Consider the following 57,671-nt stretch of genomic DNA (forward strand, 5'->3'; position numbering starts at 1 on the left):
CGCTCTTTAACAGCGAAGGCGAAGTCGTGGGCGTGAACACCGCGATCCTGTCGCCGGGCGGCGGTTCGGTCGGCATCGGCTTCTCGGTGCCCTCGGATCTGGTGCAGACCATCGTCGCCGATCTGGCCGATGACGGGTCGGTCGAGCGGGGCTGGCTGGGCGTGCAAATCCGGCCCATGACCCCCGAGGTCGCCAATGTGCTGGGCTATGACGAGCCGCGCGGCGCGGTGATCGAAGCGATCACCGAAGACAGCCCCGCCGCCAAAGCGGGCCTTAAGAAGGGCGACATCATCCTGTCCTTCGGCGACACGGAAGTGGACGATCTGCGCGACCTCACCCGCGCCGTGGCCACCACCACGCCCGAGAGCGCGGCAGAGGTCGTCGTGCTGCGCAAAGGGTCTGAACAGACCCTCGACGTGACCGTGGGCGCGCTGGAACCCAAGCCGGCGTGATCCACGCCTTCCCGGCGCCCCTCATGCCGCCGGGAAGCCCCAGCCCTTCGCCCTCGCCGGGGGCTAGGCAGCCTGCCCCGGTGGTCCTGCACTGCCGGGGCTTTTTACGTCCCCTCGCCGCCATCACCTTCGCCTGATGGTGCATTATGCATATGGAACCGCACCAGTTCCGCCACGGAATTCGCCTCAAGCTTGCGCATCACCCGCGCGCGGTGCACCTCGACCGTCTTGATGGAGATGTCCATCTCGCTGCCGATCTCACGGTTCGACAGCCCAGCCGCCACCCGCTCGAACACCCGATGCTCCTGCGGGGTGAGCCGGGCCAGAAGCTGCGCATTTTCGACCTCTGCCGCCTTGCTCCTGCGCCGGGCCGCATCGGACTGCAGGGCCGCGTTGATCAGGTCGAGCATGTTTTGGTTGTTAAAGGGTTTTTCAATAAAATCCACCGCCCCCGCCTTCATCGCCGTCACAGCGGTAGAGACATCGCCGAAGGCCGTCATCAGGATCAGCGGCAGTTTGATCCCCCGCGCGTTCAGCGCCTTTTGCAACTCCAAACCGCTCATCCCCGGCATCCGCACATCGCTCACAAGGCAGCAGCAACCGCTGTCCTCATAGCTATCGAGGAACGCTGCCGCCGATGCAAAGGGAATGGCGCGCAGCCCGACGGAGCCCAGCAACCACACCAGAGACTCCCGCACCGCGGCGTCATCATCGACGACGTAAACGATCCCTTCTTCCGACATTCTACTTTTGCACCTCCAGCGGCAGACGCACGGTCAGGCAGGCGCCTTCGGCATCGGATTTCGTCACAGCGATCGTTCCGCCATGGGACAGAACGATCGTTTCGCAAATCGCCAGCCCCACGCCAAGCCCCTTGTCCTTGGTCGAGCGGAAGGCGCTGAAAGCGGTCTGCGCGGGCATGTCCGGGGCAAAGCCGCGCCCCGCATCGGCCACGTCGATCACGATCTCCCCGGCTTCGCAGCGCGCGGTGACCGAAACTTCGGCATCCGCACGCTCCGCCTCCCGACAGGCGTCGATGCCGTTCTTGATGAGGTTAATCAACAGCTGCTCGATCTCGATCCGGGCGCAATGCAGGGCGACTTCGCCACATTGATCGTTGATGGCCACGGTGACCCCGGTGGCCGAGCTTTCGGGCTGGATCAGCAGTTGCACCAAGCGGAGGATCTCGTCAAAGCGGACCGCATTGCGGTCGGCATCGTCGCTATGCAGATAGTTCGACATGGAGCGCAGGATGGCGCTGGCCCGTTCAGATTGGCTTTGCATATTGTTGAGCACGGCGATCATATCCTCTCTCTCAAGCTGGTCGTTCTTGGCACGCAGCACGCAGCCTGCGGCAAAATTGTGAATAGCGGCTAAAGGCTGGTTCAATTCATGGGCGATGGCGGCGGTCATCTGGCCCAGAGTTTCGCGCCGGTTGAGCAGTTGCAGCGCCGTTTCATGCCGGTGCAGCCGCTCTTCGCGCTCGACCTTTTCGGTGATGTCGGCGGCGATGGTCAAAAGCCCGCCCGCGGCCACGGGGTAATCCGTCACCTCTAACCAACGGCCCGTCGATGTCCGCGCACGAAAGAACTTGGCCGGGGTGTTGCGCCGGTCGCGCCGCTGCGCGCTCCAGCGGAACTTGCCTTCGGTGGTCGTCGCCAATTTGCCGGTCTGGGTGAAATGGGCGAGCAGTTCATCGAAGTGTTTTCCGATGATTTCGCCCTCCATCCCGGCATAGGTCGCGCGATATTCCTCGTTGCAATAGACCAGACGGTCGCTGCTGTCGAAGAGCGCCACCATGGTCGAGATATTCTCGAAAGCCAGCGCCAAAGCCTCCAGCGCGCTTTTGCGCTCGGTCTCGGCGGTGGCGATTTCGGTCATGTCGAAACAGGTGCCGCGATAGCCTGCCAGTTCCGCTTGGGCATCGAAGAAAGGTTTGCCCGACATGTCGATCTGCCGTGTCCGCCTCTTGCCCAAGGACAGGACCAACCGCAGATCACGAAAGGCTTCTCGCGCGGCGAAGCGTTGTTGTAGCAGCTCGTAATCCCCTTGCTCTTTCGCCACATCGGCTTCGGCAAGGGTCTTACCCAGATCGAAGATCGGGGTCTCCGCATCGGTCTGACGGCCCCCGCCTGACAGAAAGGTGAAACGCCCTTCGGCGTCCATCTCCCAGACCCAATCGGTCGCGCTTTCGGTGAAGTCGCGAAAGCGGGTTTCGCTTTCCACCAGTTCGGTCAGCACGTTTTGCTGATCCGTCACATCTTGGATCGCGGCCAGCAGATGCACATGACGGCCCCGGTCCAAACGGCGAATGCAGGCCCGCGCTTCGATCTGGCGTCCGCTGGCGGCAAGAAACTTGACGTTCTCCACCACATCGCGCGGACGGCTGCCTGCCATATGCAGGTTGTTGCGGATCGTGGCGCGGCTGCGCGGCTCCACGAAACTTTGCCCCTGCTGCCACATCTCGCGCAGGTTCTGCGCGTCGCGGCCCAAAAGCGCCTCCACCTCGGGCGAGGCATCGACCAGCGCGCCCTGCTGATCCCACTCCAGATAGCCGATCCCCGCCACCTCTGCCGCAAGCGCATGTTTCGCCGCGCTGACCTCTGCCTCATGCACCGCGTCCTGCACGGCGGAGCGGTCCATGATCATGACCAGCACCCCCACCACCTGCCCCCGGTCGGACAGCGGCTGATAGACCGCCGCCCCTTGGGTGCGGTCCAGCACGGGGCGCGAGAAATCGAAATGCCATGTGACCTGCCGCCCGGCCAAGGCCTTTTCAAGGTTGTCCGAAATCTCGTCCAGCAGGTCCGGTGGGACGATCTGCGACAGGTGTTTGCCCACGATCTGATCCGCTGGCCTGCCGAAGGACGCGCTATAGGCGTCATTGACGAAAGCATAGGTCATATCGGGCGTGAGAAAGGCCGCCTGCACCGGCAAATGGTCGAGGAAGTCGGGCAATCTGCGCCGTGTCTCATCGGTGTTGGCGGTGTTTTGCAACTTGCGCCGGTTGCGCATCACGCGCCAGACCTGCGCCACCAGCACCGCAAGCGCCGCCACCGCAAAGACCAGTTCGATCGGATCGCTATAGGCGCCGCCGCGCGGGGCCGATGCCGACACCACGGCGACATAAAGCGCCAAGACCGCAACCGCGCCCCCCACGGCGAAGCGGTTGATCGCATCGCCGATCTGCTTGGCGATCATCACGCCGGACAAGACGATCCCGCACAGCGCAATCAATGTAAACGCCGCGACCAAGCTCATGCGCACCTCTACTTTCCCTCGAAAGGTCTGTCCTTTTGGCCCCCCTGTCTATTGGGGGAAACCCTGACAAAGAGCGATTAATCTGCCTCGCAATACGGGTATACGATGCCGCGCCATAAAATCGTGAAAATATCTGCCCCAATTTCAGCAGCTTGTTCCCGACTATAGGGGATAACCCTGACCCGGCTGGGGCTTTGCCCAATTGGCGGCGCAATTTCAGGCCGGTAGCTTGTGCTCACCCCACGGAATTGGCCGTGTGATACATGGTCAAAACGCGGATTTTGCAGTGACAGATAGTGAAACCCCACCCTCGAAGTCCTCTGACGAAAAGGCAGAGAGCAAGACGCCCACGCAGGCCGATCTGATGGAGATCCGCAGCCTCTACGCTCAGGCCGACGCGATGGCCGAAGCCGCTGAGAAAGCGGGCAAATCCGACGGTGAAGCGCAGCCTGCCGCGGCCCCGCCCCCACAGAGCGCCGAACAGGGTGATGAATGGAATGACGCGGGCTAAGCGCCGAGACCGCTCACTTCGTACTGTTGGACACCACATGGTCACTGTCGATCCCGCCCAACGAATGAAACAGGCCCGACGTATTGCTGACCCCGAATTTCTTGAGCAATTTGGCGCGATAGACCTCTACCGTCCGGTGCGAGATATCGAGGTTGAGCGCGATTTGCTTGCTGGTCAGCCCCTCTGCCAGATGGCTCAGGATCTCGCGCTCGCGCCGGGTCAGCGGCAGATAGGGCCGCTCGGCAGAGAGATCCGCAAAGCTCCAGACCGCGCGGTCGAGCGGGCGTTCGGGGGTGAAGGAATGGCCGCGCACCCGGCACCAGAACAGGCTGCCGTCGCGCCGTGCCATGATGCGCTCGTCCCAATAGGTATTGGTCTTTCGCAGCTGGTCGACGCCGCGGTCGCGGATATTTACGAACTCTTCATCCGAGGGATAGAGAATGGCGAAAAGCTGGTCGCGCAGATCGCCGCGCGCATAGCCGAACATCGCCGCGAAGGCGTTGTTGCAGTCGCGGATGCAGCGGTTCTCGGTCACCACAAGCCCGACGGGCGCATGAACAAAGGCAAGCTCTTCAAAGCGCCCCTGCGCAAAGCAATCGTCGGTACGTATTTCCACCATCTTGCTCCGTTTAACTCTATTTCGGATGCTGAAACCGCAAGCTAGTCGACGGGAGGAGGCGGCGCAACACGGCGCTGGCCCGTGCAGGGAGGACGCGATGCTAACACGCAAGCGCATGGCGGACGCGCCATGATCGCGCGGGCCGCGGACGCGCGGGTACGGCTGGCAGGGGGCAAGGGCGCGGGTGGCATCACCCGCGCTATGCCCATGCTGACCCGGAAAGGCACGCGCCAATGACCGCCCCCCATTTCCACTTTGTCCCCGTAATAGGCCATGAGGTGCATGTCGCCGAATGGGGTGATCGCCAGAAACCTGCATTGCTAATGCTGCACGGTCTGGCCCGCACAGGGCGCGATTTCGATGAGGCCGCCGCTGCCCTGTCGCGGGATTTCCATGTGCTCTGTCCCGACATGATCGGGCGCGGAAGGTCGAGTTGGGCGCGAGACCCTGAGGTGGAATATTCGGTCGAACATTACGCGCAAATCGCGACGGGGCTTTTGGATCACTTCCAGATCGACCGCGCCGCGTGGTTCGGCACCTCTCTGGGCGGCATGATCGGGATGCATGTCGCCTCTAGCCCTGAGGCCCGGCGTGTCAGCGCCTTGGTGGTGAATGACATCAGCCCCGAACTGCCCGAGGCGGCGGTGCAGCGGATCCTTTCCTATGTGGGCAGCCTGCCCGCCTTCGACAGTTTCGCAAAAGGAGAAGCCTGGCTGCGGAAGACCTACGCCCCCTTCGGCCCGGCGGCAGATGCCTATTGGCAGCGCATGGCGCGCACGTCGCTACGTCGCCGTGGGGATGGGCGGCTGACCCTGCATTATGATCCGCGCATCACCGTGCAGTTTACCGCCTCGGCGCATGAGTTGTCGACATGGGACCGTTGGTCACGGACCCGCACGCCCACCCATCTGCTGCGCGGCGCGCAGTCGGACCTGCTGCAACCCGAGGCCGCACAGCGGATGACGCAAAGCGGCCCCCGGCCCGACATGACCGAATTCCCCGGCTGCGGCCATGCGCCCAGCATGTCCAACCCCCAAGATATCTCTCTGCTGCGTCGCGTTCTGGTTGAATTGTTGGGACAATCCGCACCCTCATAGGGGCGATTAATGCAAAATTGACGCTACCGCCCCGGCATTTGGATGCATCCGGGTATTTTCCTTGCGTCAACAAAGTACTGTGCGGTCTAATGTCCTCGGGGCGTATCCGGCCCTCAGAAGGCCGGAGCGTGGAGGACAGGGACCACTTTGGGCAAAGCCGGCATGGAAAAGATCAGAAATGCGCTGTCTCAGCGTGCGAAACGGATTGTCGTGCTGGTCGCGCTCTGCGCCGTTGTCCTTGGCTTTGGCCATCGGATCGAGACGCTGTCCTACCAGACCTACATGCAGGATCTGGAGCTCGACACCACCTTGGAGCTGATCGAAGTCCGCGAACGGATCCGCGCGGATATCTTCGAGCAGATCCTGAAACTCCGCGAATTGGCCACCGTCATCAGCGAGAACCCGACGATCACCCAATCCGAATTCAGCGCCCGCGCGGCAGAGTTCATGGCCGAGAACCCAGATGTCATCAACCTCGCCGTGGCCCCGGACCTCGTTGTTACCATCGTCCACCCCTATGAGGCCAATCGCGGCGTGCTGGGGCTGGACTATCGCCAGAACGCGGCACAATTGCCGAAAGTCGAACAGGCTTTGCAAAGCGGCGAGGGGCTGGTGACCGGCCCGGTCGATCTGGTACAGGGCGGGCGCGGGTTGATCCTGCGACATCCGATCTTTGATTCAACCGGCACCAATGCCGCGCCGGACACGCCTTGGGGCATCCTTTCGATGGTGGTGGATTACGATGCCCTCGTCACCCGGTTACAAATCCCCGAACTGACCGAGAAATACGATCTGGCCATCCGCGAGTTGACGCCAGAGGGAGAGGTCGAACAGACCATCATCGGCGACCCAGAAATGACCTTGGTCGACCCGATCAAGCTCGACTTCAGCTTTGCCTTTGGCACGTGGCAACTGGCCGCCACGGTCAAAGGTGGCTGGCCAGAGCACCGCCCGGACTTCTGGCTGAACTGGCTCTTGCGTCTGCAAGGCGCGCTCGGCGTTACGATTTTCGCGTGGTACATCATGCGTCTGGCCGACAACCGCAAACTTGCCGAAGAACGGCTGCGCACCGGTGTCGAAGCCTTGGACCACGGTTTCGTTATGTATGACGCCAAGGGTACCTTGGTGCTTTGCAACGAAAAATACCGCGAGATTCATGGCTATAGCGACGTGGTGAAGCCCGGCTCGACCTATGAACAGATCGTGCGGGACAGCATTCGCCGCGGCATGGTCCCCGATGCCATCGGCAAGGAAGAGGAATGGATCCGCATCTGGCTGGAAAAGCGGGAGAACGGCGCCTTCGAGACCGAGCAGCGCATGCCCGATGGCCGCATCATCCGCACCTCGGACCGGCGGATGAAAGATGGCAGCGTCGTGGGTCTGCGGATCGACGTGACCGATCTGAAAAAGGCGCTTTTGACCGCCGAGGACGCGAACAAGGCCAAGACCGATTTCATGGGCGTGCTGAGCCATGAGTTGCGCACGCCGCTGACCGTCATTCTGGGCCATGTCCGCCTTGCGCGGCATTTTGACCGGACCCCGGCGGCGCGTGACCTATGCACCGCCATCGAGGCTGATCCCCAGACCCGCGAAACGCTCTCTCCCAAGCTGTCGGCGACCATGTCCAAACTGGGCGACATCATGCAAACGGTCGAGCGGTCGGGCAATCACCTGCTGACCCTGATCAACGAGGTGCTCGACTTTGCCAAGATCGACGCGGGCAGCCTGTCCATTGCGATGGAGCCGGTGCAGATCGACGATATCGTCACCCCGACCGCAGATCAGCTGCGCCCGATGGTCGAAGACAAAGGGCTGGAGTTAAAGGTGAAATCGGCCAGCGGCGTGATGCTGGCGGATGGCAAACGCATTCAGCAAGTGTTGATCAACCTGCTGAGCAATGCGACGAAATTCTCCGACGAAGGGACCATTTCGCTGACCTGCCGCATTCGGGGGGAGGTGGTGGAATTCCGCGTGACCGATTCCGGCATCGGCATCCCCGAAGATGAGCTGGAGCGCGTTTTCGAACCCTTCCATCAGGTCGATTCCACCGCCACCCGCCGCTTTGGCGGCACCGGGCTGGGCCTTGCCATTTCGCGCGACATCGCCACCGCCCATGGCGGCAGCCTTGTCGCCACCAGCATCATGGGCAAGGGCAGTAGCTTTTTGCTGACCCTGCCCCTGCGCCCTGCCATTGCCCTCGCCGCCGCCGAAGCGCGGGAGGCCGAGGTGGCCTGAGCGCCGCACCTCGGCTCTTCAACACCATGCCTCACCGCGCAGGCAGGTGCTCCACCACTTGCTCCTGCTCGCCCAGCCCTTGCACACCTAGCCGAACCCGGTCGCCGGGGCTGAGATAGCGTTGCGGTTTCAGCCCCATGCCCACGCCCGGCGGGGTGCCCGTGCAGATCAGATCGCCCGGCTCCAACTGGATGAATTCGGACATGTAGGAGATAATCGTCGCCACATCGAAGATCATCTTTTCGGTAGAACCATCTTGCAGCCGCTCGCCATTGATCTCGGCCCAAAGCGACAGCTTGCCCGGATCGCCCAACTCATCCCCCGTCACGAGCACTGGCCCTGTCGGGCAAAAGTTGGGAAAGCTCTTGCCCTTGACCCATTGCCCGCCCCGCTCGGCCTGCCACGCGCGCTCGGACACGTCGTTGACGACGCAATAGCCCAGCACATGATCCAGCGCCCGATCGCGGCTGACGTTCAAGGTGGTACGCCCGATCACCACGCCCAACTCGACCTCCCAATCAAGCTTGCTCATCTCTTTAGAATAGAGAAGCGGATCGTTCGGCCCGCAATAGGTGCGGCTGGCCTTGTTGAACAGGATCGGCTCGCGCGGCACCTCCATGCCCGACTCGGCCGCATGGTCGGAATAGTTCAACCCGACGCCCCAGATGTTGCGCGGTTGGCTGACCGGCGCGGCGATGCGCTGGCCTTGGGTCTGGGCCAGTGGCAGCCCTTCCAGATCGACGCCCTCAAACACCTCCCGCAGCGTCGGGATCGTCTCGGGCGTGAAGTCCGGCACAAGGGCGCTGACATCCCGCGCCTGCCCTGCCGCATCTAGCACCACCGGCGTTTTCGCACCGTCCCGCGCCCCGTATCGCATCAATCGCATGGTGAAATCTCCCCTCTTCGCAACCCTCGTTGGCCGTACCATAGCTGCTGGGTTGGCGATGGCCACCGCTTTGCAAAGGGGCGCACGCCGTCTCTGCCAATCGGCATCCGTCTGCTTACCGGGGTGAAAAGTCTTGTTCTTGCCCCAATTTAGCCGTTGCGGCATTGGCAGCGGCGCCCGAGGGGGATACCTTGGGTGAACATCTGCCCACGCGCCAAGACAGATGCAAAGACCACGACAGAGGCAAATATGAACGACTTTTACAACGCTCTGGCGGATTTCGACGATCCGCTGCGGCAACTCTATATGCTTGCTGTCGAACCTGACCTCTCTGTCGAAGACAAGATCGCCAAGCTTTTACAACTGGGCACAGAGGCGCTTGACCTCGAACTTGGCATCGTCTCCCGCGTGGATCACCCGGTCTATGAATGCGTCTATGTCCATGGGCCCGATTGGGCACCCGCCCCCGGCAGCACCTTCGACATCAATGGCACCTATTGCCTGCATACGCTGGGCAACGACGATGTGACCTCTTTTCACCACGCGGGCCAGCAAGAGATTTCGGCCCATCCCTGCTATGAGAACTTTGGGCTGGAAAGCTACATTGGGGCACCGCTGAAAATCGGCGATGCGCTCTTTGGGACGTTGAACTTTTCCGGCACCGCCCCGCGCCCCGCCCCGTTCAGCAAGGCGCAGACCCAATTCGTTCAATTCCTCGCCCGCTGGCTGAGCAGCGAGCTCTCGCGGCAATCCGAGCGCCGCGCGTTGCGCGAGCAGCGCGGGCTGCTCAAGGCGATGGTCGATGCCGTGCCCGAGGCCATCATCATGGCCGATCCCAACCGCCGCGTGGCCATGGTGAACCCGGCGGTTGAAACACTGTTCGGCTACACCCCCGACGCGCTTTTGGGGCGGCAGACGGCGGTTCTTTACGAGACCCTCGGCAGCTACGAACGAATGGGCGAAGAGCTTTCGAACGCTGGCACGGCCAGCAAGGAAAGCGGCTTTACCGTCGCCTGCCGCCGCGCCGATGGCTCTACTTTCGAGGGGCAAGTCGCCACCGCCAAGGTCGAGACTGACCGCGGTGAGCATCTGGGCTATCTTGGCGTGGTGCGCGACGTCAGTGAGCAACGCGAGTTTGAACGCGCCAAGGACCAGCTTATCGCCACCGTCAGCCACGAGATGAAAACCCCGCTGACCGCGCTGACCGGGGCGCTGCGCTTGCTTGAGTTGAACCCGGACGATCTGCCGCCGCAAAAGCGCAAATTGTTGCAGCTTGCGATGCGCAACGCGCGGGCGATCGATCAGATGGTGGGGGATATTCTGGATGTCGAAACCCTGCGCAGACCGGATCAATCGGGGTTCTCCGAACGCGCCTTGGCACCGCTCTTGGCCCAAGCCTCAGAGACCTTGGTCTCCTACGCGAAAGAGCGCGGCGTCGGCTTGGAAATGACCCCCTCCGAGGCCCCCGCACCGCTGTTGCGGCTGCACGAAGGGCGGCTCACGCGGCTGTTGTCAAACCTGTTGTCCAACGCGATCAAAGCCTCGGACGAAGGCGGCACGGTTCAGCTTGGCCTTTCGGAAGATGGCACCGGGTTCTGGGTCAAAGACCACGGCAGCGGTCTGCCTTTGGATCTGCAACCGGTTCTTTTCGAACGGTTTTCCCGCGGCTCCAGCTACCGGGTCAAAGAGGGGCACGGGCTGGGAATGAGCATCGTCAAAGCCATTGTCGACCAGCACCTTGGGGAAATCCGCTTTGAAACCGCCGAGGGCGAAGGCACGACCTTTTTCGTAGACTTCCCGCCGCTCGAAGGGCGGCCGGATGCGATGGCCGCCTCCTGACGGCGCATCGCGGCCCCGGCGGGCGTCAGGTCAGAAAAGCCCGAAGCGCGTGCAGGGTGCGGTCGATCCCGGCGGCGGTGGTCAGCACCCCCGGCGACATGCGCAGGGTCTGGCTGCGGTTGTCGACGTAAATCTCCAACGCGGCCAACTGTGCCACCACATCCGCCGCATCAATGTGATCGGGCAGAACGACCATGAGACTGCCGCCCCGCTGGTCCGGGTCCGCCGGGCTGGCAAGGGTCAGGCCCATCCCCTCAAGCCCCGCCTGTAGCTGCGCGGTCAGCTTGCGGTTATGCGCCGCCAAGACTTCGGTGTTCTGCCCCATGCGCCATTTCATCGCCGGCAGGCTGGCCACCGCAGGAACGGTCGAGGGCGTGCCACTGTCGAGCCGCCGAATGTCGGGCGCGAATTCGAAAGCGTCGAGATCCCATGAGAACGGATTGCCTTGCGAGAACCAGCCGCGCATCTCGGGCTGGCACTGCGGGATCAGATCGGCATCCATATAGACGATCCCCGCGCCCGGCGTGCCGCACATCCATTTGAGGCTGGTCGACAGGGCAAAATCGACGCGCGGCGCGGTCACGTCATAGGGCAGCAGCCCCACGGCCTGCGTCATATCCACCCCGATGAGCGACCCCATCTTGCGGCCATGCGCCACCAATTGCGGGATGTCCAACCGGTGCGAGGTCGTCGAGCTTACCCAAGTCAGCAGGGCCAGCGCCACCTCCTCATCCCAATGGGTGATGATGTCTTCGGCCTCGACCCAGTGCCCCCCTTGCCGGATCGGCACAGTGTTCAACGTGAAACCAAAACGCTTCGACAGGCCGGTGAGCAGGAAGTGCAGAGAGGGGAAACCATCCTCGGCCACCAAAACCTTCTTGCCGCGCAGGGTGTCTTCGGGCAGCGCACCGATGACGGCCATCAGCCCGGTGGTGACGCTCTCTGTCGTGGTGACGGTGCCCTTCGGCGCGCCGATCAACTCGGCCCAGAGGTCAATGAACTGCTGGCGTTTGGGCAGGACATCAGCCCATTGGTCGCCGTTGGGCGCGGCCCATGCATCGGTGAAATCGGTGAGCCCGGCCAGCATATCCGCATGTTTGCCGGGGTATTGGCCGATGGAGTGATAAAGGAGATAGGCGTCGCCCGTTCCTGTTTCTGTGGACATTGTAATCTCCGTAGGGTGTTGGCCGCGCAGGCGCGCGGGACGGTAATTTTGTGGGGGACGGGGCCGCTTCGGCTCAGCGGTAGCCGCGCTTGTAATGCTGCTCTAGCCAGCCGGTGAAACGGACCATCGGCCAAAGGATCGCGATGTAGATCAGCGCGGCCAGCAGCAGCGGCGTCGGATTGGCGAAAAGCGCCTGCGCGTCGGTGGCCTGTTTCAGCAAATCATCCATCGCCACGACCGAGGCCAGCGAAGTGTCTTTCATGATCGCCACCGCATAGGAGGCAAGCGGCGGGATCATCATCCGAAACGCCTGCGGCAGGATCACCTTGCGCATGGTGGTAAAGAAAGACAGGCCAAGCGCATCGCAGGCCTCAAACTGGCCGCGCGGCACGGCTTCGATCCCGGCGCGCACGACCTCTGCCGTATAGGCCGCCAGCACCAGCGCCAGCGCAATGGTCGCCCCCACGAATGAGGAAAAGACGATGCCCGCGAAGGGCAGCGCGTAGTAGACGAGGATCAGCACCACCAGCACCGGAATGGCGCGGAAGATATCCGTATACAGAACCGCCAGCAGCCGGAACGGCTTGGCCGCATAGAGCCGCACCAGACAGACCAGCACGCCAAGGATGCCGCCAAAGAAAATCGCCGAAGCGCCCAGCAGGATGGTGTTGAGCAGCCCGCGCATCAAGATCGGGAAAGCGCGGCGCATCACGTCGAGATTGAAGAAGATGTCGATGATTTCCATTGCGCAGTCCGTCAGTTTGATCGCAGGGGGCAAGCCTTAGGCCGCAGGCGGAGCAGCGCCCCGCCCGCGGCCCAAAGGTATCAGTCCGCCGAGGTGGGCACCGGCAGCGGGGTCACCGCAAGGCTGCCCTCGGCAGGGGCCACGCCGAGCCATTTCTCATAGAGCGCCGCCATGGTGCCATCCTCTTTCATCGAAGATATCGCACCGTTGACCGCCTCCAGATGCTCAGAGCCCTTGGGCATCATGATCGCGAATTTATCGCCCGTCGGAATCTCAACCGAGACCTGCAAGCCCTGCATCGTCGGCTGGGCAAAGGCGTAGCGCAGGCTGACGATATCATTCACCGCGGCATCGATCCGGCCACTGCGCAGATCGGTCAGCATATTGGCGGTGGTGTCATAGCTGGAATAGGATTTATAGCCGAGCTCACCCTCCCGTTCTTTCAACCAGTTCTCCGGGAAAGAGGTGGCGATGGAACCGATGCGCTTGCCCTCCAGCCCGTCGAGATCGGCAATCCCGGCGTCGGTCTTGGTGCCGACCCCCAATGCGCCCGAGAAATAGGGCTGCGTGAAAGACTGCGCCTCAAGCCGTTCATCGGTGATGGTGAGCGATGAGATCACCGCATCGACCCGGCCCGAGGCGGTGGCCACGAAAAGCGCGCGGAAGTCGTAACCGCTGATTTCGGTCGTCTTGCCAAGCCGGGCCGCGACCTCATTGATGATGTCGACCTCGAACCCCTCGAAGACGCCCGCTTCGTTCTTGAACTCCCATGGCGGGTTCGCCGGGTAAGAGCCGATTTTCAGCACGTCCTGCGCCATGGCAGAGACGCCCGACAATGTCGTCAGCGCCGCAACGGTGAGGCCAACGATCAGATTATTTTTCAGATTCATGTTTTGCTCCCTGTGAACACCCCCGCGCAGCGCGGCAAGCTTCCCCCTATTGGCTGCCAGTTTTCGTATACGAATTCAATTGAATTTTGCAAGTATGCAAACTTATACCTAGCCATAAGCGTATTTCTTGCGCATGCTCGGCCTACAATCGCATACTTTTCAAAGAGGTCGGAATGCCCCGCTCAGCCAAGCGCCACATGAAAGATCAGATTTACGACATCTTCCTCGGGCGCATTCAGCGGGGCGAGATCAGCCATGGCGACCGCTTTGTCGACACCGCCGTCGCCGAAGAGTTCAACGTCTCGCGAATGCCGGTGCGCGATGCGCTGATGCGCCTGTCGCATGAAGGCTACCTCGACAGCACGACGCGGGGCTTCACCCTGCCCAACCTGTCGATGCGCCAGATTTGCGAGATTTTCGAGTTGCGCCGCCTGCTGGAGCCGCGCGCCGCAGCGCTGGCCACCAACCAGCTGACCGATGAGGACATCGCCACCCTGACCCGCGCGGTAGAGCAATCCGAGCGCACGCTGGAAACCGGCGATATCGAAAGCCTCTATGCCGCCTCCGAAGACATCCGCCGCACTTGGATCATGGCGGTGCCCAACATCGAGTTGCGCGACACGATCCTGCGCTACATGGCCCAAATTCAGGCCGTTCGCATGGCCACCCTGCGCGACGCCGTCGCGCATGAAACCCTCGTGGAGTTGCACCGCGACATGCTGCGCGCCTTTACCGCCCGCGATGCGGCCAAGGTGGAGCTTTTGCTGCTGCGCTACGTTCTGGCTGGAGAGGATAGCTTCCTGCGGCTGAAAGCCCGCGCGCAGGATTAACCCGCCTCGCCCTTGGCCACCGTACAGAGCCAATCGCGCACGATGATCGCCGCGCTCGACACCCCCTGCCGGGGCGAAAGCAGGTAGAAATCCAGCCCGCCTTCCATCACATGCGGCACCGGGCGCAGCAGCCGCCCCGCCTCAAGATCGCGCTGCACCAGAAAGCGGCTTGCCAGCGCCACCCCCTGCCCCGCCAAAGCAGCATCAAGGCTCAGCGTCGTTTGATTGAACCGCAGCGCACGGGCCGGTTTGACGCTGCCGCCAAAAGCCTCTTCAGCAAAGCGCGGCCAGAGGTCATGGGTGTCGTGAAGCAGGGTCATGCGCGCCAGTGTGGCGGCATCGACCGGCCCCTCCCCCGCAAGCAGCGCCGGAGAGCATACGGCCACAACCTCCTGCGCGAAAAGCAAGTTCGCCCTCAGGCTCGCCCCAAAGGGCGGACGCGCCTGTCGCACGGCAAGCTCGATCCCATCGGCATGAAAACTCGCCACCCGCTCTGTCGCCGTGATGCGCAGATCAATGCCGGGATGGGCTTGGGTAAAATCCGAAAGCCGGGGGATCAGCCATTTCGACGCGAAGGTCGGCGTGACGCTGATCGTCACCCGTGCGGGTGCGTGGCGCAGGGCATCCGTCGCCTCCGCCAATTGCTCGAAAGCACGCGACACCGACAGATGATAGGCGCGCCCCTCGTCGGTAAAGGCCAGCCCCCGCGGCTCGCGCAGGAACAGACGCAGCCCCAGATGATCCTCCAGCCCGCGCACCTGCTGGGCGACCGCGCCTTGGGTCACGCCCAACTCATCCGCCGCGGCCCGGAAATTCAGGTGACGCCCGGCGGCGGCAAAGGCACGAAGCCCGTTCAAGGGCGGCAGAGGCATCTCATTCGACACGATAGATTTCCTACAGTCACAGGACAAAGCATCTGGCTGGCTGCACGAGATCACAGCGCCTAAGTGACACTGCATATCCCCGCAGCGCAATCGCTGCCTAGTATATGGAGCATATCCGATGACAGCAGAAAAAGTAGCCCTTATCACCGCAGGCGGCAGCGGCATGGGCGCGGGCGCGGCCCGCAAACTGGCGGCAGACGGCTTTAAGGTCGGCGTCCTGTCTTCCTCCGGCAAGGGGGAGGCGCTCGGCACCGAACTGGGCGGCTTTGGCATCACCGGCTCGAACCAATCGCCAGACGCGCTGGCGCAGCTGCTGGATGGCGCGATGGACCGTTGGGGCCGCGTCGATGTGCTGGTGAACTCCGCCGGGCATGGGCCGAAGGGCGACATTCTGGAAATGAGCGACGCAGATTGGCACGATGGGATGGATGTCTATCTGATGAACGTGATCCGCCCCACCCGTTTGGTAACGCCGATCATGGCGGCGCAGGGCGGCGGCGCGATCATCAATATCTCAACCTTCGCCACCTTCGAGCCGGACCCGCTCTTTCCCACCTCGGGCGTCTTCCGCGCCGGGCTGGCGGGTTTCACCAAACTCTACGCCGATCAATATGCGGGCCAGAACATCCGAATGAACAACGTCCTGCCCGGCTTTATCGACAGCCTGCCCGAGACCGAAGACCGGCGCGCGCGCATTCCGATGGGGCGCTACGGCACGGAGGCCGAGGTGTCGTCGCTGATCGGCTGGCTCGCTTCCGAGGGCGGGGCCTATGTCACCGGGCAGAACTGGCGCATCGACGGCGGGCTTACCCGTGGCGTCTGAAGTGCTTGCGCTCGCCACGCCGCAGCGGCTGGCCTTTTGGGTCAAATGGATCGCGTCGGTGATCCAGATCCTCGGCTATGCCGCCACAGGTTTCGGCTGGACGCCGTGGAACCTCTACCTCTTCGTGGTGGGGGTTCTGGGCTGGCTGATCGTCGGGCTGCTTTGGAATGACCGGGCGATCACGCTGGTTCACCTCGTTGCCATGGGGGCGATGCTGGCAGGGATGGCCGGCCAGTAGTGGCGGTGTGTCGAGGGGTGTCGCCTGCGTGACGCCCTCTCGGCCCCCGTATCCGAGTATATCATCCGGCGGGGGGAACCGTGCCCCCTCCCCCGCCTACCTTGCACGACGCGGAAGCTGCCCCATATCTCTTTGCAAAGGACAACCGCGAGAGACCAAGATGGGCTATGTGAAGACAGCGATGCTGATGGCGGCGATGACCGCGCTTTTCATGGGGGTCGGCTATCTGATTGGCGGATCGGGCGGCGCGCTGATCGCGCTGGTGGTGGCGGCGGGGATGAACGCCTTCACCTGGTGGAACTCCGACCGCATGGTGCTCAAGATGCACAATGCGCAGCCCGTCTCGCCGGGGGACCGCGCGGGGCTCTACGCCATGACGGCAGAGCTTGCGCGGAATGCGGGCCTCCCCGAGCCCAAGGTCTATCTGATCGACACGCCCCAGCCCAACGCCTTCGCCACCGGGCGCAACCCGGCCAATGCTGCCGTGGCGGTGACCAAGGGGCTGATGCAAAGCCTCAGCCGCGAGGAACTGGCGGGCGTCATCGCGCATGAGCTGGCCCATATCCGCAACCATGACACGGCGATCATGACCGTGACGGCCACTTTCGCCGGTGCGATTTCGATGCTGGCAAATTTCGCGCTATTCTTCGGCGGCGCGCGTGAGCGGATGGGGATGATCGGGACGTTGATGATGATGTTCCTCGCCCCCATGGCCGCCGCGCTGGTGCAGATGGCGATCAGCAGGACGCGGGAATATGCCGCCGATAAGGCGGGGGCCGAGATCTGCGGCCATCCGCTCTGGCTCGCCTCCGCGCTCGAGAAGATCGCTATGGGGGCCGCGCGGATCGACAATCACGCGGCAGAGCGCAATCCGGCCACGGCGCATATGTTCATCATCAACCCGCTACACGCGCATAAACATGACAACCTTTTCGCCACCCACCCGGCGACGGAGAACCGCATCGCGGCCCTGCGTGCGATGACACCTGACGGCGCGCCAGTGCGAACACAGAGCGCCCGCCCAACCAGCAGCAGCCGCATCCCAAAAACTGGCAGACGCCGCGACGCGGGGCCGTGGCGCTAGGGCGCGCTTAGCCCCGCCGCCAGTAGGCGGTGCAAATCTGGCGGGTTTTATCCATGCCGAGCTGGGTTTTGAAATGCCCGCGCAATTGCTGCGCGTTCTGGAACTCCCCGGCGAAAAAGGCATAGCCCAAGCCGGTATCCGTCAGCGCCTGCGCATGGCCAAGCACTTCGGCCTCGAAGGTGGCGGGCGGCAGGGCATGGACGCGCAGCTTGGTCTTGGGCAGGTAGTCGCGATAAGACACCCCGCGCGGCAGCGCCGCCACCACATCGCCCACAGCATCCTCGGGCAGACGCGCCAAAAGCTGCGCCACGGCGGGCAGCCCCGTGCCATCGGCGGCGAGGAAATAGGAAGAGGCTTTCGGCAAGGCGCTGATGCCCACCGGCCCCATTGCGCCGATCCGTTGCCCGGCATGGGCGTTCTGCGCCCATTGTGAGATCAGGCCGGAGCCGTGGCGAACCACGTCGATATCGACCTCTTCGCGCTCGGGGCGGATGTTCTTGAGCGTGACATATCGGGCGTGCAACTCATCCGCACCCTTAGGCCAAACCGGCTCCCCATTGGCGCCCATCACCGGCCAGACCGGCGTGCGGCTGGCATCGCGCGGCAGGATCAGGCGCAGGTGGATGCCCTGCGGGGCAAGTTCGGCAATATCCGGGTAATGCAGAGTGACGCGTTGCATCCCTTCGAAGAGGATTTCGCTGTTCAGCACCTCCAGCAAACGGAAGTTCTGCGGCGTCTCTCCGGCCTCCTGCGCCACTCCCTGCCAGCGGATGCGATCGGCCAGCGCGGGGTCAAACTCCGCCACATGATGGACCATGCCTTCTTTCGAGAATTGCATGGCGTTTTCGCCGGGAGCTTGCAGGCTGACCTCCAGCCCACGCGGGCAAAGATCGAACTCTACCCGGTAGCCATCTTGCTCAAACACATGACCCGTCGGCCCCTTGGCGCGAAACGCCATGCCGTGGTCATCGACAAGATGCGACAGGATTTGCGAGAGCATCTCCTGTGGGGCATCCATGGGGATGGTGGTCTTGGCTTTGGCGATGGTCATCCGTGGCTCCTCCCGGTCAAAAGAAAGCGCGGCACACGAGGGGAGTGCCGCGCTCTAGGCTCACCAGCTATGGGCCAGCTTCACGGTGACTTCACGGCCGGGGCTGTAGAAGTCAGCGTAAGAGCCGCCGAAGGAGGTGTGCTTTTCGTCGAACAGGTTGGTGACATTGGCCGACAGGGTGGTCTGCTCGGACAGATCATAGCTGACCGCGGCGTCGACCACGACAAAGCTGCCCGTTTCGCCTGTGGCGTTGCTGTCGCTGTAGTAGTAGCCGCTGTTGAACCGCGCGCCCAAACCGACTGTCAGATCACCACGGCCAAGGTTTTCCCAAGTCCGGCTGGCCCAGATCGAAGCGACGTTTTCAGGCACCAGACCGGGGCGGTTGCCGACGTTGCCCGCGGTGCCGTTCTCTTTGATCTCGGCATCTAGATAGCTGTAGGCGGCGGTGAAGGTATAGGCGCCCATCTCGGCCTTGGCTTCCAGATCAATGCCGCGCACGCCGATCTCACCAATGGTTTCCGGCAGGTTGGTCGCCGGATTGGTGCGGGTGATGTTGCTTTTCGACAGGTCATAGACCGAGGCTGTCAACAGCGCGTTGGTCCCCATGGGCTGCCATTTGGTGCCCAGTTCGAACTGCTCGCCCTCTTCCGGCTCGACGCCAAAGCCTGCAGGCACGACCGACTGTGCGTAGTTCCCAAAGACCGAGATGTTGGGTTTGATCTTATAGGTCAGACCCACGCGGCCTGTCGTCTCGCTGATGTCGTTGGTTTGAACCGTGCCGGCAAGGTTGTTGGTCTCAGTCACGTCGATCCAGTCGTGCCGCAGCCCGAAGGAGGCGATGAAACGCTCGTTCCAGTTCAGCTCTTGCTGAGCGTAGATCGCTTTGCCCTCCGTCTCGGTGTCAAGATCGGCAAACATCGGCACGCTGGTCGGACGGCCCGTATAGGTCGGGTTGTCGCGGTCAACCGAAGGCGCCGCGCCATAGAAGCGTTGGTCAGACTCGTCGGCCCAAGAGAATTCAACGCCCGCCGTGGTGGTGCTGGCCGCCCCGCCAAAGAAACCCTCATAGGTCAGATGCAGGTCGGAGATCATGCTCTCGCTCGTGCCATCGCTGCCAAAGAACGCGCGATCCACGGTGTCGTCATCCGGCGTATAGTCGCTCACATAGGCATAGCCGAAGTCATCGGCGCTGTCGCTGTAGCGCAGGGTGCCGCCAAAGCTCAGCCCGTTGCCAAAGTCATGCGCGCCCAGAACGGATACGGTCGTCCGCTCGGTGCCGCGGTAGTTATAGTCGGGCTCGCCGTAGAACACGTCGCTGCGGTCAAAATCGCCGCCCGCCGGGAAGCCGCTGCTGCCGGGCACGGAATCGCGGTCAAGGTGGTCGACGATCACGGTCAGCTCGGACTCATCGGAGGGCCGCCATGTCAGGCCACCCATCGCGAAGAGTTCATCGTTCTCGGAATAGGGGTACTCAAGCTCGCCATTGCGCAGCAGACCGGTGAAACGGTAGCTGAGCGTGCCTTCCTCATCCAGCTTGTCGCCGAAATCCACACCGGTTTCCAAGCTGCCATAGGAGTCGACCGAGGTGTAGACACTGCCAAAACGTTCGTCACGGGGGCGTTTGCTGACATAGTTGACCGAGCCGCCGGGATCGGAGAGGCCGAAGGTCGACGACGACGCGCCGCGGATCACTTCGACGCGCTCATAGGCGAAAGGCTCTTCCCGGACCGATCCGAAGTTCGCGCCCAATGTCAGCCCATCGCGGTAGGTATAGGCTTCGAACCCGCGCAGGATGAAATAGTCGAACCGGTCATCTGCGCCATAGCTGTCGGTGCTCGCACCGGCGGTGTAGTTCAACACCTGCTCCACGCTATCCGCGCCGCGGGCTTCGATCTCACGGCTGGTGATGACCGAGACGCTGGCCGGGATGTCGATGATCTCACCCGACAGTTTGCCGCCGCTGCTGATCTCACTGGCGACAACCGTTTCGGCATCCGCCGCGCCCGAAGTCTGCGCTTCGGCTTCGAGGATCACGTCATCCAACTGGTAGGCTTCTTGCGCGTAAAGCGTGCCCGGCACCAGCGCCGTACAGCACAAAAGCGCTGTCTTGAGAGAGCCGCGCCCCAGTTGCAGGGGGATGAGTTTGGAAGAGGACATGGCGGTCTCCGTAATAACCTAGTGAATCAGTCGGGATTCCCTTACCCCTATGATACGCAGGAGACCAGAGTCAATCTGACTGAATTAGTCAGTTATTTTCAGGCCGCGGCATTCTTGCGTGGCGGCCCGATCTTGTGACGCCCAATTGGCACCATGCAGGGGGTCTGCGAGACCGGATCGTTGACGATACGGCACGACAGGCCAAAGACGGTTTTCACCAATTCCTCGGTCAGGACCTCGGCGGGCGGCCCCTCGGCGCGGATGCCGCCATCGCCCACGGCGATCAGGTGATCGGCATAGCGCGCGGCGAGGTTCAGATCATGCAGCACCATGACGATCGTCGTCCCCTGCGCCATGTTGAGATCGACCAGCAGGTCCAGCACCTCGACCTGATGCGCCACGTCCAGAAAGGTCGTTGGCTCGTCCAGCAGCAACAGGTCGGTCTCTTGTGCTAAGGCCATGGCGATCCAGACACGCTGGCGTTGACCGCCCGACAGCGTGTCGAGATCACGCTCGGCCAGTTCCTCGGTCCCTGTCGCGGCCAGCGCGCGGGCCACGGCGCGGTCATCCTCTGCCGACCAGCGCGAGAACAGCCCCTGATGCGGATGCCGCCCACGCCCGACAAGATCGGCCACGGCAATCCCCTCAGGCGCAATGGGCGATTGCGGCAGCAGCCCCATGACCTGCGCCAGCTTGCGCGACTTCATTTGGTGCACCGCTTCGCCATCCAGCAGAACCGCGCCGGACTTGGGCTGCAAAATCCGCGCCAGCGTCCGCAAAAGCGTCGACTTGCCCGAGGCATTGCCCCCCACGATGGCCGTGATCTTGCCCGCCGGCACGGCGAGAGTGACATTCTCAAGAATAACGCGCTTTTCATAGCCCGCGCCCAGATCGCGCGTTTCAAGACGGTGGTCGTGGGTCATAGCGTGCCCCCATTTCTATTGGCGCGAACGATGAGATACAAAAGGAAGGGCGCGCCGACCGCGCCAGTGACGACCCCCACGGGCAAGCGGGCGGGCAGCAGGAACTGCCCCACGAAATCGCCCGCGATGACCAGCAAAGCACCCACAAGCCCTGCCCCCAACAGCAACCCGGTCGTGCCCGGCAAAAGCCGCGCAGCGATGGGACCGGAAAGGAAGGCGACAAAGGCAATCGGCCCGGTCGCTGCCGTGGCGATGGCCACAAGGCCAACGGCGGCCAGTGTCACGCGCAGCCGCGTGGCGTCAGCACGCACGCCAAGCGCTTCGGCGGTGTCATCGCCAAGGCGCAGCACCTCCAGGTCGCGGGCGGTAACGGCCAAGAGCCCGCCAAAGACCAACAGCGCGCCCGCCACGGGCAGCGCTTGGACGAGTTGCATGCCGTTGAGGCTGCCGGTCAGCCAGCGCATCGCCTCGGCCCGGTCCCATGCGGGCGCTTCGAGCAAGACATAGGCCGTCACACTGTCGAGCATGGCAGAGACGCCGATGCCGATCAGGATCAACCGCGCCCCGGCGGCACCGCGCCGCGAAGACAGCGCCCAGATCATCGCCGCGACCGCAAGCCCCGCCGCTACCGCGACGAGCGACACCAGCCAACCGTCGAGGGCCAGGATGACGATGGCAAAGACCGCCGCCGCACCTGCGCTGGCGCTGATGCCGATGATATCGGGGCTGGCCAGCGGGTTGCGCAGCATGATCTGAAACGCCACCCCGCCCAAGCCAAAGCTGGCCCCGGCCAAGAGCCCCATGACCGCACGCGGCAGGCGCAAGTCGGTCACCACGAATGAGGCGTTCGCGCCCGGTGCGCCCGTCAGCGCGGCCCAGACGTCACCCGGCGGCAGGCAGCCGCGCCCGCAACTCAGCGTCAGAAGCATCAGGCTCAAAACAAGCGCGGCCAGTGCGCCCAGCACCTGAATGCGGCGCGCGGCGGCTTGGCGAAAACTGCGCGGCGCGCTGAAGGTCACATCGCTCATAGCCCGCGCATCCTGTGATTGCGTACCGTCCAGATAAAGAAGGGCGCGCCGACAAAGGCCGTGACGATGCCCACGTCCAACTCATTCGGGCGGGCGATGACACGGCCCAGCACGTCCGACAGCCCCAGCATGGAAGCCCCCGCCAAGGCCGAGAGCGGCAGCACCAGCCGGTAATCGACACCCGCGATCATCCGACACAGATGCGGCACCACCAGCCCGACAAAGCCGATCGGCCCGCAAAGCGCGGTCGCCGTGCCGCAGAGGATCACCGCCCCCGCCGCCGCCATGACCCGGCCCAAGGCGACGCTCTGGCCAAGGCCGGTGGCCAATTCTTCGCCCAAGGCCAATGCGTTGAGAACCCGGGCCGAGGCGAGGCTCAGCGCCAGCCCCACCAGCGCGAAGGGCAAGGCGGGCAAGAGGGTCTCGAAACTCGCGCCGCCGATGCCGCCGACCTGCCAAGATTGCACGGAACCCGCGATGTCATTGCGCGGCAGCACCACCGCGATGATGAAGGCCGACACCGCGACGGAGGTCGCGGTGCCCGCAAGGGTCAGCTTCAGCGGCGTCGCCCCGCCCTGCCCGGCGGAGCCGATCAGATAGACGAAAACCGCCGTGACCCCGGCCCCAGCGATGCCGAGCCACAGAAAACTATGCGCGCCGCTGATGTCGAACCAAGCGATGCCCACCACGACGAAAAGTGCCGCCCCCGCGTTAACGCCCAGAATGCCCGGATCGGCCAGCGGGTTGCGGCTGATGCCCTGCATCACCGCGCCTGCAAGTCCAAGCGCCGCGCCCGCCAAGATCGCCAGCGCCGTGCGCGGCATCCGCACCGCGACTGCGGCGGCGCCGATGGTCTCGATCCGGCCGGTCATCCCCGCCCAGATCTCGCCCCACGGCACGGCGCGCGCGCCCACGGTCAGCGACAGGCCGGTCATCAGCAGCAGCAGGCCAAGCAAAAGCGCGAGGCCTGCCAGCCGTTGGGGGCGCTGCACCTGCATTACTCGCCGCGCGTGGCGGCGGCGCTCAGCCGCGCGAGGTAGTCGTCGAGCACATAGTCGATCGACAAGGGCGTCGGGTTCGCGGCAGTGCCCATCGGGTCATTCGCCAAAAGCACGACCGAGCCGCGGGCGACTGCCGGGAAACGCGCGATCAGCGGGTTTTTGGCCAGTTCATCCAAGCGCGCCTGATCGCCATAGGTCACCACAACGTCTACATCGTCAAACAGGTCGATCCGTTCTGCACTGACACGGCCCGAGTATTTCCCGGCCTCGCTCGCTTCGCGCACCGCTTGGGGCGTCGCCATGCCGAGGTCGGTCAGGAATTGCACCCGCTGGTCGGCGGCGGCGTAGAAACCGATGGTGCTAAGGTCGCGCGGGTCAAGGTGGGTGACGAACATGCCGGTCTTGCCCGCCAGCTCGGGATGCGCCGCGCGGGCGGTGGTGATCCGCTCTTCGATCTCGGCGACCATCGCGTCGCCCTCCTCGGCCATGCCAAGGCCCGCCGCGTTCTGGCGGATCATCTCGCGCCATGTCGTTGTCCATGCCGCTTCGGGATAGGCGACGACCGGGGCGATGCGGCTAAGCGTTTCATAGTCCGACTGCGACAGGCCGGAATAGGCGGCGAGGATCACATCGGGCTGGGTGCTGGCTACGGCCTCGAAGTCGATACCATCGCCCTCGTCAAAGAGCGTCGGCACCTCGGCGTCCAGCGCGTCCAGCCGTTCAATCACCCAAGGCAGCAGCCCGTCGCCATCGTCATCCCCCCATGAGGCGCGGGCGAAGCCGACCGGCACGATGCCAAGCGCCAAGGGCACTTCGTGATTGGCCCAACCGACCGAGGCCACCCGCTCGGGGCGCTCTTCGATGGTGGTTTCGCCAAAGGCGTGTTCGACGGTGACGGGAAAGTCCTGCGCCATGGCGGCGGTCGCGCCAAAAGCCAAGCAAATGAATGACAACGTTCTGAGCACCGCGGCCCCCTTAATCCGATTCTTTTAGTAAACTATTGCCTGTTATGCCGCTGCGGGCGGGGATGCAACAGGTCAGTTCATCGGATCATGGGTTCGAGCGGTGACGGGACCGCCTGTGAAGCGGCCCCGGCTGTGGCTATTGGATGCTGACCTCGAAGGAGACGAAGCCCTGTGCGCCGGGTTGCAGCGCCCCCGTACAGGACCAGCGCAGCGCCCCGTCATAGCCCGGCGCATTTGCCAATGGCGCGTCCAAGGTGCAGGTCACCCCATCGGCCAGGGTAACCGGGCTGGGCACCGCCGCGGCCAGAGCCGTGTAGGGCGGTGTCTTGTCGTAAACGACGATGTCGCGCGCGGGCACGGTGCCCACGGTTTCGACATAGATGCGGTATTCCAACACATCCCCGGCAGCGGCGCCGTTGCTGACCCCTTCGGGTGTGCCGCGCGTCACGTTGCGGACGGTTTTGGTCAGTTTCAACGTGCCCTGCGCCGCCTCAACCACCAACCGGTCGGTGTTGACGTTTCGCTGGGCGAGGCCGCTGGAGCCATAGCTGGTGTCGGCGACCAGATCGAAGCGATAGGTCGATCCCTGCGTTGCCGCGCCCGAAGCGGTGACCCGTGCAAGGACACAGATCAGCCCGCCCGCATTGGTGGGCAACGGCCCGGTAATCGCTTGGTCCGGCGTGCCGTCGCAATCCGTATCCTCGTAAAGCGCGGTCGAGAAGGCCCCTTCGGGGGCCGAGGCTTCGGCGGCGACGCTGAACGTCACGCTTCCCGGGGCCGAGGCGATATACTCATGCCGCAGCGCCAAGACCTGCCCGGCCCGGATCGTCTTGTCCTGCGATTGGTTCAGCCGCGCTGCTTCGATGAGGCCGAAGTCGAGCCCGGCGTAGGCCGTGCCCGCTGCGGGGGTGAAGGTGAAACGCCCGTCATGGGGATCGCCGTTCACCACACCGGGCAAAGCCGCGCCGCCCTCGGACACGTTGAGCAGCCCCGCGCCGGGCTGGGCCACCACGGTGACAGCGCCGCTATACCCCTCAGGCAAGGCCGCGCGCCATGTGCCGTCCGCCGCCAGATCGGGCGTGACCAACAAAGCGCCGCCCGCGTCCAAAATCTCGACCACGGCGCGGTCCGTGCCCGCCTCGCCTGCCTGCTGGGCCCCGTCATAGGCGTCGGCCCCCGCGCCGATGTCAAAGAACACCACGCCAGAAAGCACCGGACCGTTGGCGCGCCGGGCCACGCGGGCGAGCGCCTCGTCATCATCGGCCAGCCCATCGCCGAGGTCATCCACCAACGCGCCGGTGCCGGGGTCGCTGTCGGGGTCAGGAAGCGACGCGCCGATGATCTCTGCCTGATTTTCCGTGGCGCCTTCGCTCTGCATCGTGACGCGGATGGTCAGGCTGCGGCTGCTGCCCGAGGGCACGTCGCCAAGCAGCCAAAGACCGGTCGAAGCATCATAGCTATCGCCCTGCGCCGCCGCATCGTCCGAGACATAGGCGAAGCCATCGGGGATGAGATCGAGCACCCGCACATCCGAGGGGCTGCCGGGGCCGGTGTTGGTCACCGTCAGCACGACGTCGAGCGCCTCCCCCACCGTGGCCTCTGTCGCGGGGCTGGCGTCCGCCGCGCGTAAGATGGTTTGGGTCAGGGCCAGATCGGCCTCAGTCGGCAGTGTTTCGAAACCGAAATCAGAACTCACCGGGCTGCCGCTGCCCGCATCGACGGCAAGGCTCGCGATCCGGTTTCCAGTGGTCAGGGTGAGGCCCGCCGGTATCTCAGGGTCGGCCTCATCCACTTCGACCAGATAGGCGCGGGCCGGGTCGAGGTTGCTGAAGGAATAGGCCCCCGCCGCATCGGTTTCGGTCACCGCCACCTGCGTATCATCGGCCCGGTCGGCGGGCGTGCCAGCATCGTCGAAAAGCGTCACGGTGATGCCCGCAGGCAGCGTGGCTTCGGCCCCGTCGCGGCTGCCGGAACTGTCGGCATCCTCATAAAGCGTCCCGCCGATCCGGCCCTGTGGCAACAGATTGACGAGAGTCACGAGGTAATCCTCAACTTCCCCATCGAAGTTCAGACCGCTGAAGGGATCTTGGGTCAGGGCGCTGGAGGTCGACCAGCGGATGCGGGCATAGGTGGTGCCATTGCCCACATCGACCGGCACGGGAATGTTCAGGCTGATCTGGTTGTTGAACGCGCCATCCGTATCGCCCAAGCCGCCGTCGCGAAAGTTGATGGCCACCTGTTCGGTCGGGTCGAAGACATTGTTCTGGTTGAAGTCGATCCAGAGCTGAAGATTAGTGATGCCTTCGGTCACCGGCAGGCCGAGGGCCAGTTGCGCGCTGAGGGTCTCATGGGTCTGAATGGTCAGCGGCACGATGCTGCCCGCCTCAAGCACCGGGAACTCGGCCACGGAATCTTCGTCGTCGATCCCGTCGAGGTCGTCACCATCGGCATTGGCGCTGAACATGCTCTCGGTCTCGGAATCGGGGAGGCCACCGCCAAGGTAGATGTCTGGCACGATGATATGGCGCGGCTCACCATAGCTGGCAGGCGCGTCGCCCCGGTCCACCAGATCGGCAGCCGCGATGATGAGGGAGTAGTCTTCAATTTCGCCATCGACGGCAAAGCTCGCCACCGGCAGCCCGGCCTCAGAGGAATAGCGGAACCGCGCGAAGGTGGTGGAGGTGGTGGCATCGCTGGGCACGGTCACGTCGATCTGGATCACGCCGTCGCCTGCCACATCGTCAAAGCCTGTGCCATCGTCACGCAGGTCGCGGGCGATGTTCTCACCAAAAGACCCTTCGAAGACCCCGTCGCCATTAAAGTCGATCCACGCCTGAAGGTAGCCCGCCCCTTTGACCGGAATGTTGAGCGTGCTGATCATCCCTTGGGTCATCACCGGAAAGACCACCGCGTCTTCGTCATCGCTGTCCAACAGGTCGTCCGCCGTGGCCGAGGCATCGGACTGGGCCACCAGTTCGATATCGGGCGGCACATCGCCAAGATAGACCTGCGGCGTATCGCTGACCCCATGCGAGGCGGTCAGGTAAGAGATCGGCGCATCGCCAAAGTCGACCCCGAGCCCATCAAAGACCGCGACCGTGACCTGCGCCCGGTCGCATTGCATGGGGTCAATGCTGTCGCAAAGCTCATAGTCGATCAGATAGGTGCCAGAGGGCACCCCCGGCGGGACGATCACCCGGCCCGCATCGGCGCCTTGGGTTTCCAGCACGGGCACCGGATCACCGCTGTTCTGGGGTACGGCTTCGGTCAGCACCGCAAGCGTCGCGGTGGGGAAGGCGGCAGGCAAGCCGTTGATCGTGTCGTTGGACATGACCTCTCCCGCCGTGCCGCCAAGCAGGCTGTTGAGCGGCGTCGCGGTATAGTCATCATCGCCCGCCACCACGCTGGCCGAGGTATTCGCCACCGCGCAAAGCCGGATCGACGAGCCGCGGTTCGCGTCATTCAGCGAAGAACCGGTATAACCGTGGATGAACTCCCCCTCGGTGAAAGTGCCGTATTCATAGGTGGCATAGTTGTCAAAGCCGGTCTCGTTCGGCTCTTCCGTCCAATTGGTCGGGTCACCCACCTTGGCGGGGTCCATCGTGATCGCCTGCCCCCCGGCGGGAAAACCGGCGAGCGGGGCGGTGTGGAAATAGGAAATGCCATCGGGCGCGAGCAGCGGGCCGACCACATCCGAACTGTCATCCGATGTCCCACGGCTGTCCACATCCGTCTGCTGAACGATCACGCCGTTGATACGGCTTTGCTCGACCGCCCGCCCTTGGGGGTTCGAGGGGGTGGCGCTGCCGTCTTCGACCAGGCGCAAACGGTAGGTGACGAAGCCGTTGTCAGCGGGTGTCATCCGCGCTTCGAGCGAGCCGTCGATATTGACCGCAGTGGCGTTGCTGATCTGGGTCGCTTGAAACACGACATCCAGATCGTTGCCATTGATGTCGGTGGTGACATTATCAAAGACGAAGATGTCCGAGGTCGTCAGCGCCGCCGCGCTGCCCGCCCCGGCCAGCTGCGTGCGCGGCTGCGCGAAAACCGACCGCGGCGTACAGGTTTGGGGGCCGTTGTCGGTGGACAGGACATTGGCGACGATGCTGGCGTTTTGCGGATTGGACTGCAGGCGCGACACGAAAGGCGTGCCGATCGCACCGATCCCCGCCGTGGCGGTGCTGTCGACCGCGCCTGAAAGGGCATCCGCCGCCGTCACGGTATATTCCGCCGTACAGGTCACCTTGCCGCCCGGGGCCACAGGTGCGGTGATGGCCGGGCAAGTGACCGTGCCGACAAGACTGTCTTCGATCACCACGTCTTGGTTCGGGTTGAAGGGCAGCTCCCCTGTGTTGGTCACCTCATAGATAAAGGTGACCGTCGTGCCCTGAAGCGCGGAGAGCGGGCTGGTAAACCGTGCAAGGCTGATTGTCTGTTCGGTGGTAAAGTTCACATCGGCGAAGATACCGATCCCCCGCGCCCCTGCATCATAGGGCAGGGTCACCGGATTGTAGTAGCTGCGGACCTCGCCAATACTTTCGTCGTACCAAAGCTCAATCCGTGAGGTCGCATTGGGGTAGCTCAGCCGGATCGAGCCGTTGGTATCATCGCCCGACCCGGGAGAGAGGAAGGCGCTGCCGTCGATGAACAGACATTGCGCCTCGTTCCCGTTCAGCAGGCCGGTGTCCCCCGATCCCGGCCCCGGGCCGACCACGACGGTGGGCGCCGGACCCAGTGTCGTGATGCTTGGGTTGCCGTTATCGCCGAAGGCCGTCACGAAATCGCAGCGGTCCCCGGTGCTGTGGGTGTCGGTGGGATCCACATCGAGGATGTCGACGGTGAGATTGTCGACCTGGAACGCGACGCCGCCGGAACTGGCCGATACGCTGGCGGTGATCCGGTCATCGCCACGCCGCCCCGCATTCGGCGCGGCATCGCCCACGATGACAAGCGAATCGACACCGCCGCCCAGAATGTTCACATCGTCGGGGGTGAAGATCGGATTGCCCTGCGCGTCAGCGCTATAGGGGCGCAGATTGCCGGTGATCTCGACCGTTGTGTCGATCTCGAAACCATATTGGTCCGACAGAGTCCGCAGCAAAGGCCCGGCAAAGCCTGCGGGCCAATCGAAAGTGGACCAATCGATCGAGAAATCCCCGGCATCCGCGGGAAAGGAGGAGACGGCAAGCGCGGCGCAAACGGCGAGGGAGACACCGCGCAGCGCTTTTCGGTTAGAGAGACGTTTCACAATTCACCTTTCGGTCCGAACCGGAGAGCCCGCGCAACGAGGCCCCCAGCGAGAATACGAACAAATATCTACCGGACATTTATCGCGAATTGTCGGTCTCAAAGCGAAGGTGCGTCCGGTCAAAGCAGATGCCGCTGCGGATAGCGCGATATACTTACGGATAGGTGAAACAGCTCTGGCCAGATCGCCAAATGCGCCCCCGGCCTTCCCCCCGAGGGGAGGGACGGGGAAAACCGGTGGGGCGCATCGCTGCAAATCTATCAGGGAGCCGCTCCCTGGGGTAGGGGAACGGGCAGCAGCTCCCGAGAAGGCCCGCGTCGTGAAGCATATTTTCAGGCGAAACGGTCGAAATGAACCGGTTGCCAGCTTGGGACGCGGTCATTGGTCTGGTCAATGACGCCTTCGTGCAGACCCGTCTATCGGCGGGCATAACTAACTATAGGTCGCGCATCGGATCGTTGCATCTGGGCGGGGGTATAATCGGACTAATCTTAAGGATAGGTTTCCGCCGCCCCGCCCAAGCAGATTTGTCAGAGGTCAAGCTGCGCCTTCATCGCCGCCAGCGTCGCGTCGCAGGTGGCGGGCAAAGCCTCAGCCAGCGCGCGGGCCTCTTCGCCCTTGTCGGTCTTGCAGGCGGTCTCGATCTCTTTGAGCAGCCCGTGCAGCCGGTCGGCGCCGAGCATGCCGCACATCCCGGCCATGGCATGGGCGCGGGCCTGTAGGTCAGGCAGAGCATCGGCTGCCATCAGGTCAGGCAGATCGGTCGCGACTTGTTGGTCGAGCTTTTCCACCCGCTCGCGCAATTTCTCCGCGCCCAGCAGGTCGAGCAGATCCGCGATTTGTTGTTCGTTCAATAGGGGCCGTTTCGCGGATTTCGCCTGTACCGATGACTGGGCGCTGGCCAAACGCTCAGGCAGAGCCTGCTCCGGCATGACCGCGCGCCCCGAAAGCTCGCGCAGCTTGGCGCGTAGTACCTTCATATCCAACGGCTTTTGCATGAACCCCGACATCCCGACGGCGCTGAACTCCGCCCGTTCTTTCGGCATCGCATGGGCGGTCACGGCGATGATCGGTGTTTCGCGGTTGGGGCCCTCGCCGGAGAGAATCGCCTTGGTCGCCTGAATGCCATTCACCTCGGGCATGGAGATATCCATGAGGATCGCATCGAAGGGCGCATCTCCGGCCAGTTCGATCGCCTCGCGCCCGCCGGTGGCGAGGGTGACGTCATGGCCAATCTTCTCAAGCATCGCCTTGATCAGCTCGCGGTTGATCTCATTGTCGTCCACCAGCAGAAGGTTGAGCCGCTGAGCCGCCGCGGGTTCGGCGCGCTTTTGCGGGTCGGGCGCCGCATCGCTGTCGATCTCGGCCAGATCGGCAAGCTCTACCGGCAGGCGCAGGGTGAAACATGTCCCCTCGCCCACGGTCGACTCGCAGGTGATCTCACCCCCCAGACGTTTGACCAGACGGCGCACGATCCCGAGCCCCAGACCGGTGCCCCCAGTGCGGCGCTCATAGCGGCTGTCGAGCGAGACAAAATCTTCGAAAATACGGTCGATATCCCCCGCCGGAATGCCGGAGCCGTCATCTTCGACCTGCAGGTGGAACGCTTCTCCCTCGCCCGCGGGTTTGGCGAACCACCCGCGCAGGGTCACATCGCCGCCGGGGCTGAACTTGATCGCGTTGCTTAAAAGGTTGACCAAAATCTGCTGGATCGCCCGCGGGTCCGTAACGATGGCCTTGTCGTCTAGCTGGGTCAGATCAAGATGCAGCCGGGTGCCCCCGGCCTCGGCCAGAGGGTCCATCGTGTTGATAATTCCCGCCATCAGCACGGTCATGTCACAGGTCTGACGCACCTGTTCATAGGTTCCCGCCTCACTGCGCTCAATGGCCAGCACGTCATTGATATGGCCCAACAAAATCTCGCCCGAGGTCATCGCCGCATCGAGATAGCGCTTTTGCTCATCATCAAGCCGGTCATCTTGCAGCAGTTGCAAAGCCGAGATCACACCATTGAGCGGCGTGCGCATTTCGTGGCTCATCATGGCGAAGAAACGCGACTTTTCCTGATAGGCGTCAAGTGCTTCATCCCGCGCGGCGATGATCTCGGCCTCGCGGAGGCGCTTTTCGGTGATGTCCCGAATATAGGCGATAAAGAGCGACCCCTGCCCCATGGGCGATTGCGACACGGACATCTCAACCGGGAAAATGCGCCCGGCGTGGTCGATCATCTCAAACTCGCGGCGGCCCTTGTCGGCGACCTCCGTCTCGCCAGTGATGCGGAACCTCTCAAGCCTCTCGCGGTGCATCCTGCGGTCAGCCGGGGGGATCAACAGGCTGATATAGTCCCTGCCCTTCGCCGCCTCATGGGTGATGCCAAAGATCTCTTCGGCGGAGCCGTTGAAATCTTCGATCTCCCCCCGCTCATTGATGACGACGATGGCGTCGAGCGATGCCTGAAGGGTGGTCGCAAGGCGCAGGTGGTTTTCTTCGACCAGTTGCGATGTGCGATTCAACCGGCTGGCCTGCCGCGAGAGGCGATAAACCGCCCCGACCAAGGCAAGGGTGACGATCAAGACGATCGCCGCCATCACCTCGATCAGCCGCACGATCTCATGGCGTTCGTTTTGGGACAGCTCGCTGGCAATGGCGATGGAGGCGAGGGCAATCTCGCGGGGCACGTCTTCGATGCTGCGCAACATGGCGTCGATATCGTCCAATGCCGCGATCAGTTCGGCGTCGGACCCGTCAATCGCAGGCAGGAACCCGTCCAGCAGGGCCCGTAACTCACGAATCTTCGGTTTGGCCTTTGCGTTGTTGCGCACCCGTTCGGCCAACAGAACGCGGCTATAGAAGATGTCGAATCGTTTGCGGAACTCATCCAGCGCCTCTGGCGTGGCGGATTTCGCCTCAGTCAAGGCGCGGTCAGTCTTCAGGAATTCGATCTCGATCTGCGTGAAGACCCATTCAGCGTGGTCTTGCTGCGCGCTGTCGAGCGCCTGAATCCGGTCCCAGACGTTATAGGCCAGATAGGCGGCGATGCTCATCCCCAGCACGAGGATAAGCATCAAGACCTGTCGGCTTCTTGCGCGCGCGGGCCCGAATTTTCCTGCGTCGTTCATCCAAGCCCTCTGCGCCATTGTCAGTTACTCGACACTAATTCGGTCAAGCTGCCAGATCGACCGGCTGTAGACCAGTTCCGTCTGATAGGCGATGTCGCTGTCATAGGGGTAGACCACCCAAAGCGGCCCCTTGTCCCGGCGCGACATCTCCTCGCCATTGGTATGGTAGGCGATGATCGGCCCATCTTCGACGGCGTCGGACATCGGGATTTCCACCGCATAGTCATTGATCGCCGTCGCGGTGATGGTGCCCTCTTCGACGTTCAGCGTCTCGAAGAGGTCTTTCAGCGACACGCCTTCGAATGCCTGCGTGCCATCGGTCCAGATCGTCGTCGTCTCAAAGCTAGAGACAGGCATGGATTTGAGATCTGAGAGGGTGAAGCTATGGGTTTCCTCGGCCAGCGTCACTTCGAGCACGGCCTCTTCGTCTTGGGCGGCAACCGCCGACGCAAGGCCCAAAGAGAGGGCAGCCGCGGTGATGGTCTTGCTGAGGTACTGAAAGGTCATGTCAAATTTCCTTATCTGGCGTTGTGACCTAACCATACCCTGCCCGAATGACAGGCGCGAAGGCGCAGAAGCGCATCCCCCCTATACCAAAGGATAGGTGCGCCTGTCCCCGCGCGGCCCGCATTGCCATACCAAAGGATAGCGGCGCATGCCTTTGCCCCCCTTTCCCCTTGGGCTTTCATCTTTCTTTTGAAACGGGCACACTCTACCAATTAGAGAACGCCGGCCATTTTGGCTTCAGGAGATCTATTATGTCTTTGCGTATTTTAATTGCCGATGATCACGACATGGTCCGAGAGACCATCGCCATGTTTCTTGATGCCGATGGGGCCACCGTCACCGAAGCGGCGAGCGATCTGGCCGGAGCGCTGGACAAGATCAAATCAGAGCCGCCCTACGATCTGGTGCTGCTGGATTATACGATGCCCGGCATGAAGGGCTTGCAGGGTCTGCAAACCGTTCTTGATATCAATGAGGGTCGCCCGGTCGGGCTGATCTCCGGCACCGCCACTCGGCTCATTGCCGAACAGGCGCTCGAAATGGGGGCGATCGGCTTTCTGCCCAAGACGCTGCCCGCCAAGTCACTGGTCAACGCGGTGCGTTTCATGGCGGCGGGAGAGACCTATGCCCCGGTCACCTTCATGTCGGGCAAGGACAATCCCGAAGAGACGGATTTCGAGAAATCCCTGTCCGAGCGGGAGCGCCAGGTGCTGCGCGGATTGATGAACGCGCAGTCTAACAAAGAGATCGCCCGCGACCTCGATCTGCAGGAAGTGACGATCAAACTGCATGTCAAAACACTTTGCCGAAAACTGGACGCAAAGAATCGTACCGATGCGGCAATCATTGCGCGCGACGCGGGCTTCGTTTGAGGCCCGTTTCACACCCCTGAACCACCCCCGGCATCGGCCCAGGGCGTGCGCTGTAGCGCCCCCGATTTCCCCCTGAGCGTAAACCATAATCGCCCGCCTCGTGCGGGCGTTTTTGCGTTCGGCCTATAGCGGCCCGGGACGAATCAAAGATTCGGAAGCCCCATTTTTCCCAGCAAAATTAACCATCTGCGGAGCCCGCGCCCGGCCCCATTTCCGCGCCAAATGATAGGCCGCGGCGCGACCTGATAGGGCCACCTATCCTTTCGGCTAAGCGCCTGACCACAGGCTCAGCGAGTTAACCGTTCGCTCAGATGATATCGGTATCCGGTTCCCCGAAGATGAGAACAGGACAACGCAATGAGCGTGTCCGTTCATTGCAATCGCCGGCTCTTCACCGGCCAACAAGGGAACTACTAGATGCGTATCCATATCTCCCAATTATCCAAGACACTCATCGCGAGTACGGCTTTGTCGATCGCGGGTTTCGCGGCTGCCGCCGACGCGCTCACGAGCGAATTCTCCTTCCGCGTGGTGGAAACCAACGCCGAGGGCGAAGAAGTCCTCGTTGAGCGTGAGACGGTCCGCCCGGGCGAGGTCATCTCTTATGAGCTGCGTCACCAGAACATGACCGACGGCGCCATGGAAGGTCTCGTCATCGCCGCACCGGTCCCCGAGGGCGTCTCTATCACATTGGGTGCCGAAGTGACCTCTGTCGCCGCGGTCTTTGAAGTCCAGGCCGAGATGGACCCCGAACAGGAAGGGCTGGAATGGTCCACCGTTCCCGCCATCCGCAAGGTCGTCGATGCCGATGGCAACATGACCGAAGAGCCGCTCCCTGAAGAGGCTGTCGCCGCCGTGCGCTGGACCCTCTCCGAACCGCTCGAAGCAGGCGATTCCGCCTTCAACAGCTACCGCGTGCGCCTGAACTAATCCCGGCGCCTCTCTCTCCACTCTCTCTCCAACTACTATAGAACTAGGGAATATTAACGTGAAACACCAAACAACCTTCCTGCGCTCCGTAAGCGCCGTTGCTCTGACCGCCGTGATCGGCACTGTCGCTTTCGCGGCGCCCGAAGCGGGCTCTGTCATCGGCAACCAAGCCGTGGCGACCTATACCAACGCCGCGGGCGACACGATCACGGTAACCTCCAACACCGTTGAGACAGTCGTTCAGCAAGTTGCCGGCGTCACCCTGACCTCCGACAACACCGAAACCATCGCCCCCGGCGGTAAGGCGTTCCTGCCGCACATCATCACCAACGATGGTAACGGCCCGGATGCCTTCGCACTGACCGCGTTTGAGACCAACAGCGGCACGCTCGACACCTCGCAGCTGGTCTTCTACCCCGACGCCAACATGGACGGCGTGGCCGATAGCGCCACCCCGCTGACCGAGACACCGACCCTCGCCCCCGGTGAGCAATTCGGCATCGTGATCGAAGCCTCCGTCGCCTCCACGGCCACCGGTTCCGACACGATCACCGTGACGGCGGCCTCGACCCTCGACGGCACCGTGCTGAGCACCAACACAGACACGCTGACAATCTCCAACGACGCGATTGTCGAGTTGGTCAAATCGATGACCGCGGACCCGGCTTCGGGCGGCAACCCCAATATCATCGACGCAGGCGATACGGTAACGATCACGCTGACCTACTCCAGCACCGGTCTGGCCGCGGCCAACAACTACTCTGTGCAGGACGTGCTTGATGGCCGCCTGACCTATGTGCCCGGCTCGGCCCGTTGGTCTGACTCCGCCACACCGCTGGACGATAACAACGGCTCCACTGTGGTCGACACGACAAACGGCTCTGGCGAGACCATCGCTTGGGACTATGACGACGCGCAGAACGTCAACTTCCTGATCTCCTCTGTCGGTTCTGGCCGCTCGGGTGAGGTGACCTTCCGTGCCGTGATCGCGGATACCGCCAACGCGGGCATCATTACCAACGTGGCGACCCAGGACGTTGACGGCGTGGCCTTCCCGCCATCGAACACCGCCTCTGTCACCGTCGACAACCAATATGCGGTTGCGGTTGCTGATACGGCGATCAACTCCAACGGCACGGCCAACCCGGCGATTGCCTCGACCACCGACGATGACGCGGCCAACAACGATGTCGTCACGGAATCCGGCGATGTCTATCAGGGCGGCACGATCCGTCAGGAATTCGTGCTGACCAACCTCTCCAACAGCCCGGACAGCCTGACCCTCGACGTGACCAATGGCGACTTCCCGGCTGGCACCACCTTCCGCTTTGTGGGCGCCGACGGCATTACACCGGTGGTCGGCTCTGTCGGACCCCTGGGTATCGGTGACAGCGCCAAGGTGACCTTGATCGCCACATTGCCAACCGATGTCGCACCGACAGCCACCACCAACTACACCGCCGTCATCACAACGACCTCGGACAACTCCGGCGTCAGCGATGTGTCGACCGCCGAATTCACCGGCGCGGTTCTTGCGGCTTCGGTCGATCTTGAGAACGCCGTGATCGGCTCCGAAGGCGATGGCGCGGCACCGACGAACGGTGGCAACCCATGGGTCACCCAGTCGACAGACCCGGGCGCACCGGTTGTCTTTGAGATGCTGGTCGAAAACAACGGCCCCACCTCGGACAGCTTCAACCTGTCGCTGGATCAGGCCCTGCCCGCAGGCTGGACGGTTGAGTTCCAGCTGCCCGACGGCTCGATCGTGTCGAACACCGGCACCATCCCCGCAGGCGCATCGCAGGCCATCCGCGCCGTGATCACGCCAGCCGATGGCGCTCTGCCGGGTGACACGCTGGTCGACGTCGCGGTCGTCTCTTCCGTCTCGGGTCAAGGTGACCGGATCGTCAACCAAGTCACGGTCAATGAAATCTATGACGTGAAGATCATCGAGGACCAAAGCGCGCAGGCTTCGCCGGGTGGTATCGTGGACATCCTCCACACCATCTCGAACGAAGGGAACGTGGCCATCACGGAGGCGTCGATCACGCAATCGGGTCTGACCAACTTCTCCGGCGCGATCTTCTGGGATCAGAACGGCAACGGTGTGATCGATCCGTCCGAACCGGTGATCGACAACTTCAATGACCTGACCGACGGCGTCTCGCCGGGTGTGAACGGACTTGCCCCGGGCGACAGCATCTCGCTGATCTACCGTGTGCAAACGCCTTCGACAGCCACCCAAGGTGTGTCCGAAGTCGGCACCATCACCATCAACAACACGTTGAACGGTGTCGGGACCGATATCGACCAGACCAACAACGCCGTCGAAGACCGCGTGGTCATCATCTCGGGCGATGTCACACTGAGCAAGTATCAGTACATCGACGCGGGCTGCGATGGCACCGTGGGCACCTTCACCAAGACGCGTCTTGATGTCGAGCCCGGCCAGTGCATCCGCTACATGGTCGAAGCCGAGAACACAGGTGCCTCTGCGGCGGACAATGTGATCATCACGGACGCGGCCCCGGCCTATACCGCGATCACGGACTGTGGCGGCGCCTGCCCTGAAAGCCTGTTCCCGGGCACCAGCACGGCCACCGTCACCTCGACCAACGTATCGAGCACGCATGGCAGCATCCTTCCCGGCGGCTTCGCCCGGGTAGAGTTCACCGTGCGGGTCGACGACTAAGCGACCTCTCGGGCGCCCCCGGGCTGAGCGATGCTCTCCCGGGGGCGCCCCCTCCTCCCCCGTTTCCGTCTCCCCCATTTTTCACGCCCTTCCCAGGGATCGCAACAGGAGCAAGCTGATGCGCAGTTTCCTTATGTCTAAAGCCCGCCCGGCTCTGGCCCTGATCAGCGCCTCCGCACTGGGCCTGAGCCTTCTGCCCCAGACCGCCGCCGCCGCCCCGGCCCCCGGTGGGTCTTTCATCCGCAACGTGGCAGAAGTCAGCTATTTCAACACCTCCCTTGGCATCATGGAACGCGTCTTCTCGAACCCGGTACGGGCCGAAGTCGCCGCGGTTCCCGGGCTCGAAGTGACCGGCTACTCCGACCTTCTGCTGACCCGCGGTGCCTTTGGCCGCTACCATTTCGACGTCATCAACAGCGGCAACGTGCCGCTTTCCACATCGGTCAGCATCGGCGAGCAAGGCAGCGCCAGAATGATGTCGCGCCAATCGCTCTTCCCTGACCTGAACGGCAACGGCCTGATCGACACCGAAGACCGCGCCTTCGATATGTCCGCGCCCTTCATGCTCGCCGTGGGCGAGCGGTTGCAGCTGATCTATGAGTTCCGCATCTCCGCCGAGACCCCCGTAAGCACCCAATTCGCCAGCATGTTGACCGCATCTGCCGTGACCGAGGATGGCCAAAGCCTGACCGACGACGCCATGGGCGTCTCGCGGGTTGAGGAAGGCGGGCTCGAAGTCTCGAAAGAGCAGGTCGTCGCCGAGAGTGACGCGGGCGCGCTCATCACCTACACCCTGCGGCTGCGCAACGATTCCGAGCGGGACGCCTTTGGCTACCCCGAGATCGAAGGCCAGCCAATCGTGATCGACGGCACGCCCCGGACCGGTGTCTTGCTGCGCGATGCGATCCCGCGGAACACCGTGTTCCACGCGGTGCAGGATTCGGGCACCATGACCGCGCTGGTTCATATGCGCGGCGCGCCTGACCACCACTACGTCAGCGTCGCCCCCGCCGGGCTTTCCCACGACGTGGATGCGGTGGCCTTCTTTCATGAGGGCGACTACGCCGTCGGCCATGCGACCGATCCCAGCTTCTCGGTGCGCGTGCCTGCCGACTTGGGCAAGGTGGAGGTGCAGAACACCGCCTCGGCCTTTTACAACAACCAAGAAAGCACCCTGCTGCTGACCTCCAACACCGTGGTCTATGACCGCGATACAGAGACGGTCGGCACCTTGGTCTTTGAACACCCCCAGACCGGCGCGGACCAGCCCTATGGCACGCCGGGCAGCGACACCCGCCTGCGCCTCACCTCGGGCGCCTGCAACATCAGCACCGAAGTCGACAGCACGGCGGTGACGATCCGCAGCATGCTGACCGGCGATGTGGAAACCATCATCGCGACCGAGACCGGGGCCAACACCGGTGTCTTCCTCACCCCCGCCCTGCCGATGGCGCAGATGTCGCCCGCCGTTGCCGGGGATCAGGTCATGGCCACCGACTTTGGCGATAGCTTCAGCGCGACAGCCTCTTGCGACAGCGCGGTGCTTGAGGACGATCTGATGATCAACCCCGGCAACTTTCTGTTCAACTCCGTCACCAACGCCCCGATTGACGGCGTGGCCGTCGCGCTTGTCGATGCCCGTTCGGGCAACGAAATGGCCCGCACCCAGACCGACCAGCGCGGCTTTTTCACCTTCTCCGAAATGCCCGAAGGCGACTACCGCTATGCCGTGATGGACGCGCCCGCATGGATCTTCCCTTCCGCGCGTCTGGACTATGCCGGTATGGGCCGCAATGTGATGGATGCCGGTTGGGGCCGCGCATTCAAACACGCAGGCGGCGCATTGTTCGTCTCCGACATCCCGGTTGATCCGAATTATGGCACGCCGCTGGCGCTGGACAAAGCCGCCGACCTCGACCGCGTGGGTCACGGTGAATTCGTCACCTACACGTTGAGCTTCACCAACAACATGCATCAAGCGCTGATCGGCGGCGAAATCCTCGACCGGCCCGCCTATGGTGTGAACCTCGTGCCCGGCACGGTCACCCTCAACGGAGAGCCGCTGGACGACCCGCAAGAGATCGGCAATGGCGATCTGCGCTTTGACGTGGGCATGCTTGAACCGCTGTCGAGCCATGAGCTGTCCTATGTGATGCAATTCTCTGCCGCCGCCCGCGAAGGCCGCAACGAGAACAGCGCGATCCTGTCGGGCCGCCAAGCGGGCACCGGGACGCTGCAACAATCGCAGACCGCACGCGCCATGGTCCGGCTCGACAATTCGGGCGGTGTCTTTGCGCGCCAAGGCACCGTGCTGGGCGCTGTCTTCATGGATTGCAACGGCAACGGTCTGCGCGACCGCGTTGAGGATGAACCCGGCATTCCCGGCGTGCGCATCGTGACCCAGGAAGGGCTCTTTGTGGTGACCGATATCAATGGCGCCTATTCGCTCAACGGCATGCGTCCGGTGACCCATGCCTTCCTCGTGCAGCCCGAAACCCTTCCCGCCGGAACCGCGGTGCAGGTGACCCGCACCAACGATCTGCGCCGGGGTGGCTCGCGCATCGTGCCGCTGAAGAAGGGCGAGTTGCGGACCGAGAACTTTGCCGTGGCCCAATGCACCCCCGAAGCGCTTGAAGAAGTTGGCAAACGCCGCGACCATTTCGCTGGCAAACGTCAGACCCCCGGCATGAATGCAGCCGATCTACCGATCGACGGCCAGCGCAGCAGCACCCGCTCCGTGCGCGGTGAGGCTGGCATCGCCACCACCACCCAGCTGACCCCCGGCATGATCGCGGCACAAAGCGAAGAGGCCGGGCGTGAACCCTCCTCTGTCGCGCAAGCGGCCCGTGCCTCGGCCCAGCGTCAATCGCTCGACAGCATGATCCAGAACCTCGATAGCGCGCCGGGCTTTGTCGACTTTGCCGAAGACACCGCCGTCACCCGCGCCACACAGAACATCCGGATCAAGGGCAAGGCCGATCTCACGCTGTCGCTTTTGGTGAACGGGCGCGAGCTGGGCGGCGACCGGGTGGGCGAACGCACCAATCTGGCGAAAAACAATGTGCAGGCGCTGGAATATGTGGCCGTGAAACTGGCCTCGGGCGAGAATGTGCTGACACTGGTGGGCCGTGACGGTTTCGGCATCGAACGTGTCCGCAAAGAGCTGCGCCTGACCGCCCCCGGCAAACCTGCCCGGATCGAGATCCTGATGCCGGAAACCGCTTCGGCCAATCCCGCCTCGGTGGTGCCGGTCGTGGTGCGCGTACTTGACGCCGGGGGCCGCCCGGTGCCCGCCTCGGGCACCGTGACCCTCGCCGCTCGCCGGTCGCTTTGGGATGTGACCGACATCCGCAGCAGCGCGCCCGGCGTGCAGGCCTATCTCGACAATGGCGAAGCGACCTTCAACCTGATCCCGCCGCAGGCCTCCGGCCCCGATCTGATCACCGTGCGCTCCTCCTTTGGCGAGGCCGAGGCGCGGGTGACCTTCACCCCCGACCTGAACGAACGTGTGCTGATCGGTGTGATCGAAGGCGCGGTTTCGCTGAGCGGGGATGCAGGTAACGTCATCGAAGAAGACCGCATCAGCGCTTTCGAAGACACGACAACCGGGATCCGGGGTGAGCTGTACCTCAAAGGGGTGATCCGTGGCGATGCCCTGCTGACTCTGCGCTACAGCTCGGACCGCGACACCGAAGACAGCCTGTTCCGCGACATCCGGGGCGAGGAATACTACCCCGTCTACGGCGACAGTTCCGAGCGCGGTGCCGATGCGCAATCTTCGTCGAACCTCTTCGTCAAAGTGGAAAAAGGCCGCTCCTACGTGCTCTACGGCGATATCGCCATCGCGCCTGAGGCCAGCGCGCTGAAACTGGGCGGCCTGCAACGTGTCGCCACCGGCGCCAAGGGCCATTGGGAGAACGACCGCGTTTCGGTCACCGTCTTCGCCGCCCGGACAGCGCAGGAGCAGCAGATTCAGGAAATCCGCGGGCGCGGCGTCTCTGGCCCCTATGACCTTGACCTGAGCGGCTATGTGCAAGGGTCCGAACGGGTGGAGATCCTCGTGCGGGACGAAGACGGCGGCGATATCCTGTCGGCCACGCCCCTGCTGCGCGGCACTGACTATCTGCTCGACTTCTTCCGCAACACCATCACCTTCGACAGCCCGGTGCGCCAGTTCGACCTTGACGGCAACCCCGTGTCGATCCGCGTGACCTATGAGGTTGAGGCCGAGGGCGCCGAAGCCTATTGGCTCTATGGCGGTGAGGTGAACTATGCCCTGTCCGAGCGGACCTCTGTGGGCGCCCGTGCGGTCCATGCCGACGCCCCCTTGGGCAACGCGGCCCGCCAGCGGATGCACTCTGCCTACCTCCAGCACGAAGACCGCCAAGGCGGGCTGTGGGAGGCCGAGGTGGCCCGGTCGGAGAACGCCATGGGCGACAAGGACAACGCTGCACGCCTGTCCTATGAGCTGAAGACCGAAACCCGCCACTTCGCTTTCGAGGCGATCCACACGGGCCGCGACTTCTACGCTCAAGGCGGGTTGGCCCGCCCCGGCACCACCCAGATCCGCCTGAGCTATGGCGAAGAGATCGACCGGCGCAGCGACATCGCCTTCGGCGCGGAATACACCCGCGACCGGATCAACGACAGCACGCGGCTGACCGTGGACGCGATCTATTCCCGGCATCTGAGCAAGACCCTGCGCGGCGAGATCGGCCTTGAGTACAGCCGGGACCGCACCGCCAGCGGCAGCGAGACCGACACCGCCCTGATCCTCGGCGCGCATTGGACCCCAGCGGCCCGCCCCGGCACCGTGATCGAGGCCAAGCTGCGCGCCCCGCTCAGCGGTGACGCTCCCACCGAACTGACCCTCGGCCTTTACGACGAGCCCAAGAACGGCTGGCGCGTCTATAACGAGATCGAGCTTCAGTTCGGCAGCGACGCTCTGGTCACCCGCGCGGCCTATGGGTTCACCTATACGATGAACGAATGGGTCACCGGCCGGACCGAGATGACCAAGGCCAGCGGCACCAGCGACACCACCATGGTTCAGGGCCTGTCGGTCGATTGGGACATCAACGAAAGCACCAATCTGCGCGCCGATCTTGAGCATTCGCGCAACCTTGAGACCAATGACGGGGAGCTCACCTCCTTCGCCATCGGCACAAGCTGGGAATCGGCGGATGGTGACTGGGTCGGTGATGCCGAGCTGGAAACCACATGGGAAGAGAGCGGCCAAACCCACTACGCCAGCTTCGGCATCGCGGGCAATGTCACCCCTGACCTGACCGTTCTGGCCCGCAGCCGTGCCGCGCTCGACCGCCGCGAGGGCGAAGACTCCCGCCGCATGCGCACCCGCATCGGCGCGGCCTATCGCCCCAAGGATAACGCGCGCCTCGATGTGCTGGCTTGGTACGAGCACCGGCTGGAAGAAAAACACACCAGCACGGAAACGCATCTGTGGTCGGTTGACGCGAATTACGAGATCGACGCCGACCTGCGGATCAACGGCAAATATGCCGGCCAGTACCAGAAGATCGGCACCAATGCCGGCGCGCGGGCCAATACCACCACGCAGTTGATCCAAGGCGGTCTGAACTACGAATTCGGCGACGACCGTTTCCAACTCGGCCTCAACGCCACGTATCTGTGGGACAGCGAGGGCAACTCTTCCAACGGGATCGGCGCCGAGTTTGGCTTCACCCCGCGCGAAGGTGTCCTGCTGGCGCTCGGCTACAACAAGGCCCGTGGCCGGGTGGCAGGGCAAAGCAGCCTCTATGACGAAGGGTTCTATTTCCGGTTCAACCTGCTGTTGGACAACTCACTCTGGACCCAGTTCGACCAATTCCTCGGGAGCTGACCGGGAGACTCAGCCCCGAGGGAGAGCCACGTTCCAAGCGCATCTGGAACGTGGCTCATTTCTCTTTCAGAGCGCTGCGGCGCTCCAAAGTCGACCCGGCCTATTCCAAGCGCCGGGCCGACTATCCTTTCGAGACGCTAACTAGCTGTCCGCATTAATGAAATATCGATTTTAGAGGCGCATGATCAGAGACAATGCAAACCTCCAGCCCGATGGGAAACTCCGATGAAAAAGCTCGCTGCCAGCACTGCCTTTTGCCTGATCGCCGCCACCCTCTCCGGCGCGGCAAATGCTAATGATTTCGCCCGTTTCGACAGCCGCAAGATCGCCGTCACCGGCCTGAACTTCGCCCTGTCGCCCTCCGCCTCGGATGCGCGGATTCACCTCAACCGGGCCATGATCCAGACGCCGGTTAAACATGCACAGGCCCCCCGCAAACTGACCCTGCCCCCGCGCGGCGGCCCATCGGCGGCGGTGCGCCATGTCATCGCCTCTGCCGAGGCGGGCGCGAAAGGCTATGACGCGGTGCAGCATGGGGCGCGGATCAAGCCGCCCAAGCGCCCCACAAGCATGACCATCGACGAAATCTATCGCTGGATCAAGGCGACCCCCGGCCAGCCCCATGCCATCGGGCGCTACCAGTTCATCCCCAACACTTTGAAAACGCTCGTCGCCGAAGCGGGGCTAAGCCAAAGCGACCGGTTTACCCCACAGGTTCAAGACCTGCTGGCCGATCTATTGCTCGAAGATGCGGGATTCACCCCCTTTATGAAAGGCAAGATCAGCCGCCATCGTTTCATGGAAAACCTCGCCCGCATCTGGGCCGGGCTGCCCACTTCGACGGGCCGGTCCTATTATCACGGCCATGCGGGCAACCGGGCTGTCATCACCTGGAACGAATTCGACAGCCATATGAAAAGCATCTTTGAAAACACGGCACGCGGCACCTCCTGACCGCGCGCCTCACTCTTTTCTCTCTCCCTCTCTCCGTCTCCCTCCAGGCCAAAGCGCGCGTATTTTCGCCGCTTTGGCCACCTTTTTAGCCGCGGCGCTGCATCTCGCGCGGCATTTCCGAGAAAATCTCAGGCCCATCGGCGCGTAGGATCACGATCTCTTCCAGACGCACGCCGAATTTGCCTTCCAGATAGATGCCCGGCTCGATTGAGAAGACATTGCCTTCGGCCAGAACCGCGTCGGAATTCGCGGCGATATAGGGCGGCTCGTGGATGTCGATGCCAAGGCCATGGCCGGTACGGTGCAGGAAGTGTTCGCCATAGCCCGCCTGCGTGATCACATCGCGTGCGGCGCGGTCGATCTCGCGTGCCGCGACGCCGGGGCGGGCAGCATCCAACGCAGCCTGCACTGCGCTTTCGACCGTGGCAAAAACCGCTTCGTACTCGGCATCCGGCGTACCGAAAAAGCCGCTACGGGTCATGTCGGAGGGGTAGCCGTTCAACCGGCAGCCGGTGTCGATCAGCACGGCCATGCCTTGAGCCAATGCCGTATCGCCGGGGTAGTGATGCGGGAAAGCGCCGGATTCGCCGAAACAGACCGAGCAGAATTCAAGGTGCGCGCCGTTGGCTTTGTAGTGGTCCTGAATCAGCGCCACGACCTCACGCTCGGTGATGCCTTCTTTCAGCGCGGCGAAAGCGGCCTGGACGGCGCTGTCGTTCAACAGATGCGCGGCTTTGATCGCGGCATATTCTTCGCTGTCCTTGCTGGCGCGCAACAGACCGACGGTGTCATCGGTAAAGCGGCGTCGCGGATGATCGAGCGCATCCAGAAGCCGCAGGGCGAAATCGGTGCGCATGGTCTCATCCAGCACTACCGAGAGCCCGGGGGCCGTAGCGCCGCAGGCGTCGAGCAGTTCGGTCAAGGCGGCCTCCGGCCCCTGATCGTCGCTCCATGCATGAAACGGCAGATCGGTGTCTTTGCGCGCGGCGGCGGCGTTCAGGGCGGGCATCAGAAACCCTGCGTAATCGGCGCTGACCAAGAGCATCACCGGGCGTTCGTCGCCATGCGGGTGCACGCCAGATAGCCAGGCCATATGGCTCGACGGGCCGAGGGCAACAAGATCGGTGCCCGTCTCGGCCATGCGCGCGCGCAGGTTGGCAAGGCGGGTATCGAAGGGGGAGGAAGCGGACATGGGCAAAGACCTTGGTATTCAAAAAGGGTATTGGGATGCGCGGGCCGAGGGGAGCCCCCCGGCCCGCGCAGGGATCAGGGAAGCGGGATCAGCCCTTTTCCACCAACCGGTAGAAAACGAAATCCGATGTCGCGCCGTTCACATAGCCGGTCACGTCATCGTCCATCGCCACCTGATAGGCCGCTTGGAACATGATCACGATGGGCGAGTCCTTTTGCACCTTCTGCTGAAGGTCGCGGTACATCTCGAGCCGCTTTTCCGGGTCGGCCTCTGACAGTGCCGCCATGGTCTGCTTGTTCAGCTCTTCCGGCACGGCCCATGCGTTGCGCCATGTGGTGGTCGCGGCATAGGAGTCGTCGGAGTTGTCCGAGTTATAGGCAAAAGCCTTGGCATTGGAATGCGGGTCCATGAAGTCGGGGCCCCAGTACAGCAACATCGCCTCGTGGCTGCGCTCACGGTACTTGGTGATGACCTGACTGCCGGTGCCGGGCAGGATTTCGAAGTTAATCCCCGCGTCGGCAAAGCTCGCCTGAAGCGACTGGGCCATGTCGGTGAACGGCGCCGCATTGATCACGTCGAGCGAGACGGTGATCGGCGTCTCGATCCCGGCATCGGCGAGGATTTGCTCCGCCTTTTCAGGATCGTAGGTGAAAGGCGTCTCGTCGAACGAGCCGGGGAAGCCCTTGGGCCAGAAGGCCTGATGCACGTCCATTTGACCTTTGATGATCGAATTGGTCATGCCTTCGTAATCCACCAGATAGCGGGCGGCTTCCCAAACGGCGGGCGGGGTCAGGCTTTCCGTCTTTTGGTTGAACGACAGGAAATGCACCGCCGCCTGCGGGTAGGTTTCGACCTTGATCTCCGCGTTGTCGATCGAGGCGATCTGGTCCGGCGTCAGGTTGCGCGCAAGGTCGATATCGCCCTTCTCAAGCAGCAACTGCTGGGTGGCGGATTCGGCCACATGGCGGATGATCACGCTGTCGATCTCGGGGGCGCCGTTGAAATAGCCCTCATTCGCGCTCATCCGAACCATCTGCGCGGGCGCATAGCGGTCCAGCTTGAAGGGGCCGGAACCGGCGGAGTTTTCGTTCAGCCAAGCATTGCCCATGTCGCCGTCGACTTCATGCTCTTTCACCAGCACGCTGTCGACGATGGAGGCAGGGCGCGCGGCGAGCACGTTCAGCACAAAGGCCGGGGAGAAATCGCCGTCGTATTTCACGGTGACGGCATTGCCCTCGGCCGTGACCATCTGGTCGATGTTCTCAGCCGTCCAGCCCAGTTGGGTCAGGATGAAGGCCGGGGTTAGGTTCAGTTTGATCACGCGTGCGAAAGAGAACAGCACGTCATCCACGGTCACCGGGTTGCCGGAGGCGAAAGTCGCGCCGTCGCGCAGGGTGAAGGTGATCGTCTTGGCCTCGGCATCGGCTTCCCAGTCAGAGGCCAGACCGGGTGCGAGCACCGTGGTGTCTTCGGCGTCATATTGCACCAGACGGTCGTAAAGGTTGGTGACCAGCTCGCCGGAGGTGAACTCATAGGCCTGCGCAGGGTCGAGCGCCACGATGTCGTCGATATTCTGCGCCACGACAAGCACGCCTTCGGGCGTATCGGCCAAGGCCAGCGGCGCGGCCAAGGGCAGCGCCAGCGCGCTCGCCAATAGGGTTGATCTAAGTGTTTTCATGATTGTCTCCTTGTTGGATCGTTGAAGTTGGAATGTCATTTGCCCAGCGCGCCTAGGCTTTCTTGATCAGTTCAGGCAGCTCGATGGCCCCTGCCCGGTTCAGCACCGTCAAGGTGCCGGTCCAGAGGATGCGCGCAGTCGTGTCGGTTCGGTTTGCCCAAGCATGGGGAAGCTGGCCGCTGTAATGCAGACAGTCGCCCGCGCTCATGCGGAATTTCTGCCCGTCGAGGGTCTGCTCAATCTCTCCCTCAAGGACAAAGACCATCTCTTCGCCCTCATGGCTCACCGTCTCGGATTCGTAGCCGGGCGGGACGTGAAGCAGATAGCTCGACAGTTCCGCGCCGGGGAAAGTGGCGGCAAGGCTTTCATAGGTCAGCGATGAATTGGCCAGCGCGAACTGCGTGCGCTCATTGCCACGGGTCAGCCCGTCCGAGGGTTTGGGCGCGGCGATGAAATATTCCAAAGCCACATCCAACCCATCGGCGATCTGCGCCAACGTGCCGAGCGACGGCGTGGCATTGCCCCGCTCCAACTGACTGAGATAGCCCATCGACACACCGGATTTGTCGCAGAGCATTTGCAGCGTCATCTGCATCTGCTTGCGCCTTTTGCGGATCGCGGCACCGAGGTTCGGCTCGGGCTTGGCTTTGTCGCGCGGCATCTTGGTCATCTCCCCTGTTCTGAAGCGACGTTACAAAAAATTATTTTGTCTGGCAAAAAAATTTTTGCAAATGGCGAAATTTGTTTTATGCACAAAGCATCCAGAACGGTGCCACCGCACCCTGAGGCCGCATGTCGGCGCAGGAAATGGCTTGCTTATCAATGGCATCGGCGAAGGAAGGGAGGGCGTGGCCCGTGAATACGAATATGACAAAAGCCCGCAGGCTGGCGCAGGGGGTCTCCTCTCTCGGCGGTTTTGCGGTGGTGACCCTGCTCACCTTCATCGGGCTGATGGCGATCACATTTTTCATCGGGCGGGTCATTCCGATTGATCCGGTGCTGGCCGTGGTCGGCGACCGCGCGACCCAAGAGCAATATGAAGCCGCGCGGGTGGCGATGGGGCTGGACCGGCCCCTGATCATGCAATTCTTCTCCTATGTCGGCGACGTGTTCCAAGGCGACCTCGGGTATTCTGTCTCGACCAACCGGCCCGTGGCGCAGGACCTTGCCAAGGTTTTCCCCGCCACGCTGGAGATGGCGACACTGGGCATTCTGATCGGCATCGGCCTTGGCGTGCCCTGCGGTGTCTGGGCTGCCGCGCGACAGGGCACTTGGGTGGATCAGGTCATCCGTGTTTTCGCGCTGCTGGGCTACTCGGTGCCCGCCTTCTGGCTGGGGCTTGTCGGTCTGGTCATTTTCTACGCCAATCTGGGCTGGGTCGCGGGGCCGGGCCGTGTCGATATCTTTTACGAAGGCATGGTAGCGCCGCGCAGCGGGCTGATGCTGGTGGATTCGGCCCTTGCGGGTGAATGGGACATCTTTTGGAATGCGCTGGATCACCTGATCCTGCCTGCGGCGATCCTCGGGTTTTTCTCGCTCGCCTATATCGCGCGGATGACCCGCAGCTTCATGTTGGACCAACTAGGCCAAGAGTTCATCACCACCGCGCGGGTCAAGGGCGTGGCCGAATGGCGGGTGCTTTGGGTGCATGGGTTCCGCCCGATCCGCGTGCCGCTGATCACCGTGATCGGCCTGTCCTATGCCGCCCTGCTCGAAGGGTCGGTGATGATCGAGACGGTCTTTAGCTGGCCAGGGATCGGGAACTACCTGACCGTAGCGCTGCTCAATGCCGATATGAATGCCGTGTTGGGGGCGACGCTGGTAATCGGCGCGGTCTTCATCCTGATCAACAAACTCTCGGATGTGCTCTACCGCATCCTTGACCCGCGCAGCCGCTAGGAGGCCGTCATGACCACTGCAAGAAACTGGCTTTTGGACGACTCCCCCGCCTCGAAATTGCAGGCGAATATGGGCAACGCCTATCGCATGCTGCTGCAATTGCTGCGCAATCCACTGGCGGTGGTGGGGGCGGTGATCCTGCTGATGCTGATCCTCGCCGCGCTGTTTGCGCCTTGGATCGCGCCGCAGAATCCGCTGGGGCAGAACCTCGACGCCCGCCTGTTGCCCCCTTCGGCGGCGCATTGGATGGGCACGGATGAGTTGGGGCGCGACATTTTCAGCCGCGTGATCTATGGCGCGCGGATCACCCTGATGATCGTGGCCTTGGTCGCTGTCATCGCCGCCCCGCTGGGGCTGCTGATCGGCGCGATCTCGGGCTATTTCGGCGGCTGGACCGACAGGGTCTTGATGGGGGTGACGGATGTGTTTCTCTCCATGCCCAAACTGATCCTCGCGCTGGCCTTCGTCGCGGCCCTCGGGCCGGGGATCGAGAATGCCATCATCGCCATCGCCATCACCTCTTGGCCCGCCTATGCGCGGATCGCACGGGCCGAGACGCTGACCTTCCGCAACTCGGAATTCATTTCGGCCATGCGTCTGCTGGGCGCGTCGCACGGGCGGATCATCACGCGCCATGTGCTGCCGCTGTGTACCTCTTCGATGATCGTGCGGGTGACGTTGGATATGGCGGGGATCATCTTGACCGCCGCGGGGCTCGGCTTCCTTGGCCTCGGTGCGCAGCCGCCGCTGCCGGAATGGGGCGCGATGATCTCACGCGGGCGGACATTCATTCTGGACCAGTGGTGGGTCGCGACGATGCCCGGTTTTGCGATCATCCTTGTCTCGCTCGGCTTTTGCTTTTTGGGCGACGGGCTGCGCGACGTGCTCGACCCCAAACAAGGAGGCAAATCATGACCGCGCGCCTGCTGGAACTTAAAAACCTCTCCGTCAGCTTCCCCACCCCCAAGGGCCGGGTCGAGGTGGTCAAGGGGCTGTCCTTCACCCTCGGCCGTGAACGACTTGGCATCGTCGGCGAAAGCGGCTCGGGCAAATCCATGACCGGGCGGGCGATCCTGCGGCTGGTGCGTCATCCGGGGCGGCAACAGGCCGATGTGATGCGCTTTGACGGGATCGACCTGCAAAGCCAGTCGGAAAGACAAATGCGCCACCTGCGAGGGGCGCGGATTTCGATGATCATGCAGGACCCGAAGTTCTCGCTGAACCCGGTGATGACCGTGGGTGCGCAGATCGCCGAAGCCCTGCTGACCCACGAACGCCTCGCCCGGCGCGATGTGAAAGCGCGGGTGATCGAAATGCTGGAATCGGTGCGGATCAATGAGCCCGAGCGGGTGATCGACCTCTACCCGCACGAAGTCTCTGGCGGCATGGGCCAGCGCATCATGATCGCCATGATGCTGATCCCCCGCCCCGATCTGCTGATCGCGGACGAGCCGACCTCGGCGCTGGATGTGAGCGTGCAGGCTCAAGTGCTCGACCTCATCGACGAGCTGGTGCGCGACCACGGCATGGGGCTGATCCTGATCTCCCATGACCTCAACCTGGTGGCGCGCTATTGCGACCGGATCCTTGTGATGCACGCAGGCCAGGTGGTGGAAAGCTGCGCCGCCGCCGATCTGCACAAGGCCAGCCATCCCTACACAAAGGGCCTTTTGGCCGCGGTTCCGAAAATGGAAGAGACGCGCGATGAACTGCCCGTCCTCGACCGCAGCGCATGGAGCGGCACATGAGCGCGATTACACTCAAGAACCTCGACATCTCCTATGGGCAAACCAAGGTGGTCACCGGGATGAATATCGACGTGGCCGAGGGCGAAAGCTTTGCGCTGGTGGGCGAAAGCGGTTCGGGCAAATCCACGGTGCTCAAGGCCATCGCGGGGCTGGCCCCCGATTGGACCGGTGAGATTTCCGTACTCGGCCAGCCGCGCGGTCACAAGGTCGACCGCGCTTTTGCCGGGCAATGCCAGATGGTATTTCAAGACCCCTATGCCTCTCTCCATCCGCGCAAAACGGTGGATGGGGTGCTCTCCGAGCCGCTAATGATTCACGGGCTTGGCAACCGCAGCGCCCGCGTGGTGGAGATGTTGCAGGCCGTCGGCCTCGACAAACGTTTCCGCTTCCGCTTTCCGCATCAGCTCTCCGGCGGGCAGCGGCAACGGGTGGCCATCGCGCGCGCGCTGATGCTTGAGCCCAAGGTGATGCTGCTGGATGAGCCGACCTCGGCGCTGGATGTCTCGGTTCAGGCGGAAATCCTCAACCTGCTGAAACGGCTGCGCCGCGAACAGGGGCTGACCTATCTGATGGTCACCCACAATCTGCCCGTCGTCAGTTTCATGTGCGACCGCATGGCGGTGATGAACAAAGGCCGGGTGGTCGAGATCGCCCCGGCCAGCGCGCTGCATGACGGCAGCTTTACCGATCCCTATACCCAAGCCCTCTACGCCGCCTCGGGCGGCAATCCAGACCGCAAGGAAGCCCCATGACCGATACCACCGACGCAATGCAACGCTTTCAGACAGCGCTTGAGCAGGCGACCACCGAAACACAGGCCTTCGACGCGCTCTGCGCGCTGACCAAGGCCACCGCGGGGGCCAAACTCTTTACCGTGATGACCGCGGATATGGACGCGATGCTGGCGCGGCGGGTCTATACTGACGACGCCGAAAATTATCCCACCTCCGGCACCAAAGAGATCACCATCGACACTTGGTTCGAACAGGTCCACGGGCGGCAGGAATGCTTTGTCGCCAACACCTTGGCCGATATCGACGCGGTCTTTCCCGATGCGGAACTGATTGGCCGTTTGGGCTGCGCCTCGGTCGTAAACCTGCCGATCATCATCGGCGGCAAGATGGTCGCCACGGTCAACATCCTGCACGAAGAGGGCTACTACACCCCCCCCCGCGTGGAACAGGTCAAAGCGCTGCTGACCCTGCCTGCCATCGCCACCATGGCCGTGGTGCGGCAAATGGGCTGACGCCCGGAGCGGGCGCTGCCGAAAGAAGGCCGTCGCTAAAATGCGGCGGCCTTTTTGACTTGCGGCCCCGGCCAAAGGCCGCCACCATCCCGGCCAAGACGGAACCCATCGGGCATCGCTAAGGTTAATCTTATGAACATGCCCTAGGAGGAATGGCTCATGTGGACTTACGAACTCTTGATCCTGATCATGGCCGCGGTGGCGGCACTGGCATTCATGGCCAAGCAACGCCCCCAGCCTCGGAAGGTCCGCGCAATCGCGCCCCGGCCACGGGCGAACAAATTGCATAACCGCCGGTATTGAGGCGTCAGCGCGGCTAGAAGCGCCCCGTTACGGGCACTCCCGCGATTCCGCACTCGGCTTTCGGCCCCCGTCCTTGTCTCCCCGCCGGTTTCCGCCATGATGCTGGCAAAACCGGAGGGAGCCGACCTTGGACACCATTGAATATTTCTATTCCGCCCATTCCGCCTATGCCTATCTGGGGCATCGCAAGCTTTTGGAAATCTGCGCGACCCGCGGTGCGCGGCTGGTGCATCGCCCCTTTGACCTCAACCCCGTGATCGCCTCAGGCCGTGTCAGCCATTTCCGCGGTTTCACGCCCCACTATATCGACTATTTCTTTGGACGAGAGATTGAGCGCTGGGCGCAATATCGCGGGCTGGAGATTCTCAACCACCGCCCGACCCACCACGACAACCCACTGAACCTTGCAAACGGCTACCTGATCGCCGCCGCTCAGGCGGGGCGGGATGTCGATGCGCTTTCCTTTGCGATCCTTCAGGCCCATTGGCGCGATGATATCGATCTCGCGAATCCCGCGCACCTGCGCCGCGCGACTGAAGCGGTCGATTCTGAGTGCGACGGGCTGATTGCACGGGCGATGGAAGAGGATGTGCAGGCAATCCACGCGCAAAACACTGAAGAGGCCATTGCCCGCGGCATCTTTGGCTCGCCCAGCTATTTTCTGAATGGTGACATGTATTACGGCCAAGACCATCTGGAACTGATGGATCATGCCTTTGACCGGCCCTACCGCGACACGGGCTTCTACAACCCGCCGCGAGACGGATAAGACGCCCCAAAAGCGCCGTGTTCTTCAATTTTGGGCAGTGGCGGACCGAGGAGGATTCGAACCCCCGACCCCCTGATTCGTAGTCAGGTACTCTATCCAGCTGAGCTATCGGTCCACTGAGCGGGGGTTTAGTCTTAGCCCCGGGGAGTTGCAAGCCCTCGTTTCAAGGAAATGCAATTTTCTTCAAAAATCTACAGGGCGCCGTCCCCCTTGGGCAGTGTTATGTCAAAAACCGTACCTTCCGGCCCGCTGTTGCGCAGCGCAAGGCTGCCGCCGTGGCCGCGCACCAGTTCGGAAGCGATTACCAGCCCCAAACCTGAGCCACCCTTGCGCGCCCCGCCCTGAAAGGCGGTGAAGAGATGCTCCCGCGCCTTGGGCGGCAGGCCGGGGCCGGTATCGCTGACGGTGATGCACCATGCTTCGCCCATATCCTCGGCCCGCAGATAGACTTCGCCCGGTTTGCCGGTGGCGGTGATCGCCTGCCGGGCGTTACGCATGAGATTTGCCAGCACGCGGTACATTTGTTCAGGATCCGCACGCACGGTGAGATTCGCGGGAATATCAGCGGCAAAGCGCACGATGCTTTCGGGATCGGCAAGGCGTTCGCCGTCGATGACCTCTTCCACCAGTTCTTCGAGCGGCATGAGCGTCAGCGTCGGTCCCGGCTCTTCGGCCTTGCCGAAGGCCAACGTCGATTCGCATAGGTGCACCGCCCGGGTGATCGAGCCTACGAGTTTCGGGGCCATGCGTTTCACGGTCGGGTCTTCGGACATTTCGATCCGGTCGGTGAACAGTTGGGCAGAAGTGAGGATGTTGCGCAGATCATGGCTGATCTTGCTAACGGCGCTGCCCAATTGGGCCAAACGCTCTTTCTGTTTAAGCGCCTGCGTGAGGTCGGTTTGCAGCTTCTGAAGCGCCTCTTCGGCCTCGCGCAATTCGGTCACGCTGGCGGAAGGTTCAATGATCCGCCGCGCATCTTCGGGTGCGGCGGCATAGCGCTGCATATGCCCCGCCACCCGTTTGATCGGTTTCAGCAGCAAGGCCCGCATGGCAAAGAACAAAAGCACCGCCGTGATGACCGAGATCACCGCCGAAAGGATGAGGATGCGAATCCCGTAGTCGAGCATGGCGACACGCATGGGCGCTGTCTCCATCGTGACCTCAATCAGCAGCCCCGCTTCGCGCACCGGCGCGCCGATCACGCGGACCACCTCATTCCCCGGGCGGAACAGCCGCAGCATCGCATCGCGGATCAAGACCGTCGCCGAGGCATCGCGCAAATCATAGGTCTGCGACACCATGCGCGGCATAGGCGACGCCAGCACCAATTGCCGCGCCTCATCCCGGCGCAGCACCACGTTGAAGACCTCGGCGTTGCGCAGCAGCTCCTCTTCCAACTCCGGGTCGAGCATGTCGTCGGCCAAAAGCGCCAGCGACGCGATCTGCGCCCGCTCCAACCGCGTCAGCATATATTCCTCGCGGAACCGCGCGATGGAGGGGACAAAGATCAGCACTTCGGCCAGCATCACAAAGATGGTGGTGAGGATCAGCAGGCGGCCAGAAAGCGAGTGGATCATGGGCGTTCTCAGGGCAAAAAGCGCTGCACGGCGCGCACCACCGTTTTGACCAGAGCGCTTTCGAACAGGCGCGGGCTGAAATAGGCCCCCGCCGCGCGTTTGTTAATCTCCGAGATCGTGGGGTAAGGGGCAACCATAGCAGCAATCTGGCTCATCTTCATCTTATTGACCAGCGCAAGCGACCACAGGGTGATCAATTCGCCCGCCTGATGGCCGACGATACTGGCCCCCACCGGGCGGCCCTTGACCACCATCACCTTGATGAACCCTTTGGTCTGACGCTCGGCAATCGCGCGGTCGTTGTGGTTGTAATGGAACCGCACGACCTCCAGCTTGTCGCCATGCTCTTCGCGCGCCTGCGCTTCGGTCAGCCCCACCTGCGCCAGTTCCGGCGCGGCATAGGTGACCCATGGGATATGGTGCAGCTTCGTCTTGCTCGGCAGACCAAAGACGATCGAGCGGATCACCACCCCGGCATGATAACCTGCCACATGGGTAAATTGCAGCCCGCCTGCCACATCGCCGATGGCATAGACCCGGCGGTTGCTGCTGCGCAGGCTGTCGTCGACCTTGATGCCTGCCTTGGTGGTCTCCACCCCGGCCTTATCCAGATCGAGCCGGTCGATGTTGCTCTTGCGCCCCACGGCCATCAGCAGATGCGAGCCCTTGATCACGCGGCCATCCTTGGTCTCGACCGTGATCGCCCCCGCCGCACCGCTGACCTTGGCCGCATCGCTGCCTTCCTCGAAAACTACCCCCTCGTCCCGCATGGTCTGCAACACCACTTCGGACAGCTCGGGGTCATCCTTGCCAAGCGCGCGGCTGCCTTCGATCACGGTGACATTGCAGCCCATCCGCACATGGGCCTGCGCCATTTCGATGCCGATGGGGCCGCCCCCGATGATGATCAGATGCTCGGGCTTCTCGCGCAGATCAAAGAGGGTCTCATTCGTCTCATAGGGCACATCCGCCAGCCCCGGAATCGGCGGCACCAGCGGAGAGGAGCCGGTGGCCACGACGATGCGCCGCGCGGTGATGATGGTATCGCCCGCCTGCACCTCTTTATCGGAAATGAAACGCCCGTATTCGCGGATCACCCGCACGCCCAAGCCCTCGAACCGCTCAACCGAATCGACCGGCGCGATTTGCGAGATAACATCGGCCACGTGATCCTTGGCAGCGGCGTAGTCGACCACCCCGGCGGCGGCCTCCACCCCGTATTGCGCGCTGTGTTGCTGGGTATAGGCCGTCTTGCCGGTCTTGATCAGCGCCTTGGAGGGCACGCAGCCATAGTTCAGGCAATCGCCGCCCATCTTGTGCCCTTCCAGCAGGGTCACATCCGCGCCCATCTGCACGGCCCCCGCTGCAACCGACAACCCGCCAGAGCCTCCGCCGATGATCAGAACGTCGGTCTTGATACGGTTGGTCATTTCAGCAGATCCTTCTTCCCGGTAAATGTCTTGATCGCCACGGGCAGCAGCGACAGCACGCAAAGACCCAGAATGGGCAATAGAATATGCGGCTCGAAAATAATCCCAAGGTCGGGCGACTCACCCCGGGCGAAAACCGCACCTAGCCCTGCGCCCACCGAGGTAAAGACCAAGGCCCCCGGCATGATTCCGAAAAACGTCGAGATCACGAAGCGAAACAGCGGCACACCGAGAAAGGCCGGCAGCAGATTCGCGACAAAGAAGGGCACCACCGGCACCAGCCGGATAAAGAGGAGCATCGACCACTGGTTGTCGTCGATCCCCGCCTTGATCTTGCGCACCATGCCCTCAGAGGCGTCCATCCGGTCTTTCAACCGTGCGCCAAGGCCCCATTGCGCGGCCAGAAAGATCACCACCGCGCCCAAGGTCGCAGCACTGACATTATAAAGCACGCCCGGAAACAGCCCGAAGAGGAAGCCGCCCGTCAAAGTGGCCACCGTGGCCCCCGGCAGGGAGAAAGCCACGATCACCACATAGGCGGCGACAAAGACCAGCGCGGTCAACAGGTAGTTGCTGTCGCGAAAGGCGATCAGCGCCTCGCGATTGTCACGCAGCGCGTCGAAACTCAGGTAATCGCGTAGGGTAAAGGCCCCGATGGCTGCGACGACGGCGATCAGCGCAAGGGGCAGATAGCGCATCAGCGCGGGTTTACTTTGGTCATTGCGGCTCATTTTCACACTTCCTTGGGCCTGCATCAGACCAATTTCGCTTTCCTCAATGATGGCGTGAAGCGGGGTGCGGGAACAGGCTCCTCACGCGCGCTTGATGGGACTTGTGCGGGAAAGGGCGATTTTGCAAAGTTACGGGGTGAACTGAAACAATTCCGGCCCCGCAAACCGGCATTTTGTTGCAAAGCGCGGTTTTTCCCTGTCAGGGGGTTTGACTTGCGCGCCCCGCCGCATT

At 62.9% G+C, this 57,671-nt stretch carries 43 protein-coding genes and 1 tRNA gene (1 of these 44 running past the window's edge); 20 read left to right on the forward strand and 24 right to left on the reverse strand.

The features are described from left to right. Window positions 1-452: the end of a Do family serine endopeptidase gene (locus tag ACGYK2_RS07845; RefSeq protein WP_271688241.1), read on the forward strand. Its footprint begins 670 nt before the window's first position; only the last 452 of its 1,122 coding nucleotides appear in the window; its start codon lies beyond the left edge, outside the window; it ends in the stop codon at window positions 450-452. Between the two features lie 104 nt (window positions 453-556). On the opposite strand, the gene ACGYK2_RS07850 is transcribed toward ACGYK2_RS07845, so the two are convergent. Then, window positions 557-1,195, reverse strand: coding sequence for a response regulator transcription factor (locus tag ACGYK2_RS07850; protein ID WP_271688243.1), 639 nt, complete (start codon window positions 1,193-1,195; stop codon window positions 557-559). Between the two features lies 1 nt (window position 1,196). Then, complete coding sequence (locus tag ACGYK2_RS07855) at window positions 1,197-3,713, reverse strand: PAS domain-containing protein (protein ID WP_394374273.1); 2,517 nt, start codon at window positions 3,711-3,713, stop codon at window positions 1,197-1,199. Between the two features lie 286 nt (window positions 3,714-3,999). On the opposite strand from ACGYK2_RS07855, the gene ACGYK2_RS07860 reads away from it, so the two are divergent. Further along, complete coding sequence (locus ACGYK2_RS07860; RefSeq protein WP_271688247.1) at window positions 4,000-4,224, forward strand: hypothetical protein; 225 nt, start codon at window positions 4,000-4,002, stop codon at window positions 4,222-4,224. A gap of 13 nt (window positions 4,225-4,237) precedes the next feature. On the opposite strand, the gene ACGYK2_RS07865 is transcribed toward ACGYK2_RS07860, so the two are convergent. Further along, window positions 4,238-4,843: a helix-turn-helix transcriptional regulator gene (locus tag ACGYK2_RS07865; RefSeq protein ID WP_067265514.1), complete on the reverse strand. Its 606-nt coding sequence runs from the start codon at window positions 4,841-4,843 to the stop codon at window positions 4,238-4,240. A gap of 233 nt (window positions 4,844-5,076) precedes the next feature. Here ACGYK2_RS07865 and ACGYK2_RS07870 point away from each other — a divergent pair, with 233 nt between their 5' ends. Continuing rightward, window positions 5,077-5,940, forward strand: a complete 864-nt coding sequence (locus ACGYK2_RS07870; protein ID WP_271688248.1) for an alpha/beta fold hydrolase — start codon at window positions 5,077-5,079, stop codon at window positions 5,938-5,940. A 162-nt stretch (window positions 5,941-6,102) separates the two neighbouring features. Continuing rightward, a complete protein-coding gene (locus ACGYK2_RS07875; RefSeq protein ID WP_271688249.1) occupies window positions 6,103-8,175 on the forward strand; it encodes an ATP-binding protein in 2,073 nt (690 codons plus the stop codon). Window positions 8,176-8,206: 31 nt separating this feature from the next. Here the strand turns inward: ACGYK2_RS07875 and ACGYK2_RS07880 are convergent, their stop codons facing one another. Beyond that, the gene (locus tag ACGYK2_RS07880; protein WP_271688250.1) at window positions 8,207-9,061 is read right to left on the reverse strand and encodes a fumarylacetoacetate hydrolase family protein; all 855 of its coding nucleotides are present in this window, start codon (window positions 9,059-9,061) and stop codon (window positions 8,207-8,209) included. Between the two features lie 249 nt (window positions 9,062-9,310). On the opposite strand from ACGYK2_RS07880, the gene ACGYK2_RS07885 reads away from it, so the two are divergent. Beyond that, window positions 9,311-10,900, forward strand: coding sequence for an ATP-binding protein (locus ACGYK2_RS07885; protein ID WP_271688251.1), 1,590 nt, complete (start codon window positions 9,311-9,313; stop codon window positions 10,898-10,900). Between the two features lie 25 nt (window positions 10,901-10,925). On the opposite strand, the gene ACGYK2_RS07890 is transcribed toward ACGYK2_RS07885, so the two are convergent. The 3 genes from ACGYK2_RS07890 to ACGYK2_RS07900 all read right to left on the reverse strand — a co-directional run bounded on the left by ACGYK2_RS07890 (window position 10,926) and on the right by ACGYK2_RS07900 (window position 13,700). After that, entirely contained in the window at window positions 10,926-12,065 is a 1,140-nt protein-coding gene (locus ACGYK2_RS07890; protein WP_394374274.1) for an aminotransferase class V-fold PLP-dependent enzyme, read from the reverse strand. Between the two features lie 73 nt (window positions 12,066-12,138). Further along, window positions 12,139-12,810, reverse strand: coding sequence for an amino acid ABC transporter permease (locus ACGYK2_RS07895; protein ID WP_067265504.1), 672 nt, complete (start codon window positions 12,808-12,810; stop codon window positions 12,139-12,141). A gap of 80 nt (window positions 12,811-12,890) precedes the next feature. Further along, entirely contained in the window at window positions 12,891-13,700 is an 810-nt protein-coding gene (locus tag ACGYK2_RS07900) for an ABC transporter substrate-binding protein (RefSeq protein WP_271688254.1), read from the reverse strand. Between the two features lie 173 nt (window positions 13,701-13,873). On the opposite strand from ACGYK2_RS07900, the gene ACGYK2_RS07905 reads away from it, so the two are divergent. Further along, complete coding sequence (locus ACGYK2_RS07905) at window positions 13,874-14,530, forward strand: GntR family transcriptional regulator (protein WP_271688255.1); 657 nt, start codon at window positions 13,874-13,876, stop codon at window positions 14,528-14,530. Here ACGYK2_RS07905 and ACGYK2_RS07910 read toward each other — a convergent pair. Beyond that, a complete protein-coding gene (locus tag ACGYK2_RS07910) occupies window positions 14,527-15,402 on the reverse strand; it encodes a LysR substrate-binding domain-containing protein (protein ID WP_271689996.1) in 876 nt (291 codons plus the stop codon). The two genes, ACGYK2_RS07905 and ACGYK2_RS07910, sit on opposite strands and share 4 nt — an antisense overlap. Window positions 15,403-15,532: 130 nt before the next feature. Here ACGYK2_RS07910 and ACGYK2_RS07915 point away from each other — a divergent pair, with 130 nt between their 5' ends. The 3 genes from ACGYK2_RS07915 to htpX all read left to right on the forward strand — a co-directional run bounded on the left by ACGYK2_RS07915 (window position 15,533) and on the right by htpX (window position 17,559). After that, on the forward strand, window positions 15,533-16,237 hold the full coding sequence (locus ACGYK2_RS07915; RefSeq protein WP_271688256.1) for an SDR family oxidoreductase: 705 nt from the start codon (window positions 15,533-15,535) through the stop codon (window positions 16,235-16,237). Then, window positions 16,227-16,475, forward strand: coding sequence for a DUF6552 family protein (locus tag ACGYK2_RS07920; RefSeq protein WP_271688257.1), 249 nt, complete (start codon window positions 16,227-16,229; stop codon window positions 16,473-16,475). The genes ACGYK2_RS07915 and ACGYK2_RS07920 overlap by 11 nt, the downstream gene beginning before the upstream one ends. 160 nt (window positions 16,476-16,635) lie before the next feature. Next, window positions 16,636-17,559 (forward strand): zinc metalloprotease HtpX, encoded by a 924-nt coding sequence (htpX, locus tag ACGYK2_RS07925; protein WP_271688258.1) that lies wholly within the window; start codon window positions 16,636-16,638, stop codon window positions 17,557-17,559. A 7-nt stretch (window positions 17,560-17,566) separates the two neighbouring features. Here htpX and ACGYK2_RS07930 read toward each other — a convergent pair whose 3' ends face one another. The 9 genes from ACGYK2_RS07930 to ACGYK2_RS07970 all read right to left on the reverse strand — a co-directional run bounded on the left by ACGYK2_RS07930 (window position 17,567) and on the right by ACGYK2_RS07970 (window position 33,558). Continuing rightward, window positions 17,567-18,610, reverse strand: coding sequence for a siderophore-interacting protein (locus ACGYK2_RS07930; RefSeq protein WP_394374275.1), 1,044 nt, complete (start codon window positions 18,608-18,610; stop codon window positions 17,567-17,569). A gap of 60 nt (window positions 18,611-18,670) precedes the next feature. Then, on the reverse strand, window positions 18,671-20,767 hold the full coding sequence (locus ACGYK2_RS07935) for a TonB-dependent siderophore receptor (RefSeq protein ID WP_271688260.1): 2,097 nt from the start codon (window positions 20,765-20,767) through the stop codon (window positions 18,671-18,673). A 98-nt stretch (window positions 20,768-20,865) separates the two neighbouring features. Further along, a complete protein-coding gene (locus ACGYK2_RS07940; protein ID WP_271688261.1) occupies window positions 20,866-21,690 on the reverse strand; it encodes an ABC transporter ATP-binding protein in 825 nt (274 codons plus the stop codon). Further along, entirely contained in the window at window positions 21,687-22,718 is a 1,032-nt protein-coding gene (locus ACGYK2_RS07945; RefSeq protein WP_394374276.1) for a FecCD family ABC transporter permease, read from the reverse strand. The genes ACGYK2_RS07940 and ACGYK2_RS07945 overlap by 4 nt, the downstream gene beginning before the upstream one ends. After that, window positions 22,715-23,716, reverse strand: coding sequence for an iron ABC transporter permease (locus ACGYK2_RS07950; RefSeq protein WP_276154275.1), 1,002 nt, complete (start codon window positions 23,714-23,716; stop codon window positions 22,715-22,717). Before ACGYK2_RS07950 ends, ACGYK2_RS07945 begins: the two co-directional genes overlap by 4 nt. Then, entirely contained in the window at window positions 23,716-24,633 is a 918-nt protein-coding gene (locus ACGYK2_RS07955; protein ID WP_271689998.1) for an iron-siderophore ABC transporter substrate-binding protein, read from the reverse strand. The genes ACGYK2_RS07950 and ACGYK2_RS07955 overlap by 1 nt, the downstream gene beginning before the upstream one ends. Window positions 24,634-24,820: 187 nt before the next feature. Beyond that, window positions 24,821-29,932 (reverse strand): GEVED domain-containing protein, encoded by a 5,112-nt coding sequence (locus ACGYK2_RS07960; RefSeq protein ID WP_271688263.1) that lies wholly within the window; start codon window positions 29,930-29,932, stop codon window positions 24,821-24,823. 530 nt (window positions 29,933-30,462) lie between these two features. Further along, the gene (locus ACGYK2_RS07965; RefSeq protein ID WP_271689999.1) at window positions 30,463-32,997 is read right to left on the reverse strand and encodes an ATP-binding protein; all 2,535 of its coding nucleotides are present in this window, start codon (window positions 32,995-32,997) and stop codon (window positions 30,463-30,465) included. A gap of 78 nt (window positions 32,998-33,075) precedes the next feature. Beyond that, window positions 33,076-33,558 (reverse strand): molybdopterin-dependent oxidoreductase, encoded by a 483-nt coding sequence (locus ACGYK2_RS07970; protein WP_209218349.1) that lies wholly within the window; start codon window positions 33,556-33,558, stop codon window positions 33,076-33,078. 251 nt (window positions 33,559-33,809) lie between these two features. Between ACGYK2_RS07970 and ACGYK2_RS07975 the strand changes: the two genes are divergently transcribed. The 5 genes from ACGYK2_RS07975 to ACGYK2_RS07995 all read left to right on the forward strand — a co-directional run bounded on the left by ACGYK2_RS07975 (window position 33,810) and on the right by ACGYK2_RS07995 (window position 44,866). After that, window positions 33,810-34,430, forward strand: coding sequence for a response regulator transcription factor (locus tag ACGYK2_RS07975; RefSeq protein ID WP_067267389.1), 621 nt, complete (start codon window positions 33,810-33,812; stop codon window positions 34,428-34,430). Window positions 34,431-34,847: 417 nt separating this feature from the next. Beyond that, window positions 34,848-35,360 carry a hypothetical protein gene (locus tag ACGYK2_RS07980; protein WP_271688264.1) on the forward strand — a complete coding sequence of 171 codons (513 nt, stop codon included), beginning with the start codon at window positions 34,848-34,850 and terminating at the stop codon, window positions 35,358-35,360. Window positions 35,361-35,418: 58 nt separating this feature from the next. Beyond that, window positions 35,419-38,052: an NEW3 domain-containing protein gene (locus ACGYK2_RS07985; protein WP_271688265.1), complete on the forward strand. Its 2,634-nt coding sequence runs from the start codon at window positions 35,419-35,421 to the stop codon at window positions 38,050-38,052. Between the two features lie 118 nt (window positions 38,053-38,170). After that, window positions 38,171-43,912 (forward strand): hypothetical protein, encoded by a 5,742-nt coding sequence (locus tag ACGYK2_RS07990; RefSeq protein ID WP_271688266.1) that lies wholly within the window; start codon window positions 38,171-38,173, stop codon window positions 43,910-43,912. A 225-nt stretch (window positions 43,913-44,137) separates the two neighbouring features. Continuing rightward, entirely contained in the window at window positions 44,138-44,866 is a 729-nt protein-coding gene (locus tag ACGYK2_RS07995) for a hypothetical protein (protein WP_271688268.1), read from the forward strand. 85 nt (window positions 44,867-44,951) lie between these two features. Here ACGYK2_RS07995 and ACGYK2_RS08000 read toward each other — a convergent pair whose 3' ends face one another. The 3 genes from ACGYK2_RS08000 to ACGYK2_RS08010 all read right to left on the reverse strand — a co-directional run bounded on the left by ACGYK2_RS08000 (window position 44,952) and on the right by ACGYK2_RS08010 (window position 48,397). After that, the gene (locus ACGYK2_RS08000; protein ID WP_271688270.1) at window positions 44,952-46,058 is read right to left on the reverse strand and encodes a Xaa-Pro peptidase family protein; all 1,107 of its coding nucleotides are present in this window, start codon (window positions 46,056-46,058) and stop codon (window positions 44,952-44,954) included. Between the two features lie 88 nt (window positions 46,059-46,146). Further along, window positions 46,147-47,736, reverse strand: coding sequence for an ABC transporter substrate-binding protein (locus ACGYK2_RS08005; RefSeq protein WP_271688271.1), 1,590 nt, complete (start codon window positions 47,734-47,736; stop codon window positions 46,147-46,149). Between the two features lie 52 nt (window positions 47,737-47,788). Then, window positions 47,789-48,397, reverse strand: a complete 609-nt coding sequence (locus tag ACGYK2_RS08010) for a helix-turn-helix domain-containing protein (RefSeq protein ID WP_271690000.1) — start codon at window positions 48,395-48,397, stop codon at window positions 47,789-47,791. Between the two features lie 206 nt (window positions 48,398-48,603). On the opposite strand from ACGYK2_RS08010, the gene ACGYK2_RS08015 reads away from it, so the two are divergent. The 6 genes from ACGYK2_RS08015 (at window position 48,604) to ACGYK2_RS08040 (ending at window position 53,701) form a co-directional block, all read left to right on the forward strand. Then, the gene (locus ACGYK2_RS08015) at window positions 48,604-49,635 is read left to right on the forward strand and encodes an ABC transporter permease (RefSeq protein WP_271688272.1); all 1,032 of its coding nucleotides are present in this window, start codon (window positions 48,604-48,606) and stop codon (window positions 49,633-49,635) included. Window positions 49,636-49,644: 9 nt separating this feature from the next. Next, window positions 49,645-50,550, forward strand: coding sequence for an ABC transporter permease (locus ACGYK2_RS08020; RefSeq protein ID WP_271688273.1), 906 nt, complete (start codon window positions 49,645-49,647; stop codon window positions 50,548-50,550). Then, entirely contained in the window at window positions 50,547-51,383 is an 837-nt protein-coding gene (locus ACGYK2_RS08025) for an ABC transporter ATP-binding protein (RefSeq protein ID WP_276154273.1), read from the forward strand. Before ACGYK2_RS08020 ends, ACGYK2_RS08025 begins: the two co-directional genes overlap by 4 nt. Next, entirely contained in the window at window positions 51,380-52,135 is a 756-nt protein-coding gene (locus ACGYK2_RS08030) for an ABC transporter ATP-binding protein (protein ID WP_271688275.1), read from the forward strand. Before ACGYK2_RS08025 ends, ACGYK2_RS08030 begins: the two co-directional genes overlap by 4 nt. Further along, complete coding sequence (locus tag ACGYK2_RS08035; protein ID WP_271688277.1) at window positions 52,132-52,629, forward strand: GAF domain-containing protein; 498 nt, start codon at window positions 52,132-52,134, stop codon at window positions 52,627-52,629. Before ACGYK2_RS08030 ends, ACGYK2_RS08035 begins: the two co-directional genes overlap by 4 nt. A gap of 430 nt (window positions 52,630-53,059) precedes the next feature. Further along, window positions 53,060-53,701: a 2-hydroxychromene-2-carboxylate isomerase gene (locus ACGYK2_RS08040; RefSeq protein WP_271688278.1), complete on the forward strand. Its 642-nt coding sequence runs from the start codon at window positions 53,060-53,062 to the stop codon at window positions 53,699-53,701. Between the two features lie 38 nt (window positions 53,702-53,739). On the opposite strand, the gene ACGYK2_RS08045 is transcribed toward ACGYK2_RS08040, so the two are convergent. The 4 genes from ACGYK2_RS08045 to ACGYK2_RS08060 form a co-directional block, all read right to left on the reverse strand. Further along, window positions 53,740-53,816, reverse strand: a tRNA-Arg gene (locus tag ACGYK2_RS08045). A gap of 76 nt (window positions 53,817-53,892) precedes the next feature. Then, the gene (locus tag ACGYK2_RS08050; RefSeq protein WP_067267467.1) at window positions 53,893-55,278 is read right to left on the reverse strand and encodes a HAMP domain-containing sensor histidine kinase; all 1,386 of its coding nucleotides are present in this window, start codon (window positions 55,276-55,278) and stop codon (window positions 53,893-53,895) included. A gap of 8 nt (window positions 55,279-55,286) precedes the next feature. After that, window positions 55,287-56,708 carry an NAD(P)/FAD-dependent oxidoreductase gene (locus ACGYK2_RS08055; protein WP_271688280.1) on the reverse strand — a complete coding sequence of 474 codons (1,422 nt, stop codon included), beginning with the start codon at window positions 56,706-56,708 and terminating at the stop codon, window positions 55,287-55,289. Beyond that, entirely contained in the window at window positions 56,705-57,439 is a 735-nt protein-coding gene (locus ACGYK2_RS08060; protein ID WP_271688281.1) for a TVP38/TMEM64 family protein, read from the reverse strand. The genes ACGYK2_RS08055 and ACGYK2_RS08060 overlap by 4 nt, the downstream gene beginning before the upstream one ends. Window positions 57,440-57,671: the final 232 nt, after the last annotated feature.

Source organism: Sulfitobacter sp. 1A10359, assembly GCF_043558145.1.
Taxonomy (GTDB): domain Bacteria; phylum Pseudomonadota; class Alphaproteobacteria; order Rhodobacterales; family Rhodobacteraceae; genus Sulfitobacter; species Sulfitobacter faviae.

Coding starts and splice junctions, on each gene's coding strand:
- ACGYK2_RS07850 (WP_271688243.1), bottom strand. CDS start 1,195: ATGTCGGAAGAAGGGATCGTTTACGTCGTCGATGATGACGCCGCGGTG.
- ACGYK2_RS07855 (WP_394374273.1), bottom strand. CDS start 3,713: ATGAGCTTGGTCGCGGCGTTTACATTGATTGCGCTGTGCGGGATCGTC.
- ACGYK2_RS07865 (WP_067265514.1), bottom strand. CDS start 4,843: ATGGTGGAAATACGTACCGACGATTGCTTTGCGCAGGGGCGCTTTGAA.
- ACGYK2_RS07870 (WP_271688248.1), top strand. CDS start 5,077: ATGACCGCCCCCCATTTCCACTTTGTCCCCGTAATAGGCCATGAGGTG.
- ACGYK2_RS07875 (WP_271688249.1), top strand. CDS start 6,103: ATGGAAAAGATCAGAAATGCGCTGTCTCAGCGTGCGAAACGGATTGTC.
- ACGYK2_RS07880 (WP_271688250.1), bottom strand. CDS start 9,061: ATGCGATTGATGCGATACGGGGCGCGGGACGGTGCGAAAACGCCGGTG.
- ACGYK2_RS07885 (WP_271688251.1), top strand. CDS start 9,311: ATGAACGACTTTTACAACGCTCTGGCGGATTTCGACGATCCGCTGCGG.
- ACGYK2_RS07890 (WP_394374274.1), bottom strand. CDS start 12,065: ATGTCCACAGAAACAGGAACGGGCGACGCCTATCTCCTTTATCACTCC.
- ACGYK2_RS07895 (WP_067265504.1), bottom strand. CDS start 12,810: ATGGAAATCATCGACATCTTCTTCAATCTCGACGTGATGCGCCGCGCT.
- ACGYK2_RS07900 (WP_271688254.1), bottom strand. CDS start 13,700: ATGAATCTGAAAAATAATCTGATCGTTGGCCTCACCGTTGCGGCGCTG.
- ACGYK2_RS07905 (WP_271688255.1), top strand. CDS start 13,874: ATGCCCCGCTCAGCCAAGCGCCACATGAAAGATCAGATTTACGACATC.
- ACGYK2_RS07910 (WP_271689996.1), bottom strand. CDS start 15,402: ATGCCTCTGCCGCCCTTGAACGGGCTTCGTGCCTTTGCCGCCGCCGGG.
- ACGYK2_RS07915 (WP_271688256.1), top strand. CDS start 15,533: ATGACAGCAGAAAAAGTAGCCCTTATCACCGCAGGCGGCAGCGGCATG.
- htpX (WP_271688258.1), top strand. CDS start 16,636: ATGGGCTATGTGAAGACAGCGATGCTGATGGCGGCGATGACCGCGCTT.
- ACGYK2_RS07930 (WP_394374275.1), bottom strand. CDS start 18,610: ATGACCATCGCCAAAGCCAAGACCACCATCCCCATGGATGCCCCACAG.
- ACGYK2_RS07935 (WP_271688260.1), bottom strand. CDS start 20,767: ATGTCCTCTTCCAAACTCATCCCCCTGCAACTGGGGCGCGGCTCTCTC.
- ACGYK2_RS07940 (WP_271688261.1), bottom strand. CDS start 21,690: ATGACCCACGACCACCGTCTTGAAACGCGCGATCTGGGCGCGGGCTAT.
- ACGYK2_RS07945 (WP_394374276.1), bottom strand. CDS start 22,718: ATGAGCGATGTGACCTTCAGCGCGCCGCGCAGTTTTCGCCAAGCCGCC.
- ACGYK2_RS07950 (WP_276154275.1), bottom strand. CDS start 23,716: ATGCAGGTGCAGCGCCCCCAACGGCTGGCAGGCCTCGCGCTTTTGCTT.
- ACGYK2_RS07955 (WP_271689998.1), bottom strand. CDS start 24,633: ATGGCGCAGGACTTTCCCGTCACCGTCGAACACGCCTTTGGCGAAACC.
- ACGYK2_RS07965 (WP_271689999.1), bottom strand. CDS start 32,997: ATGCTTATCCTCGTGCTGGGGATGAGCATCGCCGCCTATCTGGCCTAT.
- ACGYK2_RS07970 (WP_209218349.1), bottom strand. CDS start 33,558: ATGACCTTTCAGTACCTCAGCAAGACCATCACCGCGGCTGCCCTCTCT.
- ACGYK2_RS07975 (WP_067267389.1), top strand. CDS start 33,810: ATGTCTTTGCGTATTTTAATTGCCGATGATCACGACATGGTCCGAGAG.
- ACGYK2_RS07980 (WP_271688264.1), top strand. CDS start 34,848: ATGCGTATCCATATCTCCCAATTATCCAAGACACTCATCGCGAGTACG.
- ACGYK2_RS07990 (WP_271688266.1), top strand. CDS start 38,171: ATGCGCAGTTTCCTTATGTCTAAAGCCCGCCCGGCTCTGGCCCTGATC.
- ACGYK2_RS07995 (WP_271688268.1), top strand. CDS start 44,138: ATGAAAAAGCTCGCTGCCAGCACTGCCTTTTGCCTGATCGCCGCCACC.
- ACGYK2_RS08000 (WP_271688270.1), bottom strand. CDS start 46,058: ATGTCCGCTTCCTCCCCCTTCGATACCCGCCTTGCCAACCTGCGCGCG.
- ACGYK2_RS08005 (WP_271688271.1), bottom strand. CDS start 47,736: ATGAAAACACTTAGATCAACCCTATTGGCGAGCGCGCTGGCGCTGCCC.
- ACGYK2_RS08010 (WP_271690000.1), bottom strand. CDS start 48,397: ATGCCGCGCGACAAAGCCAAGCCCGAGCCGAACCTCGGTGCCGCGATC.
- ACGYK2_RS08015 (WP_271688272.1), top strand. CDS start 48,604: ATGACAAAAGCCCGCAGGCTGGCGCAGGGGGTCTCCTCTCTCGGCGGT.
- ACGYK2_RS08020 (WP_271688273.1), top strand. CDS start 49,645: ATGACCACTGCAAGAAACTGGCTTTTGGACGACTCCCCCGCCTCGAAA.
- ACGYK2_RS08025 (WP_276154273.1), top strand. CDS start 50,547: ATGACCGCGCGCCTGCTGGAACTTAAAAACCTCTCCGTCAGCTTCCCC.
- ACGYK2_RS08030 (WP_271688275.1), top strand. CDS start 51,380: ATGAGCGCGATTACACTCAAGAACCTCGACATCTCCTATGGGCAAACC.
- ACGYK2_RS08035 (WP_271688277.1), top strand. CDS start 52,132: ATGACCGATACCACCGACGCAATGCAACGCTTTCAGACAGCGCTTGAG.
- ACGYK2_RS08050 (WP_067267467.1), bottom strand. CDS start 55,278: ATGATCCACTCGCTTTCTGGCCGCCTGCTGATCCTCACCACCATCTTT.
- ACGYK2_RS08055 (WP_271688280.1), bottom strand. CDS start 56,708: ATGACCAACCGTATCAAGACCGACGTTCTGATCATCGGCGGAGGCTCT.
- ACGYK2_RS08060 (WP_271688281.1), bottom strand. CDS start 57,439: ATGAGCCGCAATGACCAAAGTAAACCCGCGCTGATGCGCTATCTGCCC.